This is a genomic window from Mesorhizobium sp. M0768, assembly GCF_040320195.1.
Classification (GTDB): Bacteria; Pseudomonadota; Alphaproteobacteria; order Rhizobiales; family Rhizobiaceae; genus Mesorhizobium.
Map to the genome: position 1 here is coordinate 57,672 of NZ_JAMYPD010000013.1, position 57,671 is coordinate 115,342.

The 57,671-nt window shown below is 61.4% G+C and carries 47 protein-coding genes (2 of these 47 cut by a window edge); 28 read left to right on the forward strand and 19 right to left on the reverse strand.

The annotated features are described in order from the left end of the window. The 5 genes from arfA to NKI08_RS18060 form a co-directional block, all read left to right on the forward strand. Positions 1–94, forward strand: the 3' end of a protein-coding gene (gene arfA, locus NKI08_RS18040) for an arabinosylfuranosidase ArfA (RefSeq protein WP_352472494.1). The gene continues 1,418 nt to the left of window position 1, outside the view; the window shows 94 of its 1,512 coding nt (coding positions 1,419–1,512); the start codon falls outside the window, past its left edge; the stop codon is at positions 92–94. 49 nt (positions 95–143) lie between these two features. Further along, the gene (locus tag NKI08_RS18045; protein WP_352449658.1) at positions 144–1,235 is read left to right on the forward strand and encodes an ABC transporter ATP-binding protein; all 1,092 of its coding nucleotides are present in this window, start codon (positions 144–146) and stop codon (positions 1,233–1,235) included. 19 nt (positions 1,236–1,254) lie between these two features. Continuing rightward, complete coding sequence (locus tag NKI08_RS18050; RefSeq protein ID WP_502899644.1) at positions 1,255–2,172, forward strand: carbohydrate ABC transporter permease; 918 nt, start codon at positions 1,255–1,257, stop codon at positions 2,170–2,172. Further along, positions 2,169–3,017: a carbohydrate ABC transporter permease gene (locus NKI08_RS18055; RefSeq protein ID WP_352472496.1), complete on the forward strand. Its 849-nt coding sequence runs from the start codon at positions 2,169–2,171 to the stop codon at positions 3,015–3,017. Before NKI08_RS18050 ends, NKI08_RS18055 begins: the two co-directional genes overlap by 4 nt. Positions 3,018–3,111: 94 nt before the next feature. After that, positions 3,112–4,431: an ABC transporter substrate-binding protein gene (locus NKI08_RS18060; protein WP_352769414.1), complete on the forward strand. Its 1,320-nt coding sequence runs from the start codon at positions 3,112–3,114 to the stop codon at positions 4,429–4,431. 284 nt (positions 4,432–4,715) lie between these two features. Here NKI08_RS18060 and minE read toward each other — a convergent pair whose 3' ends face one another. Genes minE through minC form a run of 3 tightly spaced genes read right to left on the reverse strand, consistent with a single transcriptional unit; the run spans position 4,716 to position 6,539 of the window. Next, positions 4,716–4,988, reverse strand: a complete 273-nt coding sequence (gene minE, locus NKI08_RS18065; RefSeq protein ID WP_352683186.1) for a cell division topological specificity factor MinE — start codon at positions 4,986–4,988, stop codon at positions 4,716–4,718. Then, positions 4,985–5,800: a septum site-determining protein MinD gene (gene minD / locus NKI08_RS18070; RefSeq protein ID WP_352472499.1), complete on the reverse strand. Its 816-nt coding sequence runs from the start codon at positions 5,798–5,800 to the stop codon at positions 4,985–4,987. Before minD ends, minE begins: the two co-directional genes overlap by 4 nt. Positions 5,801–5,819: 19 nt before the next feature. Next, entirely contained in the window at positions 5,820–6,539 is a 720-nt protein-coding gene (minC, locus tag NKI08_RS18075; protein ID WP_352472500.1) for a septum site-determining protein MinC, read from the reverse strand. A 238-nt stretch (positions 6,540–6,777) separates the two neighbouring features. Here minC and NKI08_RS18080 point away from each other — a divergent pair, with 238 nt between their 5' ends. Beyond that, positions 6,778–7,638: an alpha/beta hydrolase gene (locus NKI08_RS18080; protein WP_352472501.1), complete on the forward strand. Its 861-nt coding sequence runs from the start codon at positions 6,778–6,780 to the stop codon at positions 7,636–7,638. 94 nt (positions 7,639–7,732) lie between these two features. On the opposite strand, the gene NKI08_RS18085 is transcribed toward NKI08_RS18080, so the two are convergent. Together NKI08_RS18085 and NKI08_RS18090 are read right to left on the reverse strand one after the other, a co-directional pair. Then, on the reverse strand, positions 7,733–8,839 hold the full coding sequence (locus NKI08_RS18085; RefSeq protein ID WP_352472502.1) for a glycosyltransferase: 1,107 nt from the start codon (positions 8,837–8,839) through the stop codon (positions 7,733–7,735). Between the two features lie 8 nt (positions 8,840–8,847). Next, entirely contained in the window at positions 8,848–10,398 is a 1,551-nt protein-coding gene (locus NKI08_RS18090) for a GumC family protein (protein WP_352472503.1), read from the reverse strand. A 167-nt stretch (positions 10,399–10,565) separates the two neighbouring features. On the opposite strand from NKI08_RS18090, the gene NKI08_RS18095 reads away from it, so the two are divergent. Then, the gene (locus NKI08_RS18095) at positions 10,566–11,879 is read left to right on the forward strand and encodes a VpsF family polysaccharide biosynthesis protein (RefSeq protein ID WP_352472504.1); all 1,314 of its coding nucleotides are present in this window, start codon (positions 10,566–10,568) and stop codon (positions 11,877–11,879) included. A gap of 18 nt (positions 11,880–11,897) precedes the next feature. Here NKI08_RS18095 and NKI08_RS18100 read toward each other — a convergent pair whose 3' ends face one another. Beyond that, entirely contained in the window at positions 11,898–13,019 is a 1,122-nt protein-coding gene (locus tag NKI08_RS18100; protein ID WP_352771235.1) for a glucosamine inositolphosphorylceramide transferase family protein, read from the reverse strand. Positions 13,020–13,541: 522 nt separating this feature from the next. Between NKI08_RS18100 and wecB the strand changes: the two genes are divergently transcribed. From wecB to NKI08_RS18115, 3 genes are read left to right on the forward strand one after another with little or no spacing between them, the layout of a single operon-like run. Beyond that, positions 13,542–14,696, forward strand: coding sequence for a non-hydrolyzing UDP-N-acetylglucosamine 2-epimerase (gene wecB, locus NKI08_RS18105; protein WP_352541699.1), 1,155 nt, complete (start codon positions 13,542–13,544; stop codon positions 14,694–14,696). Beyond that, positions 14,689–16,020 (forward strand): UDP-N-acetyl-D-mannosamine dehydrogenase, encoded by a 1,332-nt coding sequence (gene wecC / locus NKI08_RS18110; protein WP_352569040.1) that lies wholly within the window; start codon positions 14,689–14,691, stop codon positions 16,018–16,020. The genes wecB and wecC overlap by 8 nt, the downstream gene beginning before the upstream one ends. Beyond that, positions 16,017–16,820 carry a WecB/TagA/CpsF family glycosyltransferase gene (locus NKI08_RS18115; RefSeq protein WP_031211886.1) on the forward strand — a complete coding sequence of 268 codons (804 nt, stop codon included), beginning with the start codon at positions 16,017–16,019 and terminating at the stop codon, positions 16,818–16,820. The genes wecC and NKI08_RS18115 overlap by 4 nt, the downstream gene beginning before the upstream one ends. Positions 16,821–16,865: 45 nt before the next feature. On the opposite strand, the gene NKI08_RS18120 is transcribed toward NKI08_RS18115, so the two are convergent. Continuing rightward, on the reverse strand, positions 16,866–18,305 hold the full coding sequence (locus NKI08_RS18120) for a lipopolysaccharide biosynthesis protein (protein WP_352771238.1): 1,440 nt from the start codon (positions 18,303–18,305) through the stop codon (positions 16,866–16,868). Positions 18,306–18,474: 169 nt separating this feature from the next. On the opposite strand from NKI08_RS18120, the gene NKI08_RS18125 reads away from it, so the two are divergent. Beyond that, positions 18,475–19,593, forward strand: a complete 1,119-nt coding sequence (locus tag NKI08_RS18125) for a glycosyltransferase family 4 protein (RefSeq protein WP_352501357.1) — start codon at positions 18,475–18,477, stop codon at positions 19,591–19,593. Here the strand turns inward: NKI08_RS18125 and asnB are convergent. Both asnB and NKI08_RS18135 read right to left on the reverse strand, forming a co-directional pair. Further along, entirely contained in the window at positions 19,567–21,492 is a 1,926-nt protein-coding gene (gene asnB, locus NKI08_RS18130; RefSeq protein ID WP_352501356.1) for an asparagine synthase (glutamine-hydrolyzing), read from the reverse strand. The genes NKI08_RS18125 and asnB overlap by 27 nt on opposite strands. A gap of 167 nt (positions 21,493–21,659) precedes the next feature. Beyond that, a complete protein-coding gene (locus tag NKI08_RS18135; protein ID WP_352771241.1) occupies positions 21,660–22,901 on the reverse strand; it encodes a glycoside hydrolase family 5 protein in 1,242 nt (413 codons plus the stop codon). A gap of 116 nt (positions 22,902–23,017) precedes the next feature. On the opposite strand from NKI08_RS18135, the gene NKI08_RS18140 reads away from it, so the two are divergent. From NKI08_RS18140 to NKI08_RS18150, 3 genes are all read left to right on the forward strand, one after another. Next, complete coding sequence (locus NKI08_RS18140) at positions 23,018–24,946, forward strand: heparinase II/III family protein (protein ID WP_352771243.1); 1,929 nt, start codon at positions 23,018–23,020, stop codon at positions 24,944–24,946. A 238-nt stretch (positions 24,947–25,184) separates the two neighbouring features. After that, positions 25,185–26,180 carry a sterol desaturase family protein gene (locus tag NKI08_RS18145; RefSeq protein ID WP_352771245.1) on the forward strand — a complete coding sequence of 332 codons (996 nt, stop codon included), beginning with the start codon at positions 25,185–25,187 and terminating at the stop codon, positions 26,178–26,180. Continuing rightward, on the forward strand, positions 26,177–27,346 hold the full coding sequence (locus NKI08_RS18150; protein ID WP_352769444.1) for a GNAT family N-acetyltransferase: 1,170 nt from the start codon (positions 26,177–26,179) through the stop codon (positions 27,344–27,346). The genes NKI08_RS18145 and NKI08_RS18150 overlap by 4 nt, the downstream gene beginning before the upstream one ends. A gap of 144 nt (positions 27,347–27,490) precedes the next feature. Here the strand turns inward: NKI08_RS18150 and NKI08_RS18155 are convergent, their stop codons facing one another. The 4 genes from NKI08_RS18155 to NKI08_RS18170 all read right to left on the reverse strand — a co-directional run bounded on the left by NKI08_RS18155 (position 27,491) and on the right by NKI08_RS18170 (position 31,092). Next, positions 27,491–27,802, reverse strand: a complete 312-nt coding sequence (locus NKI08_RS18155; RefSeq protein WP_036238601.1) for a UBP-type zinc finger domain-containing protein — start codon at positions 27,800–27,802, stop codon at positions 27,491–27,493. Between the two features lie 429 nt (positions 27,803–28,231). Further along, positions 28,232–29,158, reverse strand: coding sequence for an NADP-dependent oxidoreductase (locus NKI08_RS18160; RefSeq protein ID WP_352771248.1), 927 nt, complete (start codon positions 29,156–29,158; stop codon positions 28,232–28,234). Between the two features lie 113 nt (positions 29,159–29,271). Beyond that, the gene (locus NKI08_RS18165; RefSeq protein ID WP_352472517.1) at positions 29,272–29,709 is read right to left on the reverse strand and encodes a CBS domain-containing protein; all 438 of its coding nucleotides are present in this window, start codon (positions 29,707–29,709) and stop codon (positions 29,272–29,274) included. Between the two features lie 507 nt (positions 29,710–30,216). After that, a complete protein-coding gene (locus tag NKI08_RS18170) occupies positions 30,217–31,092 on the reverse strand; it encodes an AraC family ligand binding domain-containing protein (protein WP_502899642.1) in 876 nt (291 codons plus the stop codon). A gap of 198 nt (positions 31,093–31,290) precedes the next feature. Here NKI08_RS18170 and NKI08_RS18175 point away from each other — a divergent pair, with 198 nt between their 5' ends. From NKI08_RS18175 to NKI08_RS18200, 6 genes are all read left to right on the forward strand, one after another. Continuing rightward, the gene (locus tag NKI08_RS18175) at positions 31,291–32,757 is read left to right on the forward strand and encodes an alpha-glucosidase/alpha-galactosidase (protein WP_352472519.1); all 1,467 of its coding nucleotides are present in this window, start codon (positions 31,291–31,293) and stop codon (positions 32,755–32,757) included. Positions 32,758–32,876: 119 nt separating this feature from the next. Continuing rightward, positions 32,877–34,961: an ABC transporter substrate-binding protein gene (locus NKI08_RS18180; RefSeq protein ID WP_352771250.1), complete on the forward strand. Its 2,085-nt coding sequence runs from the start codon at positions 32,877–32,879 to the stop codon at positions 34,959–34,961. Positions 34,962–35,073: 112 nt separating this feature from the next. After that, positions 35,074–36,081, forward strand: a complete 1,008-nt coding sequence (locus NKI08_RS18185) for an ABC transporter permease (RefSeq protein ID WP_352452370.1) — start codon at positions 35,074–35,076, stop codon at positions 36,079–36,081. A gap of 1 nt (position 36,082) precedes the next feature. Then, positions 36,083–37,216, forward strand: a complete 1,134-nt coding sequence (locus NKI08_RS18190; protein ID WP_352467677.1) for an ABC transporter permease — start codon at positions 36,083–36,085, stop codon at positions 37,214–37,216. Positions 37,217–37,226: 10 nt separating this feature from the next. Beyond that, positions 37,227–38,894 carry an ABC transporter ATP-binding protein gene (locus NKI08_RS18195; protein WP_352683287.1) on the forward strand — a complete coding sequence of 556 codons (1,668 nt, stop codon included), beginning with the start codon at positions 37,227–37,229 and terminating at the stop codon, positions 38,892–38,894. A gap of 21 nt (positions 38,895–38,915) precedes the next feature. After that, on the forward strand, positions 38,916–40,286 hold the full coding sequence (locus NKI08_RS18200; RefSeq protein ID WP_031211901.1) for an alpha-glucosidase/alpha-galactosidase: 1,371 nt from the start codon (positions 38,916–38,918) through the stop codon (positions 40,284–40,286). Between the two features lie 26 nt (positions 40,287–40,312). Here the strand turns inward: NKI08_RS18200 and NKI08_RS18205 are convergent, their stop codons facing one another. Then, complete coding sequence (locus NKI08_RS18205; RefSeq protein WP_352473205.1) at positions 40,313–41,515, reverse strand: ROK family transcriptional regulator; 1,203 nt, start codon at positions 41,513–41,515, stop codon at positions 40,313–40,315. A 243-nt stretch (positions 41,516–41,758) separates the two neighbouring features. On the opposite strand from NKI08_RS18205, the gene NKI08_RS18210 reads away from it, so the two are divergent. The 7 genes from NKI08_RS18210 to NKI08_RS18240 all read left to right on the forward strand — a co-directional run bounded on the left by NKI08_RS18210 (position 41,759) and on the right by NKI08_RS18240 (position 50,688). Beyond that, the gene (locus NKI08_RS18210; RefSeq protein WP_352473206.1) at positions 41,759–43,030 is read left to right on the forward strand and encodes an ABC transporter substrate-binding protein; all 1,272 of its coding nucleotides are present in this window, start codon (positions 41,759–41,761) and stop codon (positions 43,028–43,030) included. Between the two features lie 71 nt (positions 43,031–43,101). Beyond that, entirely contained in the window at positions 43,102–43,986 is an 885-nt protein-coding gene (locus NKI08_RS18215; RefSeq protein WP_352771253.1) for a carbohydrate ABC transporter permease, read from the forward strand. Next, positions 43,986–44,837: a carbohydrate ABC transporter permease gene (locus tag NKI08_RS18220; protein WP_352771255.1), complete on the forward strand. Its 852-nt coding sequence runs from the start codon at positions 43,986–43,988 to the stop codon at positions 44,835–44,837. Before NKI08_RS18215 ends, NKI08_RS18220 begins: the two co-directional genes overlap by 1 nt. A gap of 61 nt (positions 44,838–44,898) precedes the next feature. Then, positions 44,899–46,038 (forward strand): ABC transporter ATP-binding protein, encoded by a 1,140-nt coding sequence (locus tag NKI08_RS18225; protein WP_352473208.1) that lies wholly within the window; start codon positions 44,899–44,901, stop codon positions 46,036–46,038. Between the two features lie 18 nt (positions 46,039–46,056). Beyond that, positions 46,057–48,198: a beta-galactosidase gene (locus tag NKI08_RS18230; RefSeq protein WP_352771257.1), complete on the forward strand. Its 2,142-nt coding sequence runs from the start codon at positions 46,057–46,059 to the stop codon at positions 48,196–48,198. Between the two features lie 224 nt (positions 48,199–48,422). Next, positions 48,423–49,664 carry an acyl-CoA dehydrogenase family protein gene (locus NKI08_RS18235; protein ID WP_352501438.1) on the forward strand — a complete coding sequence of 414 codons (1,242 nt, stop codon included), beginning with the start codon at positions 48,423–48,425 and terminating at the stop codon, positions 49,662–49,664. Positions 49,665–49,671: 7 nt separating this feature from the next. After that, positions 49,672–50,688, forward strand: a complete 1,017-nt coding sequence (locus tag NKI08_RS18240; RefSeq protein ID WP_352771323.1) for a phosphotransferase family protein — start codon at positions 49,672–49,674, stop codon at positions 50,686–50,688. 46 nt (positions 50,689–50,734) lie between these two features. Here the strand turns inward: NKI08_RS18240 and ftsZ are convergent, their stop codons facing one another. Together ftsZ and NKI08_RS18250 are read right to left on the reverse strand one after the other, a co-directional pair. Continuing rightward, positions 50,735–51,742 (reverse strand): cell division protein FtsZ, encoded by a 1,008-nt coding sequence (gene ftsZ / locus NKI08_RS18245; RefSeq protein WP_023677189.1) that lies wholly within the window; start codon positions 51,740–51,742, stop codon positions 50,735–50,737. Positions 51,743–51,964: 222 nt separating this feature from the next. Continuing rightward, on the reverse strand, positions 51,965–53,083 hold the full coding sequence (locus NKI08_RS18250; protein ID WP_352769464.1) for an NAD(P)/FAD-dependent oxidoreductase: 1,119 nt from the start codon (positions 53,081–53,083) through the stop codon (positions 51,965–51,967). Positions 53,084–53,249: 166 nt separating this feature from the next. On the opposite strand from NKI08_RS18250, the gene NKI08_RS18255 reads away from it, so the two are divergent. Next, on the forward strand, positions 53,250–54,626 hold the full coding sequence (locus NKI08_RS18255; RefSeq protein ID WP_352473216.1) for an aspartate aminotransferase family protein: 1,377 nt from the start codon (positions 53,250–53,252) through the stop codon (positions 54,624–54,626). 87 nt (positions 54,627–54,713) lie between these two features. On the opposite strand, the gene NKI08_RS18260 is transcribed toward NKI08_RS18255, so the two are convergent. From NKI08_RS18260 to NKI08_RS18270, 3 genes are all read right to left on the reverse strand, one after another. Then, positions 54,714–55,826, reverse strand: a complete 1,113-nt coding sequence (locus NKI08_RS18260; RefSeq protein ID WP_352771260.1) for a nucleotidyltransferase family protein — start codon at positions 55,824–55,826, stop codon at positions 54,714–54,716. A gap of 271 nt (positions 55,827–56,097) precedes the next feature. Next, positions 56,098–57,192, reverse strand: coding sequence for an alcohol dehydrogenase family protein (locus NKI08_RS18265; RefSeq protein WP_352771262.1), 1,095 nt, complete (start codon positions 57,190–57,192; stop codon positions 56,098–56,100). Positions 57,193–57,201: 9 nt separating this feature from the next. Beyond that, on the reverse strand, positions 57,202–57,671 hold the final stretch of the coding sequence (locus tag NKI08_RS18270) for an aspartate aminotransferase family protein (RefSeq protein WP_352769471.1). It continues 910 nt past the right edge of the window; the window shows 470 of its 1,380 coding nt (coding positions 911–1,380); its start codon lies beyond the right edge, outside the window; it ends in the stop codon at positions 57,202–57,204.

Below are 57,671 nucleotides of genomic sequence, written 5' to 3' on the forward strand. Positions count from 1 at the left end.
CCCCAGGAAGGGTGAGGGCGCCTCGCTCGCCAGCGGCAAGCTGAGCCTGTCACTGCCGGCCTATTCCTACCAGGTCATACGCCTGAGGCTCTGAGTTCAGGCGGATCATCGAGAAAGCGCAAACGCTGAGGAGGAGCGTCGACGTGACGGCCGATATCGAGATCAGGAACGTGAGCAAGCAGTTCGGTGCCATGACGGTGCTGGATCATCTGTCGCTCTCCATAAGGGCACGCGAATTCATCGTGTTCCTGGGCCCGTCCGGCTGCGGAAAATCGACGCTTCTTCGAATGATTGCCGGGCTCGAAGCTGTCGATAGCGGCGAGATTGCCATCAACAACGAGCGCATCGATCATCTGCCACCGGGCAAGCGCGGCATTGCCATGGTGTTCCAGTCCTATGCGCTTTATCCGCACATGACGGTGCGCGACAACATGGCCTTCGGGCTTGCGAATATCGGCGTTCCAGGCAAGGTCATCGAGGCGCGCATCAACGAAGCCGCCCGCATCCTCGAAATGCCGCATCTGCTCGATCGCAAGCCGGGCCAGCTCTCCGGTGGTCAGCGCCAGCGCGTCGCCATCGGCCGTGCGATCGTCAAGGAGCCGAAGGCCTTTCTGTTCGACGAGCCGCTTTCCAATCTCGATGCGGCGTTGCGCACCCGCACCCGCATCGAGCTTGCCCAGCTTCACCAGCGGCTGCAATCGACGATGATCTTCGTCACCCATGACCAGGTCGAGGCAATGACGCTGGCCGACCGCATCGTCGTCATGAACAATCGCAAGATCGACCAGATCGGTACCCCGATGGAGATCTACGAACGCCCGGCGACCAAATTCGTCGCGGGTTTCGTCGGCGCGCCGGCGATGAACTTCGTCGATGCGACGCTTGACAGATCCGGCGAGAACGCCACGGCCAGGTTTGCGGACGGCGTCTCGGTGCAGACCGAGATCGCCTCCAGCCAACTGACCGATGGCAAGTACACTTTCGGCATCCGTTCTGAAGACGTGCGCATCGTTGCCGCCGGACAGGGCAACGCCGGCGGCGTGGTCGATGTGCTCGAGCGGCTCGGCGAACGCACCCTGATCTACGCGCGGCTGGGCGATGGCCAGCAGATCGTCGGCTCGGATGCCGGCAACAGCCGCGTCGCCGTCGGCGACAGAATCGGGCTCGCCTTTGACGGCCAGAAATCGCATCTGTTCAACGAGACCGGCCGCGCCTGGCATGCGAGAGAGGCCTGAGATGGCTGACCGGCTGGCGATGTCCCCGACCGCGACGCTTGCTGTCGGCGTCAGAGCCCCTACCGCCGACATCTCTGCGCCGCAATGGCGAAACGTCATTTTCGTTGCGCCATTCTTGTTCTTCTTCACCACGCTGCTGCTCTTCCCGCTGCTCTGGGGGATGTGGCTAAGTTTCCACAAAGCCGACACGTTTTCGTCCGGAAATTTTGTCGGTCTCGGCAATTACGCCAGGCTGTATCACGACAAGGTCTTCCTGCAATCGATCTGGAACACCTTCTACTTCGTGCTTCTGACGGTGCCGACGCTGGCGCTGATCGGCCTTTTCCTGGCGCTTTGCCTCAACCGCCGCACGCGCACTGCCGCGGTTTTGCGGACGCTGTTCTTTTCCTCGTCGGTGCTGTCGGTCACCATCGTCACGCTGATCTGGCGCATCGTCTTCATTCCGAATGTCGGCCTGTTGTCGACGATCTACGGATGGTTCGGCGCAACGGCTCCGGCCTTCATTTCCGATCCCAGCCTGGCGATGGTCGGCATCGCCATTGCCACCATCTGGTGGTGCATCGGCCTGCCGATGATGCTCTTTCTCTCGGCACTCCAGCAGATCCCGCAGGACATTTACGAGGCGGCAGCGCTGGACAATGCCAATCGCTGGCAGACGCTGCGGTCGATCACGCTGCCGTCGATCAAGCGGACCTTCATCCTGGTGATCATCATCCAGATCGTGCTGCAATTCCAGCTGTTCGGCCAGGCCTGGCTGATGACGCGCGGCGGTCCGAACAATCTGACCAAGCCGATCGTGCTCTACATCTACGATACCGCATTCCGTCGCTGGGATCTCGGCCTGGGCGCCGCTGCATCGGAAATCCTGTTCATCCTCATCCTGGTCGCGGCCATGGCCCAGTACCTGGTGACACGCAGCAGGGGAGACCAGGCATGAGGGCCCCAGCAGCTTCCATCAAGGGCCGGGCATTTGGCGACCATTTGTTATTGGCCCTGGTCATCCTGCTTTCGATCGTCATGATCGCGCCGGTTCTGTGGGTCATCGGCCTGTCACTCAAGGACAATACGGAGCTGATGGCCGATCCGAATTCGGTGTTTCACGCGCCCTATACGCTGAAGAACTACATCAACACCGTCGGCACCTCGTCGGTGTTCATCTGGGTGCGCAACAGCATCATCGTCTCGGGCGGATTGACGCTCGGCACGTTGATCCTGTCATCGCTCGCCGGCTACGGCTTTGCACGGCTGAATTTCCCCGGCCGAGACGTGCTGTTCGTGATCGTGCTGTTCGGCCTGGCGGTCCCGGAACAGGCCGTGCTTGTCGCCCGTCACCAGATCTTCAGCATGCTGAAGTTCCACAACACCTATCAAGGGCTCATCCTGCCGGGCCTTTCAGCTCCGTTCGGCGTCTTCCTGATGACCCAGTATTTCAAGGCCATCCCGAAGGAGCTGGACGAAGCCGCCATGCTCGATAACGCCAGCCGGCTCAGGATTTTCTGGAAGGTGCTTCTGCCGCTCACGCTGCCTGCGCAGGCGACGCTCGGCATCTTCACCTTTCTCGGCGCGTGGAACGACTACTTCTGGCCGCTGATTTCGGCGACGAAGAAGGACATGTTCACGCTGACGGTCGGCATGGCCTCGACCCAGACCAACTTCGCCCAGTCCGAAGGCATCGGCTTCCTGATGGCGCAGGCGGTGTTCGCCGGTGCACCGATCCTGATCGTCTACCTGTTCTTCCAGAAATACATCGTCACGGCGGTCTCCGGCGCTGCGGTGAGATAACGAAGATTGCCTGACGGCCGGGGGAATGCGCAGCAATTGAAGCACGAAAGCCAATCCAGGGTGGAGCGGCAGAAACTCAGTAGGAGGAACTGATATGAAACTGAAGAAAATACTGTTTGCCGCAGTCTCTGCGGGCGCAATGATGCTCGCAAGTCCAAGCTTCGCGGCCACGGAGCTGAGCGTGCAGCGCTTTTTCGGCGCCTGCGATGCCGATTTCGGCACCAACACCGATGCCACCAAGGCCGTTGGCGAATGCGGCATCATCACCTCGCTAATCAACAAGTTCAACGCCGACAATCCCGATGTCCATGTCAACGTCACTACCGTGGAATGGCCCGGCTATGATCAGCTGACCGCGCAGTTCGCTTCAGGCGACGCTCCGGACATCGTCACGATCCATGAATCCGTACTGTCGGATTATCAGTCGAAGGGCCTGTTGATGCCGCTCGACGATCTCTTGAAGTCGGTCGGCGTGACACCCGACGCCTTCACCGACGCGGCGCGCAATGGCGCCACCAAAGACGGCAAGATCTACGGCCTGCCGATCGACAGCTGGACGATGCTCTATCACGTCAACATGGATCTTTTCAAACAAGCCGGCCTGGTCAATGCCGACGGCACGCCGATTTTTCCAAAGTCGCCCGAGGAACTGCTCGCCCAGGCCGAACAGTTCAAGCAGAAGACGGGCAAGCCTTATTTCGTCCAGAACCTGACCAATGAGACTGCACTCTACACACGCAACCTCTATACCTATCTTTTCCAGCAGGATTCCGATTTCTTCGCCGATCCGAAGCATGTGAAGTTGAATACGCCGGAAGCCAAGAAGGTCATCGAGATGTACAAGGCGATCTTCGAGAAGGGCTACACCACCAAGGATCTCGATTATGGCGGGTCGATCAACGCCTTCCTTGCCGGCGAGGGTGGCGTCCACCTTAACGGCACCTGGGTGGTCGGCGATTACAACGCGCAGTCCGAGACCAAGGGTACGGCGCTCAACAAGGGCGGCTATGCGGTCTATCCGTATCCGCAGCTGTTTGGCGGCGCCCACGCGCAGTATGCCGACGGCCACACCTGGGCCGTTTCGCAGAAAGACCGCACGCCCGAACAGATCGCGGCCATCGGTAAATTCCTGAAGTTCTTCGCCGACAACGACTTCGAATGGTCGCGCACCGGTCACCTGCCGGCCTATAAGGCCGTCATCACCTCGGACGCCTTCAAGGCCCTGCCGCATCGCAACACGATCTCTGCGGTCGCTGATCTCGGCAAGCCGCTGCCGTCCGCCGTACAGCGTCAGTTTGCGATCCAGGACATTATCGGCGAAGAGATGAGTGCAGCAATCAGTGGCCAGAAGGACATCGACACCGCCCTTGCCGACATGGAAAGCCGCGTCAACGAATTGCTCGCCAACATCTGACCACCGGTTTCGAAAGGCCCTCCCAAGGCCCCCCGCGGCTGGAAACGGCCGCGGGTTTTTAGTGAGGCAGTGATTATTGTCCTCGAATTGCGCGACTTGCCGGTGGCGACCGGGTCAAACACGCCAACCACGGCGCCGCAACCTCGGCAGCAGCCGACGCAAGCCCTGACTGGAGGATTCCGCTAAGCATTTTGCAGCCAAGTGGAACCACTTGGCGTCGCACAAATGCGGCTGAAACAAACAGATAGAGCGGAATGCCCGATTCGATCCAAATGCATTCCGCTCTAGAACGCCGCGGCTATGGGCATTGCGACCTTGTTGGGGATCTGGATGTCGATCTCCAATCTCGACGTCGTTTCGCCGTGATCCATGCTCACCTGCAGGAAATCCTGGTCGACCTGAACATGCCGGGCGATCACCGCCATGATCTCCTCGCGCAACACCGAGACGAGATCGGGCTGGTTGCGGCTTCGACGCTCGTAAGCCAACAGCAGTTGCAAGCGCTCGCGCGCCACCGGCGCGCTGCCGCGGCGCTTGAAGATATCGAGCAGGTTCATGCTGCCCTCCTTCCCAACAGCCGGTCGAGGAGGCCCCTCCGCTCGAAAGGCAGAATGACCGGCAGGTCCTCGCCCTCGAGTCTTCTCGCCGCGTCGATATAGGCGCGTGCGGCGGGGTTGGTGTTTTCGCTGAGCGTAACCGGCGCGCCCACATTGGATGCGCGCAGCACGTCCTGGCTCTCGGGAATTATTCCCAGCAAGGGCGTCGACAGGATCTCGAGCACGTCATCGATGCTGAGCATCTCGCCGCGGGCAGCGCGCGCAGCATCGTAGCGCGTGACGAGCACGTGTTTGGCAATCGATTCACCCTGCTCGGCTTTCATCGTTCTGGAGTCGAGCAGGCCGATGATGCGATCGGAATCGCGGACGGAGCTCACTTCCGGGTTGGTGACGATTACCGCCTCGTCGGCAAAGCGCATGGCAAGTTGCGCGCCCCGCTCTATGCCGGCGGGACTGTCGCAGAAGACGTAGTCGAAAACCGAGCGCAGCTTGTCGATGACATCGGCGACGCCTTCCTCGGTGAGAGCATCCTTGTCGCGCGTTTGTGAGGCCGGCAGCAGGAACAGCGTGTCGAGTCGCTTGTCACGGATCAGCGCCTGCGAAAGCTTGGCGGTTCCCTGAATGACGTTGACGATATCGAAAACAACGCGCCGCTCGGCACCCATGATCAGATCGAGGTTGCGCAGGCCGACGTCGAAATCGACGAGAGCCACCCGCTTGCCGGTTTTCGCGACCGCGGCGCCGAGAGCGGCCGTCGAGGTCGTCTTGCCGACACCCCCTTTGCCGGATGTGACAACCACTACCTTGCCCATATTTGTGCCTCCAATGTTGTTAGTTGAGCGGTGCGACGCAAAGTGCGCCGTCCTCGAGAAAGGCCTGTACCGGCCTTCCTCGCGAGGAGGCGTCCATCTCCTCGGCAGTGCGGTACCAGCCGTCCACCGCCAGAAGTTCGGCTTCGTTTTTCCGGCAAAAGATGCGAGCCGCGGAATTTCCCGTGGCGCCGGCGAACGCACGTCCACGCAGCGTGCCGTAGACGTGGATTGATCCTCCGGCGACGATCTCGGAACCGGAACTGACGGAGCCGACAATGACCACATCGCCATCGGGATGAAAGATCGACTGGCCGGAGCGGATCGGTGCCTTGATCATCAATGAGTTCGGCGCCTGCGGTTCTTCCGTCTTGGCCTCAGCGGCGGCCTTCGGGTCCGGCTGCACGTAAAGCGCATCAGCGGTGGCCTCCTTGGCGCCAACGAGGAGCGGCGGCAGATCGGCATCGAGCGCTACATTGCCATCGGCCTCGATCGCGTAGATGCGAATCCCGCGCTCCGCGAGCTGTAAGACCAGATCCCGCATCTCGCCCACCTCGGGCTTGAGTATATTCAGATCGAGCACGACCGGGCGGCCGGCAAAGAAGCCGGGGGAGTTTTCGGTCCAGTGATCGAGGCTTTGCAGCCATTCCCCTAGCGGAGCCTCAGGGGTGAGGGTGAAGGCTACAAACGAGCGCGCTCGAAAGCGTATGGACTTGTTTTGGATGGGAGCGACGCAGGTCACAGAGGCGAGTCCTTACTGATTGGTTAAGGCTAGCCCGGCATGGTTAACGAAAAGTTAATGGCGGCTTCCCGAGGCGTTGGCGGAGGCATTCTTTTTGTCCCTGATCGTCCCGGCGGCGCCCTGCTTCCGGTGCACGACGAGGTCCTCCTCGCGGCTGCCTGGAGGCGCCTCCAGTTCACGAGGTCGGCCGACCGGTATATTGTTGTCGGAACGCCGGGCCTATTAAGGAGTTATCGATTTGACAAGTGTTGCCAAGGGGCCTGTCGCGGATCGCGGTCGCGCTACCTATGACCTTGGCGCGACCGCCATCTTTGCTTCCAAATCAGACGCGCGCTTTCACTATTGCCTGTATGTGCCTCCCGCGGTTGGGGAAGGGGCCAAAGTCGATCTGATGGTCGCTGTCCATGGCACCGGCCGCACCTCTTTTCTTGGATTCCGCGACGCGTTTTCCGAGTTCGGACGCTGGAACGGCTGCGCCGTTTTGTGTCCGCTGTTTCCAATCGGCGTTCTCGGGGATGATGCCCGCAGCGGGTACAAATATTTGCTCGAGGGCAACATACGCTACGATCAGGTGCTGCTCGCCATGGTTGAGGAGGTCAGCGCCAAATACAGTCAGGATTGGAGCCGCTTTGCCATGTTCGGATTTTCCGGCGGCGGACATTTCACGCATCGTTTTGCTATCCTGCATCCCGACAGGCTCTGGGCGGCCTCAATCGGCGCGCCAGGCTCGGTGACCTTGCTCGATCCGACGCATGACTGGTGGGTGGGCATTCGCGATCTGCCGGAGAAGTTCGGCATCACCTTCGATGCCGCAGCGCTGGCAAAAGTGCCTTTCCAGATGATCGTCGGCGGCGCTGACCTGGAGACTTGGGAAATCACTCATGTCCAAGGCAGCACCCATTGGATGCCAGGCGCCAACGATGCCGGGCGAACACGGCCGGAACGCCTCGTGGCATTGTGTCGATCGTTCGAGGAGGCGGGGGCGCGCGTGCGCTTCGATTTGCTGCCAGGCATATCTCATGAACGGGACGCGGTTCTCGATTCGGTCAAGGATTTCCTTGCCCAACAACTCAAGGAACGAGGAAACGTCTCACGATGAATTCGTTGCGCCCCAGCCCGTGAAGAGATTATCGCAATCAAAGCCCGACTACGTCGACCGCATCCAACGCCGATTTGCTGCCAGTGCGTAACGACTAGAGCAACGCTTCGTATTGATTGCCAATCTTGTCGACTGTGAAATCCACCGCCCTGTTTTTCAGCACGGCAGCAGGGGTGGGGTGGTCCAGCGTCTCGGCCATCGCCTTCGCCAGGGCCGCGGCGTCACCGATCGGCACCAAGGTGCCGAAGCGGCCGTCACCGAGTATTTCGCGCGGGCCGTGCGGAGCATCGGTGGAGATTACGGGGACACCGGCGGCCATGGCCTCGACCAAGACGTTGCCAAAGCCTTCGCTCGTGGATGTAAGGACGAACAGATCGGCTGCGGCGTAACAGGCTGCGGGATCGTTGACGTAGCCGGCAAAGAGTACGTCCTGGCCAATGCCGATCTGCTCGGCACAGGCGTGCAATTCGGCAGCCAGCGGACCTTCGCCGAAGATGACAAGCCGGGCAGGGCGGCCGGCGCGCAGGGCAGCGAAGGCCCGCAGCAAAGTCCGGTGGTCCTTGACCGGCACCAGGCGTCCCGCGGTGGCGATGACCGGGCCATCGCCCATCGCCGCCAACGCTGCCTGCCAGGCATAGGAATTCCTCTGCGGTGCTACAGCTGGCGGCAGCGGGTTATTGATGACGACAACCTTCGATTCGGGGAAGCCTCGGGCGATGATGTCACGGCCGACACCCGCCGAAACGGCGATGGCTTTGGTTGCGCGCGCTGCAACCAGCGCGGAAAGCCAGATCGCCAGCCTGGCGCCGAGGCCGCTGGCAGGCAGCGAGGCCGCGGCATGGAAGCTTGGAAAGAATTTTGCCCGGCTTCTGGCCAACATGAGTGACAGCGCCATCACCAGATTGGCGAATTCCGGGGCGCTATAGACCGCATCAGGATCAAGGCGGCGGAACAAATTTGCGCTTCGCACGATGCCTTTCAGCGTCGCCGACTTGGCGTAACCCTCGCCGCGCAAGGGAAGGCCGAAGTCGACCAGATGCACGGCAGCGGAACGCAGCGCGGCGTTAGGGCCTTCCGCGTTCCAGGTAAAAAGCGTGACCTCGTGGCCACGCGATGCCAGTTCATTTGCCATCAGGACGAAAACACGTTCGGCGCCGCCGCCCCTCAGGCTGGCGATGTGGAAAACGATGCGCTTCACCATGCCTTGCTTCAGGCTCGGCTGGCGGCAACGCCTGATCGGTTCGGCGGCCGGCGCATGTCGCGGATGATGCCCATGCCGATGGCCAGCAGCATCCCCAGGGCAAAGCCTGCGAACGCTCCGGCGCCTGCCACCAGGGCAGTGCGCGGGGGCCATGAGCGCGCGGGCGGGGGCACCGCGGTCGAAATCACCTGTACGTTTGTGGTGTCGATCTGCTCGCGCTCGCTGATTTGGCGCGCACGTGACAGGAAGCTCTCATAGACCGCTCTCTTGGACGCGGCATCGCGTTCAAGTTCACGCAGGGCGACTTCGGATTCGCTGTCGGTGAATACATTGCCCTTCAGATCGTTCATCCTGGCGTTGAGAGAAGCCAACGAGGCCCGGGCCTTGTCCAGGCTGGCCTTTGCCGTGCCGACGGTGCGGGAGAACTCGGCCCGGAGTTGCGAGTTGACGGTCTCGAGTTCCGTCCTGAGCCTGACAATCGTCGGGTGGCGCGGACCGAAGGTCATCGACTGTGAGTCGATCTGCTGCCGCAGGCTGTTTGACCTGTCGCGCAGCGCAGCGAGCGCTTCCGAAACCGTGGGGTCGGGATTGGCCCCGTTGATACCGGAGGCAACCAGGGCGTCGTAGCTTGCCTGCGCGGCGATGACACGCGATTGCGCATCGACGATTTCGCCATTGAGCTGCGTCAGCGTCTGCGAACTGACGAGCTGGCCATTGCTGGACGACAGGTTGTGGCTGCGCCTGTAGCTCTCGACCTTCTCTTCGGCTGCCTGCACGTCGCTCTTGAGTTGGCCAAGCCGGCTGTCAAGGGCAGCCGCGGCACGGCTGGCGCCGGCAGCTTCGGCCTTAGCCAGTTCTTCCTGGAAGTTTTTGACTATGGCCTGCGAGATCAGGATCGCCTTGGCGGTGGTTTCCGCAGATACCGAGAGGGTTGTGACAAACGAGGTCGGATCCGCGATGGCGTCTACCCGGTCCGCCAGGTTCTTCAAGGCGATGAGCCTCGGGTCGGGCTTCGCCACAGCGCCGGACGAGGATGTGCTCCGGTCCGGATCGAAGAATTCTGGATCGTGAGTCAGGTTCAGTTCGTCCACCACACGGGAAAGCACGTTGCCCGAGGTCAGGATGCGCTGCTTGCTGCGCGTGCTGAGCAACTGGCTATCGACCTGGCCCGGTTGCGAGTAGAGGTCGTTTTCCACAACCTGCAAATTGGATGGGTTGATGAGGACCTCGGTCGTGACGGTGTAACGCTGCTTGCTCAGCAATGCATAGGCGCCGCCGACAATGCCGCCGACTACCGCCAGCATGAAGGCCAGGGCGAGGCCGGCCCGCAGCCAGACGAACAGACGCCGAAAATCGAGCTCAAGGAAATCGCCGATCTTGTCCAGGGTCACCGTTGCGACAGGCTCTGGAGGTTGCGGCGTCACCGGCGCGGAGCTTAGCCCCGCGACTGGGCCATGCTGTTGCAGCAATGCCCTGCGCCGTGCATTGGCGATACGCTCGAATGCACTGTTATTGGAAGCCGTCGCGGAGATAGGGGGTGTGCCGGAACCGGCAGACATGGTGACAACCCTTGTTAAATCATTACGCTTGGCCTGCTCTACAGAAACATCGTTAACATCTTATTTTCCAAGTTGGCCCATTTTACCGCTCTCGCTGTCCGTCCGGCGGACGTTGAAGGGGTCTCGTTGCCCGGAATGCTGTTTGAATACCTTCACCTGGATGGGCCATGAGCTATCCCGCTGCCGCATCGGAACGATTGTTGCCCAGTCGAGCGCGCCGTGAGAACGCGCTGTCGCTGCTGTTTTTCCTATGCGCCGCCTTCGCGCTCCTGCTTCGCTTTACGGTGTCGCCGCAGGTGATGAACATGGTCGTCGACTATACGGCCCAGGGGGGCTCGTTCTACGAGAAGCTGCATTTCGGCACCTATGCGATCTTCCTGGTCCTTGCCGTCGTTCTTTTCAGCCGACCGTTTCTGCTGCAGGGCGACGAAATTGGGATATTCAAAGCGTTGATTCGCTTTTCGGTGCTGATGTTCGCGCTGGTGCCCTATCTGTTCGTCACCGGCCGTGCGGGCTCCTCCGGGTTCATCATCGATTCTTATCTGGTGGCCGGCGCCGCAGGCCTGTTGATGCTGGCCTTGAACGCGGAAGTGCGGCGGGCGTTGGGCGACGTCGTGCTTGGAATGGTGATCCTCAGCGCTGTGCTCGGCACGATCGAAGCGGTGACTCAACATCGATTTATGCCTTACGGTCTCAACGAACTGCAGTTCAGGCCAATTGGCCTATCGGCGCACCCGCTGGCGCTAGGCGCGCTCTGCGCCACAGCCATCGGATTCGTGCCGCTGACGCGCTGGCGCATATGGGTGCGGGTGGCATCGATTCTCGTGTTGCTCGTCGGTTGTGCTGCGTCAGGCGCCCGCGCCGCCCTGATGCTCGCTGCGGGAGAAACCCTCATTCTGCTGCTGTTCGTGCCTTGGCCGCGCCTGACTCTCAAGCACCAGCGGCAGGCCAAGTCCGTCGTGCTGCTGTTCGCCCTGGTGAGCGGCGCAGTGCTGGTGGCCATACTATTTTCGGGCGGGCTGCTGAATCGATTCGGCAACACGATCTTTGACGAGAATTTCATGGCGCGGGTGACGATCTACCAGATATTCGGACTTGTTAGCTGGAAAGACATCCTGTTTGGCATGAACGTCGACGACCTCCTGGCGATCGTCAAAGAGAAGCTGCATCTGCCCTATATCGAGAGCGCTCCGGTGGTCATCACCATGCTCTTCGGCTTGCCGATAGCTGTGCTCTTCATAGTGCTGGTATTCTGGTTCATTTTTCGGCTGCTGCGCGCGGCGCCGCTGCCGGCATGGATCGGCACCATGACCTTCCTGCTTGCTGCGCTGTCGAACAACGCGCTCTCGTCAAAAGCGCCGGATATTACGACTATCGTGGTGTTGCTGCTTGCCTATAGAAACGTGCCGTATAGAAACCAGCCGAAGAGCACGTCTTCGACCGCTGTCGCATCCGAGCCGAAACTGGATCGGCTTGGATAAGCGCAGGCTCCAGACGCATCAGCCGGCGCTATCCACAACCTCGACATTGCCTGCGCGATTGAGCGTGTGGATGCCCGCCCGCGCCCATGCCGGTCCTGGGCCGATCGGGTGGGGCGGTGCAAACAGGACATCGAAGTCGTCAAGGCGATCCAACCGCATCAATCCCAGGCCGCCGCCATAGGCTCTAGACCCGTTTTGCACGGGCAGTAGCAAAGCGTCGCCCTGGCGGATGAAAGCGCCGCCCGGCCGAGTGGCCGAGTGATCGACGGCGACGGGATTGAGCGCGTGCGCAGCCCACGGCCCACGCAGCGCCGGGGCGGAATAGACGGCCATCGTGTCGGACGCGCTGCCGTAACCGAACCGCTCCGTCCCCAACAGCCAGAAACGGCCGTCGGATTCGAGCAGCGTGGCGTCGTTGAAATCCCTGTCCGTCATCAGCACCGTATCGCGTACCCAGCGATCCGGAAACTGCACGGCACGGTAGAGCACCAGTTCTCGCGCCGTAGCGCTTTCAGGGATCATGAAAATCTCGCCGGAGTGAGCGAACACCTGCGGATATGACAGGTGATGCGCTTCGTCCAGCACCACTTTCGGCACGCCGAAAGTGCCGTCGGTGCCAAGTTCAGCGACAGAAATCACCCCGCGGCCGGTGGAGTAGGGAAACTCCTCGACAAACAGAAAATGACGGCCGTCGCGCTCGAGAACGAACGGATCGGCGTAGAAGCGCTGCCCGTCATCGGCAAGCACGGTGAAGGGCTTACCATCCAGCAGTCCGGTTTCGGCGACGCCTGGACCGTCGATCAGCCGATAAGCAACCTGCCAATAGAAGGGACGCCGACCACGTCGCAGTTTTTGCACGGCGCGGTCGACTAACCCCCTGCCGAAAAAGGGCAGATAGTGCCCGATAAATCCGCCTTTCTGCAGGGGCGGCGCCGGGCTCTCGGCAATCGGCGCAAGTTTGCCCGCGGAAAAGCGGGCGACACATTGGGCAATCAGGGAGATGGCGCCGGCGAGCAGGTCGTTGCTGGTTCGGGACAGCCACAACCGGTCGCTGATCATCGGCCGCGCCGTGGCGACGGCAACGCCGTCGAGGCGCGCGGTGAGTTCGGGCAGCCGCCCGCTCGCCAGCATCTCGGTCATGCCTGCGGCAAAGCTGCTTTGGCCGCAAAATTCGAGCGTCAGGACAGGCGTGCCGCGTCGTGCGGCGGTAGCCGTGAGATCGACTATAAGATCGACTGGGCCGGTGTCGCCGGACGGCAACGGCCGGGAACGGCTTGCCAGTGAGCGGCCGAAGCGCCGGCCCTCGAGCGCCAGCACATTATCCATCGTGCGCGCATTGGGTTCAGGCGTCGGCGCGCGGCAACTCGAAACCGCATGTCCAGCCGCACTCAACCGCGCCAGAAGCTCATTTTCCCAGCGCCGGGATGTGTCGGCGTGGCCGATGATTAAAATATTAGTCAATCCAATATATTCTTTTTCAAGACTACTGCCATAGACTACTTGTCAGCCCAACCTTTCACAAGAGTTAAACCGGGAGAACGCGGCCTTGGTTGTTAATCATATATTAAGAATTGAGATCACGAAGGCGCTTTCCGGCGCTATTATGACTCTTGCGGGCAATAGTCGGCATGTCCCGAAGGCTGCAGGCGACCAGGATCAGCGATGAACGTCCTTTCACGTCCAAAACTGCCATCCAGGCAGAAACTGCTGATCGTGTTCGGCACTAGGCCGGAGGCACTCAAATGCTTTCCAGTGGCGCGTGCCGCCCTCGCTCATCCAGGCTTCATCACCGAAATATGCATAACCGCCCAGCATCGTGAAATGGTCGACCAGGTTGTCGAGCTGACCGGCTTGCCTGTGCACCACGATCTCAACATCATGCAACCCGGCCAGTCGCTGTTCGATGTGACCTCGCGCGTGCTCCTGGGCATGGCCGAGGTGTTGGACAAGGCGAAGCCCGATATCGTCATGGTACAGGGCGACACCACCACGGCAATGGCCGCGGCTCTTGCTGCCTTCTACAAGCGTATCCCCGTCGCTCATGTCGAAGCAGGATTGCGCAGCCACAACATCAACTCGCCGTTTCCTGAAGAACTGAACCGCAAGATTGCCGGCGACATCGCCACCTGGCATTTTGCGCCGACCGTTCAAGCGCGCGACAATCTCATCGCCGAAGGAAAGGCCGAAAGCACCATTTTCGTGACCGGCAACACGGTGATCGACACGCTGTTGCATTTTTCAAGCGCGATCGATGCCGACAGGCTGATGAACGCGAAGCTCGCTGCCAGCTTCCCCTTCCTCGACCCTTCCAAGAAGATGATCCTCGTCACCGGACATCGCCGCGAGAATTTTGACGGCGGCATTCAGCGCATCTGTACGGCGTTGAAAGGATTGGCGGCGCGGGGAGACGTGCAGATCGTCTACCCTGTCCATCCAAACCCCAATGTGCGCTCGGTGGTCAACGCAGAGCTGGAAGGCGTGCCGAACATCCATCTGGTCGAGCCGCAGGACTATCTGCCGTTCCTGTACCTGCAGAAGCAGAGCTATCTGGTGCTTACCGATAGCGGCGGCGTGCAGGAAGAAGCGCCTTCGCTCGGCAAGCCGGTGCTGGTGATGCGCGAAAATACCGAGCGACCCGAGGGGATCGTGGCCGGCACCGCCCGCCTTGTCGGCACCGATGTCGAAAAAATCCTGTTCAACGCCAATCGCCTGCTCGACGATCAGGCTGCCTATCGCGGCATGGCGGAACGACACAACCCATATGGCGATGGCCGGGCTAGTAACCGGATTGTTGAGGAACTGCTGCATCATGGCTGAAATCAAAACCGTTTCCGTAATCGGCATGGGATATATCGGCCTGCCGACCTGCGCCATTTTCGCCAGCCGCGGGCTCAACGTCATTGGCGTCGATGTCAACGGAGCGGTGGTCGAGAAGGTCAATCGCGGCGAAATCCACATCGTCGAGCCGGACCTTGACGGTCTGATCCAGAAGGTCGTGGCGAACGGCAAGCTCATGGCCTACAGCACGCCGCAGCCGGCGGACGCCTATATCATCGCCGTGCCGACCCCGATGACCCACGATCATAAGCCGGACGTAACCTACGTGCTCGCGGCGGCACGAAGCATCGCCCCCGTGCTGAAGCGCGGAGACCTTGTGGTATTGGAATCGACATCGCCGGTTGGAACCACGCGTATCATGACCGGGCTGCTTGCCGAGTTGCGGCCTGATCTCAAATTTCCTGTCCAGCATGGCGAAGACGCCGATGTGCTGGTCGCCTATTCGCCCGAGCGTGTGCTGCCGGGAAAGGTGCTGACCGAGCTGATCAACAACGATCGCTCGATCGGGGGATTGTCCCGCAAATCGTCGGAGCGGACCGCGGCACTCTATTCAACCTTCGTCACCGGCGACCTGTTCATGACGACGGCCGAAAGTGCTGAGCTGGTGAAACTGACCGAGAACGCGTTCCGCGACGTCAACATCGCCTTCGCCAACGAGCTTGCTGCAGTGTGCCAGGACCTGTCGCTCAATGTCTGGGAAGTGATCGATCTCGCCAATCGGCACCCTCGCGTGAACATCCTCCAGCCGAGCCCGGGCGTCGGCGGTCACTGCATTGCGGTCGATCCATATTTTATCATCGACGCCGCACCCAACAGCACGCGGCTGATGGCTTCGGCACGCCGGATCAATTCCGAGCGGCCGATGTCGGTGGTCAGGGATATCGAGGCCTTGCTCGACCCCTCCCGCAAGCAAACGATCGCCTGTCTTGGCCTCAGCTTCAAAGCCAATATCGACGATCTGCGCGAGAGCCCGGCCGTCGAGGTGGTGAAGCTTCTGTCCGATAACCCCAATGTGAAGATCATTGCGGCTGAACCCAACACAAATGCGCTGCCGCATGAGCTCGAGGGCAGGGGCATCGTGTTCACCGACGCACTTTCGGCCATCGACAAGTCCGATATCGTCGTCCTCCTGGTCGACCATCGGCAGTTCAATCTGGTCGACCCCGAAGCGCTCAAGGACAAGAAGCTCGTCGATACGAGGGGTCTGTGGACGTGGCGCAAGGCACGCAAGCCCGACGCCCGCATCGAAGGCAAGAAACCAGAGGTCGCACAAGTGACGCTTGCAAGGGAGCAGGCCGCATGAACGCGCACGCCCCGGCATGGGCGCAGCATTCCCTGTTGGCATCACGGCGCCGGGAGTTCCTTGGTGCACCGATCCATGCGCTGACCATGGCCGAGACACTGGCCATCGCCGACGAGGCGATGACCCTGGGGCGGCCGCTGCATCATGTGGTCGTGAACGTCGCCAAGCTGGTGACCATGCGCCAGAATGCCGAGCTGCGCGAGGACGTGGCCGGGGCGGACGTGGTCAATGTCGACGGCATCGGCGTGCTTTGGGGTGCACGTCTGTGCGGCGTCGCGCTGCCCGAGCGGGTGGCGGGCGTCGACATCATGATCAATCTGCTGAGCCTCTGCGCGAAGCGTGGATTCAGGCCGTATCTGCTGGGGGCCGAACAGCACGTTCTCGACGCGGTTGTAGTGAGACTTGCCAAGGACCATCCGAGCCTCGTCATAGCGGGAATGCGCAACGGCTATTTCAAGCCGGAGGACGAGGCCGGGATCGTCGCGGCGATCAACGCCTCGGGCGCCGACTGCCTGCTGGTGGCCATGCCGACACCGCGCAAGGAACGCTTTCTCAAACGCTACCGCGATGAACTCGCCTCAAGCTTCGTGATGGGCGTAGGCGGCAGTTTCGACGTCTATGGGGGCAAGGTTGCCCGTGCGCCGAAGCTGATACAAGCGGCCGGCCTGGAGTGGCTGTTCCGCGTCGTCCAGGAGCCGCGACGCTTGTGGCGCCGCTACTACGACACCAACACTGCCTATGCGGGACTGCTGTGCCGGGAGTTCTGGGAGCGTCGCTGGCGCCGAAACGCCGGTTTATAGTTTCGCGTTCCCCCCACAAAACAGGCGTTGCCCCTGGACTTCGCTTTACGCGATCCGTAGCCGCGCTCGCAGCTGGGCGACGAATTGCGTCGCTGCCACGGGGTGGAACAACGAGGTCAGCCCGAAGAAAACCGCGGCGCCGGTGGTGCCGCCGGCGACAAGCGAGAAGATCGCCGGCACGTCGCCGGCCACCATGCTGGCAAGCTTGGCGGCCACCCCCGTGCTGAGCGAGATGATTACCGAAACACCGATGTCGCGCCACGGCACCGGCACCGGTGTGAGCCGCTCGCTGATGATGATGCAGGTTATGGAGCCCACCACCGAGCCCCCCGCCAGCGCCAAAGCGGCGCCGATCTCCGCCATCGGGGGGATCAACAGCAGGGACAATGCGATTGTTGCCACCGAGCCGAAGAGATTGGCGATGATCAGCAGCCACGGCCGCTTGTGCGCGTGCACCACGACGCCATAGACGAAGCTGGTGAGGTTGGCGCACAGCACGCTGAAGGCAATGATCGGAAACAGCAGGCCGAAGCGGCCGTGATATTGCGAGGGCAGCATGAGCTCGGTGATATCGCTGCTGAGCGCGACCAGCATCGCTGCAATCGGCAGGCAAAGCCGCATCATCAAGGCCATTAACTGCGACAGCAACCGACCCGATGCCGCGGGCCCATCCTCGTCGAACCGGCTAACCACCTCGGGAAAGGCGCCCATGTTGATGGCGTTGGCGACCATATCGATCGGCTGGCGGGCCAGCGCATAGGCTGCCGCGAAGATCGCCACGGCGCTGGCATCGTAATAGAACTTGAGGAACAGACGCTCCGCGCTGTTGAGCCCGAAGCCAACCAGCGCCATGATGATCAGCGGCACACCGAGCGCAAAGAAGTCCCTGTGGGTGAAACGCGGCGGACCGGCAACGAGCCGTCGCGATGCCATGATGCCCGCCACGATGCCGGCAATCAAGGCGCCGAGGCTCGAGCCGAGCGACACCGTCAGAAAGCTATCCTGAAAGACAAGGATAGCGCCGATCGGTAACGCGAGTTGCAGCAGGGCACGCAGGGCTTCTAGCATCGAATAGACCGAATGGCGCTGCTGCATCTGCAGCACCGTCAACGCGAAGCGGCTGATGGACCCGGCGACCAGATAGCCGCAGACTGCGATCGCGAACTCGATCCAGCGTTCAGGCACGATCACCGCCGACGCGCCTACCGATATGACCAGCGCCAGTGCTGTGGTGGCAAGCAACACCTGCCCGGCCAGCATCAGGCTGCCGCGGCTGACTTCGCCCTTGCCGCCAAGCCTGAGCAAGGCGATGCGCAGCCAGTTGGTGACGGCAATGTCGGTCATTTCCCCGACGGTCACCACCAGGGTGAGCAGGCCATACTCGGTCTGGTCGATCAAACGCGTCACGACGACCAGCAGGAGCAGCGCCGAAATTCGCGTCAGCAGGATCGCCGGAGCATAAATGAGCGTGGAACGGAGCAGCAAGGGCGTGTCCCTGGAAAACTCACCTTCGACTAGCCGCCGACTGGCGGAAAATCCAGCCCGATGACGCCGAAGGGTGAACAGATTCAGTTTGAACTAAAAGATTTGCCGTAAAACTTATCGGGAACGTTTGCTTTGCAGTTACCCGGTCTGTGTTATTTAGAGTACCATCATGTTGCAGCGCCTCATATCCGATCGAAAAATACATGTCCTGGTCGCGACGCCCTCGGGCGTTTCGGGGCAGGGCGGCATCGACCGCATCATGGGCGCGCTGAAGCAGGAGTTCGAACGGCAAGAAATCGCCGACATCGATGTGTGCTTCCTTGCCAGTCGTGGCCCGGGGCATGTCGGACTTTCGATCTTCTATATGCTCGGTTTTTGCTTACGGATGCTTAAAGCGCGTCTGGCTGGACGCGCCGATGTCATTCATATCAACATCTCAGTTTCCGGCAGCACCTACCGCAAGATGGTGATCGCCGCCTGCGCACGGCTGCTGTCGATACCCTATGTCCTGCATTTGCACGGGGCGCAGTATCAGACATTCTGGAAAGCCGACCGCGGTTTCATTAGCCGCCGTATCAAAGCTCTGTTCGAGCATGCCGATCGGGTGATCGTTTTGGGCAGGCTTTGGCGCGATTTCGTCGCCAGCCGGGCGCCGGGCGCAGCCGGCAATATCGTGATCGTGCCCAATGCGACCGAAGTCCCGTCGCTGGCGCATGTCGGCGGCGGCGACCATGTGCATATCCTGTTCCTGGGCCGCATCGGCGACCGCAAGGGCGTACCGCAATTGTTAGACGCGCTGCACCGCATGAGCCCTGTCAAGAATTGGCGCGCCACGATTGCCGGCGATGGCGAAGTCGAGGCGGCACGGGCAAAATCGGCCGCGCTGGGGATTGCAGACCGGATCGCCTTTCCGGGTTGGGTGGGACCGGACGATGTCGCATCGCTGATTTCTTCGGCCGATATTCTGGTTCTTCCATCCTTCGCCGAAAATCTGCCGATGTCGGTGATCGAAGGCATGGCAGCCGGTTTGGCGGTGGTGGCGACCCCGGTTGGCGCCGTCGAAGACATAATCACCGACGGGCAATCCGGGCTGCTGGTGCCGCCAGGCGATGTTACAGCGTTGACCGAGGCGCTGAGCCGCCTCGCGGAGAACCCGGCACTGCGGGCAAAGCTTGGTGCCGGTGCCATGGCAGTGCATCGGGAACGGCTTGAGCTCGCCCCGTTTGTCGGCGCAATCTGCGATGTCTGGCGGTCGGCCGCGTCAAGCCGTCAAACGGTCAAGCGCTGAGGCCGACGATCGCGGCGGCGCGTCGAGCCTGAATTCGCGGTGGAATATCTCCAAATTCAACAGCGCCCATATCAGCTTTTCGTGGTCTGCAGCACGCGTGGTGTGTTCCGAGACGATTTGATCTAGCTGTTTAGGACTCAGATAGCTGCGAATGACAGAGTGAGGCGAGCAAAGATGGTCATGCAGGTAGTTCCTCATCGATCCGCGAAACCATTCGGCGACCGGTACCTTGAACCCGACCTTGCGGCGGCTGAGAATTTCCTCCGGGAGGATATTGGCCATGCTGTCGCGCAGGATCTGCTTGCTGTGCAACCAACCCAGCCTGTAGCGATCGGGCAATTTGCTGACGAATGAAACCAGGTCTCGATCCAGGAACGGCATTCTTCCTTCGATTGAACCGGCCATCATCATGTGGTCGCCTCGTTCCAGGAGATTGTCAGGCAGCCACGATGTCTGATCGAAAAACAGCACGCGGCGAAGATGGGAAGCCGCAGCGCTTGACGAGAACGGAAAGTCGTTGCGCTCATAACGGCGATTTGCGGACGCGCCGATCAGGCAAGCGCTCTGCTGCGCCGAAACGGCTCCAAACCAGGAGACCATCCGGGCGGCAAAGTCCCTTTCGCCCGCGGTGCGGGCAAATGTATCGACCTTGGCCGACGCGCCCGGCATGGCGCGTACCAAAGGGGAAAGGACGTTATCGTGCAGCGAGGCTGGAACAAGCGACCGGTAGATCCCGGCCAGTGATTCCGCGCGATGCTTGGGATAGCCGCCGAGAATCTCGTCGGCTCCTTCTCCGGTGAGCACCATCTTGACGTCTTGCGAGGCTCGCTCCGACATCAGGTAAATTGGAATATCGCTGCTTTGCGAAACAGGTGCCCCGCGTTGGCGAACCATCGTCGGCAGATGATCCATCAGATCGCCTGGCTGGATTACAAGTTCGCAATGATCGGTCTTGAAATGATCGGCAACGCGTCGGGCGAATGCAAATTCGCTATAGGCTGCGTTGTCGAACCCGACGGAAAACGTGCGAATGGGCGTGGCGCTGTGGCTGGCCATCAGCGCGACGATAGCCGAGGAGTCAAGCCCTCCGGAGAGAAAGGCCCCAAAAGGTGCATCGCTGCGCATCCTGATCTCGACGGAATGGTCGAGCAATTCCAGAAATCGCCGCTTGGCGGTTTTTCCGTCGATCCGCTCGGTAACGGCCGCCTGGTCCGGAGGCGTATAGTAGCGCGTTTCCTTGACTACCCCTTGCGACCAGACAGCATAGCTTCCGGGATTGAGTTTGCGGATCTGTTTGAAGAGCGTGCGCGGTCCCGGCACATAACGCCAGTTCAGATACTCGTGCACGGCATCCAGATCGAGTTCCTGAGCATCTTGCTGCGATGACAACAATGCGTTGATCTCCGAGGCAAACAGCAGCAATTTTTCGTTTTGCATGAGGTAAAGCGGCTTTTCCCCGAAGGGATCCCGGGCGAGGACCAATTCCTGCCTCTGAGCATCCCAGAGTGCAAAGGCGAACATGCCGCTCAGCCGGTCGAACATTGACAAGCGCCACTGATCGTAGGCTCGGAGCAGCACCTCGGTATCGGAGCGCGTTCGAAAATGATGGCCAAGGCCGATCAGTTCCTGGCGCAGCTCGATGTAGTTATATATCTCGCCGTTGAAAATTATTTTGAGACGACCGTCCTCAATCTGCATCGGCTGATTCGACTCGGGCGCTAGGTCAATGATCGCCAGGCGGCGATGAACCAATGCCAATTGTTGCTCGCCGGTATTCAGGTCCAATATCTCGGTGCCTTCGGCATCGGGACCGCGATGCCGCAATGCGTTTGACATTTTGGCGGCCCGCTCTTGTGGATTTTTAGCCCTTCGCCCGATCCATCCGGCAATTCCACACATTGTTCCCCCCTAGGCGCGCGCATTCCCCACTCAGTACAACAAATGTGTTAAACACTTCGTGCCAATACAACCCAACGGGGAGAAAGCTGCCACGGGCCGTTCCTCGATCGAGCCTGGCCGTCAGGGGTTGCCACCGGTTGTTCGCTGGTGAGGGCGAGTGATGGCACCTATGGCAGGCCCAATGCCTGCAGCATCTCCGGGTCGGGAACTGGGGGACCATCGGGCGGGATGAGGCTCATCCCATAGGGATTGGAGAACTCCCAGGCAGACCATGGGATCGCGAAGCATTCGGCCTCTTGGCGCACTGCCTTGAGATAGCGCGAACGGTCGGCCTCAAAGGCGCCCATGCGGCCGTCCGCGGACATGAGGATAGCGCCGAATTCGCCCATGAAGAGCCGCCGGCTGGGAATGCCATGGCCTTCAGCCCAGTCGACAGCCTGGCGAAAGCTCGCCTCCAGTTGGCTCTGGCCCCAATTCTGCTCGAAATAGTTCGCGATTGCTTGGCGCGCGGTGGCCATGTTCATGACCTGCTCGACCCTGCTCAAGCCGGCAGCGTCCATCCGCGCTCTAAGGGTTTCGGTCACCACTTCGGGTGTACTGCTGTCGGCCGGCCAGGGAAGTCCCGAAGCAAAGCTGATCGTGTCATCGGGCCGCTGGTGGGTGAAGCTGTGCGGCTCATACATATGGAAGCTGTAATAGAGGTTTGGGTCATCAAAGCCGGGGCTGAGGTTGACCAATCCGGCAATGCTGCCGCCGCAGGCGCCGGTTGCAACGATGGTAAGTTCGCTGTTGACCGCTCGAATGTCGTGGACGGTCCCTGCCATGATCCGCTGCCAGTGATCGCTGCCGCTCGCATCGCAAGGGTAGTATGCGGGCTCGTTGTAAGGTTCGAGGGCGACTTTGTCGGTGCCTATCTTGACCAGCATGGCGGCGACCGCCACAACCATTTGACGATAGCGGGCAACGCCCTCGCTGTCGGCGCCGCCATAGATCATCTCCATGCTGTAGTCGGGAACCTGAGTGACGCCATGCAGGTCGAAAACCACCTTGAGGCCGGTCGACGTGATCCGCTCGACGGCGGCGGCAAGTATGTCCAGCGCCTGCTGCCGCCTGGCGTCCCCGCTGGCAAGCAGCGGGCCGGGATCGACGCTCAGCCGGACGAAGTCGAAGCCCATCGATCGGATGTGGGCAAACACCTCCCCGGCCGGCCAGTCGGTGAGCGGCCTGCTTTCCGCAAGCCACTCCTTTTCGCTGCGATAGGGCGGCCAAACGTAGGTTCCGTCTTTCGCCACCGGCGACCAGTTGAGCCACTGATGCACGCCAACGCCGCGCTTGAGAGGGATGGGCTCTGCCTCGGCCGCCACAAGCAAGGCGAGCACCCAGGCAACAAAATACACCGCTTTTCGCATCGCTCCCTCCGCATGCTCGCGGGAGATATTAACCGCAACGAACGGGAAAGAAGATTGCCGGCCCGCAGCTTTTCGACGGCATGGTATACAAGGACCGAAACGTTGACGGGGCGTGCATGAGAATCGGCTGGTACATCAACCGATTGCGCAGCATGGGACCGGCCGAGGTGTTGCACCGGCTGGGCGAGCAACGTCGAAGGATCGCGTCGCGCCGCCGCGATGATGGGTGGGAGCGCTATCCATCGCCGCAGTTGCACCCAGTGCTGCCCGGATTTCGCCATGCTGCGCTGGCAGCGACCGACGCTCAACGGCAGGCCATAGCGGCGGCCGCGCAAGAGATGCTTCATGGCCGGTTTTCGGCACTCGGGCGGACATGGCCAAAGCGTGAGCCCGATCGTTTGTTTCCTGCTGAGCTTTGGCGTCTTGATCCGGTAACCGGCAGGCTTTGGCCTGGCGCCGAGGCTCATACTTTCGATATCGATTTTCGCGATGGCGGCGACCTTGGCGATATAAAATATGTCTGGGAGATCAACCGGCTGCAGCAATTGCCAGTACTGGCTGCACACCTGCTCCTCAGCGAGGACAATCGATCCCGGAGTGCCATTGAGGCGGCAATCGGCAGTTGGCATTCCGCCAATCCGCCGTACCGAGGCATTGGCTGGGCTTCCGGCATCGAAGTAGCGCTGCGAGCCATCAGCCTGATCGTCACCCTGGACCTTATCGGTGACCGGCTTGACCTGGCGACGCTGCGGAAAGCCGGTGAGATACTCGCGGCAAGCGCCTATTGGCTGCCGCGGTTTCCGTCGCGATATTCCTCCGCCAACAACCATCTCGTCGCAGAGTTGGCTGGCGAATATCTGGTTGGCCTGGCGCTCGGGGCCGAATCCGAAATTGCCCGCAGCGCCCTCTTAAATGAGACGCACAAGCAGATTCTTGCCGACGGCGCCGGTGCCGAGCAAACGCCGACCTATGCAGCCTTCAGCGCCGAACTCATCTTGCTGTGCGCCGCCGCGGCGCGCCAGGCGGGAACGCCGTTTCCCTCGGCCGCCGAAGCGCGTCTGGGCGCCTTCGCCAATTTCGTCGGCTGGCTGCCACAGAAAGCCGCCCGCTTCGGCGACGACGATGAGGGCCATGTGCTGAAGCTGGGCGACGAGCCGAACTATATCCGATCCGTCGCGGCCGCCATCCACGGCTTACTGGGGACGCCGGGCAACGCGCCGGAGCCTGACGATTTTCGTTCGCTTTTCTTTGGTGCGCCGTCAGGCCCGGCGCCCGCGGTGCATGGCTTGCAGACATTCACGCAAGGCGGGCTCTCCGTCTGGCGCGGAGCAATGAATGGCCGCAATGTCGAACTGACGTTCGACCATGGACCGCTCGGCTATCTCTCGATAGCGGCGCACGGCCATGCCGACGCGCTGTCGCTCACCCTGTGCATCGACGATGAGCCGGTGCTGGTCGATCCCGGCACCTGGCTCTACGGTTCGGGAGGCGCATGGCGCGACTGGTTCCGCTCCACACCGGCGCACAACACGCTGAACATCGAGGGCAAGAGCCAAAGCACCATCGCTGGAAATTTCAACTGGTCGCACAAGGCAGTCGCATCGCTGGTGGAGAGCGAACCGGGACCGCACTGGAGGCTGAGCGCCCGGCATGACGGCTATAGAAGCCGCTTCGGCGTCGTGCATCAGCGCACTTTGGCGCGCCAGGCCGATGGCATCCTCATCACCGACCAACTGCTCGGCGGCAGGCGCCAGTCCGAGATCGTCTTCCAACTGGCCCCCGGCCTCCATGCCGACCGGCACGAAGATACGGTCGCGGTATTGCGCGGCGACGAGGTACTGTTGGCCATCCGCTTTCCTGATGCTGCTCTCGATATCGGCGCCGGCGGTGACATGCCGGGCCAAGGCGGTTGGGTTTCACTGCGTTTTGGCAGCAGGCAGCAAGCCGAACGCCTCGCCTGGCACGGTGAAGTGGGCGAAGCCGGGATCGATATCCATCTTGCCCCAATTCACCCGCCGCGACAGCAAAAACCGGTGCCAACGTAGAGTTGCCGCGTGAGTTCCAGCCGTATTCGACATTAATTACGTTTGGACATTTAGCGGTTTCGTTACCGTTGATCTGCTAGTCTCGCACCATCCAGCCTGCTTTGCCCGCTGCGCCCGCAACAGCCACTGGTTGCAGGCGGCGTAGCGAGTTTGGCGGGAATTTTGTGCTTTGCTATTCGCCAGATCGCCTTCTTACGACCCCCAGACTGCCTTCTTACGACCAGGAGCCGCTGCATCAATGTTTTCCGAATTTGCCAGAGCGATTGTGGAAAAGCTTTCGAACGTCAATCTGACCACGCTCGGCCTGCTTCTCCTCACCGCACTGGGCAGCGCGGTGATCGCCTACTGGCGAACTGCCGAACATAAGTCCCTCAGGGACTTTTTCGACTTCGCCTTCCCACAGGAAGTCATCCTGCACCCGTCGGCGCGAGCCGACGCCATGTTCTGGATCACGAAACGGGCGATGATGCCTTTCCTGCTTATTCCTGCCGGCGTCACCTTCGTCGTCGCGGTGGGCTATGGCACACGCGAGGCAATTGGCTGGCTCCTTAACATCCACGCGCCGCTTCTCGGCGGCCCGGCGGGACCGGTGACGATCGTCATCTTCACCGCAACCATGCTGGTCGCCTATGATATTTCATACTACCTCTACCACGTCGCCCAGCACCGTTTGCCGTTCCTGTGGGAATTGCACAAGGTACATCATTCGGCCGAGGTGATGGTGGGGATCACCAAGGACCGGGTTCATCCGCTGGACGATCTGATGAACCGTATGTGGGATGGCGTCATCCCGGGCATCTGCTTCGGGATCTGGAGCCTGATCGCACTCGATCCGGTAGAGGTCGCTATCTTCGGCATCAACGTCTACGTCATCCGCAACATCCTGATGATGGACTTTGTTCGCCATACGCATCTCAAGATATCGTTCGGCCCGTTGAACAGCATCATCCTGTGTCCGCACTGGCACCAGGTGCATCACAGCATCGACCCTCGTCACTACGATAAGAATTTCGGTCTGCTTTTTTCGTTCTGGGATCGTCTGTTCGGAACGCAATTTGTCCCGGAGCCGGATGAAGACCTGAAATTTGGCCTGGTCGATCGCGATGTGCGCGATTACCAGTCGCTCTTTGGGCTCTACATCCTGCCGCTCAAGAAGATGGCAAGGCATGTCATGCGACTGTTTCACAGACGGCCCAATGTGGTCGCGCAGCCACAGGACAGTTCTCCTTCATGAACACCGCTGTTTCCATCGACGTCCTAGGCGCGGAGCGCCTGGAAATCGTCCGTTCGGCGGATCGCCTGGCTGCGGTCGAAGCCGCTTGGATGGAGCTTTGGCATCGTACCGACGGGCTGATCTTTCAAAGCCATGCCTGGATTTCGGCATGGTGGAGTACTGTACAACGGCGTGACCAGCGCGCGTTGCGGATCGGCCTGGTCTGGAAGGGCGAGAGACTCGTTGCTGTCGTTCCGCTAGCGATCGGCAGGCGCAGGGGGCTGCGGTTTCTCGAATGGGCGGCCGGCAGCTATACCGACTATGGGGATATTCTCGTTGCTCCGGAATGCTCGTTATCGGCGCTGCAGGAGCTATGGACCCAACTGTGCGACGCCGGCGGCTTCGACCTTGCCTTGATCAATCGTCTCTCACCGGATGCGGCGGCCCGCAAAATTTTCACGCCGGGAGCTTCCGACGGCATCAGGCTTCGTCCGTTTCACCGAACGGAAGTCAGCTATCGCGTTGCCGGACAATGGGAAAGCGGAGCGGCATGGTTCGCGGACCAGTCGAAAAAGACGCGCCAGAACTATCGGCGCGGCATCAAAGCGCTGGAAGAAACCGGAGAGGTGAGATTTCGCCTGCTTGCCCCCGACGAGCCGCTGCAACCGGTACTGGAGCGCCTCGCGGCCTTGAAGCGGAAATGGCTGACCGAGCGCATGCGTGAATCAGATCTGTTCGAAGAGGGCGTGCCGGTACTCGCCGCGCTCGTCGATGCGTTGGCGCGCGCCGGCGTGCTGCATATCTTCGTCCTCGAATGCAATGGCGTGATGGTCGCGGTGTCGATCAACTTCGTCCAGCACGACGTGATGATGGCCTTCGTGACGACGTTCGATCCGGATTTCGGCCGGGCGTCGCCGGGTGTGATCCTGTTGATGGATTACGTGCAGTGGTCGATCGATCACGGTTTGAGCATGGTCGATTTCCTCTGTGGCGCAGAGTCGTTCAAACACAAATTCTCAACGCAGGCGGCTACGCTGGAATCCGTCATCGGAACGCGCACGGCACAGGGCGCGCTTGCATTTCTTGCCGATCGTGTCCTCCAGACGGTCAGGCATATGCGCGAGCGGTCATCGGCACCACCAGAGGGACGCGATGCGCCCGCTCAAGCCGAAGCAGCCTTGGACTAAAGCGCGTCGCGTTCGATCGGCCTTATGCGACGCGCTTTAGATTCTTGTTTATACATGTCGTTATCGCAAAACCTCTGCACACTTTTGCGCGACATGCTTTAGAACGGTTCATCGTTTCACGGAAACGGCCCGCTCGCAAAAAGCTCAAATGAAGCGCGGTATCGGACCGTTTTGCGGCGTGGTGCGGTCGCCGAGGTCGAGGAAGATTTCGTCGATGTAGCACCATCCCCAACCTTCCGGCGGATCGTAGCCTTCGATGACAGGATGGCCGGTTGCCCGAAAATGCTTGGTGGCATGACGGTTGGGCGAGTCGTCGCAGCAGCCGACATGGCCGCATGTGCGGCAGAGCCGCAGATGCACCCACTGCGAACCGCTCTTCAGGCATTCCTCGCAGCCGAGCGCGCTCGGTGTCACGTCGCGAATGTCCCCGGCGTGCCTGCATTCGTCTGCCATCATACGCTCCTGACCAGTTGTGGCGCCACGGCGAGACTGCCGTTTCGCGCGAGATATTGGCGGGTTGAGACATGGTTCGAACCTATCGCCGGTTTCCGACAGTTTGAAGCGGTTTTTGCGGCTTGCGGCCGGTAGGAACCTGGCCCGCCTGTCGGTAAACGCTGTGTCCTTCGCTTCGCAGTTAACTGACGGCGGCCGTGCGACGGTGTCGTCGCGACGTGCCTCACGATCCGTTGCATCTCCTTGATTTGTTTGATTTGCGCATCCCGGCAAACCCGGCGCATGCTGCTTTAGCCGGCACCTGCCTAAGCCGGCCAGGCCCGGCGGGCCGTCCTGTGTCAAACTCTCGGCCGCCGGGCTTCTGGACAGCAGAAAACGGCCTGTGTCCGAGCACTCCGCAAACTGGCCCGCGGCCTGTTGTTCGGCGAGTGCTCAGGCAGCTACCTGAAGCACAATCTTGCCGCGCGTGTGCTGCTTCTCGAGCTGTTCCTCGGCCCTGGCGACTTCCTCAAGAGGATAGATTGCCTGCACGAATGGCCTGACCTTCCCGGCGTCGATGAGGCGGCTGATCTCGGCAAGCTGCGCCGCGTTCGGCTTGGTCAAATAGGAAACGCCGCGAGCCCGATGCAGGCGGGCCTTCTCCGCCGACGGTTCGGAAAGCGTTGAGACGAGCGCACCGCCGGGCTTGAGCACGTCCCACGAGCGGTCCTGTGTTTCACCCGCTACCAGGTCGAAGACGAGGTCGACGTCCTCGACAAGCTCCTCGAAGCGCTGGTTCTTGTAATCGACCGCCTGGTCGGCGCCAAGCGCGCGGACGAAATCGAAATCCTGCGCGGAAACGGTCGTCGCGACAAACGCGCCCGCAGCCTTTGCGAACTGCACCGCCAGATGACCGACGCCGCCGGCGCCGCCATGGATAAGGACCCGCTGCCCGGATTTGACGCCGCCGTGATCGAAAAGGCCTTGCCACGCGGTAAGGCCCGCAAGTGGCACGGCGGCGGCTTCGGCGTGGCTTAAGCGTTGCGGCTTCGCCGCCGCCTCCGTTGCCTTGACGACGACATATTCGGCGTTGCCGCCGCGGTCGTTGCCGAGCATGGCATATAGCGGATCGCCCTTCTTCAGCGTATGGGCCCGCGTGCCGCACAGTTCCACCACGCCGGATACGTCGCGGCCGAGCGTGACGGGCAGATCCGCGCCCGAAGAGCCCTCGCGAACCTTGTAGTCGACGGGATTGACGCTTGCCGCGTAGACCTTGAGCGTGACCTCGTCGTCATGCGGCTGAGGCAACGGAACCGCGTCCAGCGAAAGAACCTCCGGTCCACCAAAATCGTGGATACGGACGGCCTTCATCGTAATCATGGCTTGCTCCTCGTCGGGTTGCAGTCCAGTTCGCTCTGAACAGTTTCGCCGGCAGGCCGGCGTCTATCCAGCCGGCGGTTCGGTCGTAGCAAAGGCCGGCCGGTGGTGCGCCGTCAGTGTATCGTTTGCGAATGCTCGCCGCCGGGTTGCGAGATGCCGCTCAGCGCTTCACCTGCTGTCGCCGTCTCGCTGTTGGTGGCGAGGTCGCCCAGCGAAACGATGCCGACCAGGCGCTTGTCGCGGTTCAGCACCGGCAAGCGGCGCACTTTCAGGTCAGCCATGTTACGCAGAACATCCTCTGCGTCTTCGTCTTCGAAGCAATACCTGACCTCGGTGCTCATCACTTCCCGTACCTTGGCGTCAGGTGTCTTGCCTTGGGCGACGCCGCGGATTGCGATGTCGCGATCGGTTACCATGCCGACAAGCCGATCGTTCTCGCCCACCGGCATTGCGCCGGCGTCGAGGCGACCCATCATTTCAGCCGCATCGCGCAGGGTTTGCTGCGGACTGGCGATCTCGACGTCCTTTGTCATGCAGTTGCCAACTTTCATTTTAACCTCCCTTGGTTGCAGGGCCCGCCGCCGGTTTCCATGATGGAAGGGTGAATGAGCGCCAGCGCAAAACGTTCCATGGCAAGACCCGTTTCGAGCGCTTCGCCGAAATCACCCCTGCCATCCTCCACCCGACCGCCCCTTCAGGCGGTCGGCCCGGGAAAGGTCGGTTCCGAAGGAATTTCGGAAGGCGTGCCGGGAGGAACTCCGATCGGCTCCTGGTCCGGCGTCGGAATTGGATCCGGCGAGGGCGGGGGTACGCCTGGAGGTTCTCCCGGCGGAGTCTCCGGCGGGGCAGGCGGCCGGGCCGGCTCCGGATTGGGATTGTCCGGCAGTGGATTCGGGTTGTTCGGATCGGGGTTGTTCATCGATCACTCCCTGACATCTGTGGCCTGATCTCCGCCAGAGCGGGGGTGCCGCAGCGGCGAGCAGGCTCTCTTGTCCTAAACCGAGGGGAAGCAAAAGCGTTCCCGCACCCGATGCCAAGCGCGGTGCCAATCTATCGGGCTATCGGGCGGTTCCCAGGCTGGCATACATCCCGTTGGTGCGGAACTGCGTCGGGTTGATGCCGTAGAGGCGGCGGAAGACCTTCGAAAAATAATTGGCATCCTCGAAGCCGCACATGATGGCGACTTCCTTGACCGGCAGGAAATCGGCCTTCGTCAGCAACTTCGCCGCCCGCTGCAGTCGCTGCTGCAGCACGAATTCGGCGGGCGGAAGTCCCTCGCTCTCGGCGAAGCAGCGCGAGAAATGCGCGCGGCTCAAGCCGCTGATCTCAGCGAGATCGGCAACGCGGAGCGGCCTGTCGAGATTGGCCCTGATGTGATCGATGACCGGCTGCATGGCGCTCTTGTCGTCGGTGACGGCATGCGAGCCGAAGACATCGTCGTAGAGCGCCATGGCTGCTTCATAGGCGACGGCCGAGGCGGCTCCCGGCGAGACCGCGCCCGTGATCAGGCGCACACTGCAATCAGCCAGATGATCGATGGTCGAGGGCTGCAGCCGCAGCACCGGACCGACGGCGGCAAGGATCGACCTGTGGATGCGCAGTGCCTCCTCGCCGTTCATCGATATCCAGAAGAACTCCCAGCGTTCGCCCTTGGCCAGCCAGTAACGGTGGTTGTGCGGCACGAGAACCAGCAAAGTGTCGCCCTTTTGCAGGCGGTAGTTCCGGTTCTCGTAGCGCAATCGGCCGGTGCCGCTGATCGTATGCTGGAGCACGGTAAACGGCGTCAGGCCGCGCTTGCGCCCATCCCAGTCGTAGACCTCGTTCTCGCGCACTTCATAGCCGGTGCTTGTCGGCATGGTGTGTAGGCGCTGGCGCCCGCGCGGCAGCGATACCGTCCTGCCCGCCGGCCCGATGTCGATCAAGTTCCGCAGCACAAAATTACCCCTAAAAGCATAATCCTTCTCTGGTCGCGTGCCGAATAAGGCGCATAATCCCTCGAGAAAAGCAAAAGAAACCGCGGTCAAAGAGCGGATGGGAGGAAGTGCTGGATTCCAGCCTGCATAGCGTCGCAGGCGGGCCAGCCTCTTTTCGCCGCCTTTGCCCTAGCGTTCGATCAGGTCGAGGTGAGGCTGATGAGTTTCAAGATCGCTATCATCGGTGCGGGAAGCGTCGGGTTCACCAAGAAGCTCTTCACCGACATTTTGTGCGTTCCTGAATTCAGGGATGTCGAATTCGCATTGACCGATCTCAGCGAGCGCAACCTCCAGATGATCAAGTCGATCCTCGACAGGGTCGTCGAATTCAACAGGCTGCCGACCAAGGTTACGGCAACGACAGACCGCCGTGCTGCCCTCGAGGGCGCACGCTACATCATCAGCTGCGTTCGCGTCGGCGGTCTCGAAGCCTATGCGGACGACATCCGCATTCCCTTGAAGTATGGCATCGACCAGTGCGTCGGCGACACGATCTGCGCCGGCGGCATCCTCTATGGCCAGCGCAACATTCCGGTGATCCTCGATTTCTGCAAGGATATCCTCGAAGTCGCCGAGCCTGGGGCGAAATTCCTGAACTACGCCAATCCGATGGCCATGAACACCTGGGCGGCGATCGAATATGGCAGGGTCGATACCGTCGGCCTCTGCCACGGCGTCCAGCATGGCGCCGACCAGATCGCCGAAGTGCTCGGCGCCAAGTCGCGCACCGATCTCGACTACGTCTGCTCCGGCATCAATCACCAGACCTGGTTCATCGACCTGCGTCTCAACGGCCGCAAGATCGGTAAGGACGAGCTGGTTGCCGCCTTCGAGGCGCATCCGGTCTATTCGCAGCAGGAAAAGCTGCGCATCGATGTCCTGAAGCGCTTCGGCGTCTATTCGACCGAAAGCAACGGCCATCTTTCCGAATACCTGCCCTGGTATCGCAAGCGGCCGGACGAAATCACCCGCTGGATCGACATGTCCGACTGGATTCACGGCGAGACCGGCGGCTACCTTCGTTATTCGACCGAAACACGCAACTGGTTCGAAACGGAGTTCCCGCAATTTCTGGAATCCGCCGCCAGGCCGATAGACCCCGCCAAACGCTCCAACGAGCATGCCAGCCACATTCTCGAGGCGCTGGAGACGAACCGCGTTTACCGCGGCCATTTCAACGTCAAGAACAACGGCATCATCACCAACCTGCCGCAGGACGCGATCATCGAGTCGCCCGGCTTCGTCGACCGCTTCGGTATCAACATGGCCTCCGGCATCACGCTGCCGGAGGCCTGCGCCGCCACTTGCATTTCCTCGATCAACGTCCAGCGCATGTCGGTTCATGCGGCGATCTCCGGCGATATCGACCTGCTGAAGCTCGCGGTCCTGCACGACCCGCTGGTCGGCGCGGTTTCGACGCCGGAAGAGGTTTGGCAAATGGTGGACGAAATGGTCGTCGCCCAGGCTCGCTGGCTGCCGCAATATGCCGATGCGGTGCCGGCCGCGAAGGAACGGCTTTCGAAATCCAGGATCAAGACCCGCGAATGGGCCGGTGCGGCAAGGCGCGACGTCCGTTCGATCGAGGAATTGCGTGCGGAAAAAACGGCTCTCAAGCAGGCCGTCTGAATTTCGCCAGAACGGATCGCGGCAAGCTTTCGGGAGGATTTTCCGCACCCGTCTGTACATTCGTTCGAGGAGAAATGGAGCGGCGTCAACGCGCTCCTGAACAACAGGGAGGAGAGACGATGAGGAATTTTCGAAACATTGGCATTCTCGCCGGGCTGGCGCTTAGCGTCTCGGCCCCGGCGCTGAACGCGTATGCATCCGAGCCGACCGTGCCGCCGGTGCCCGCGCAATTTCCCGCCGAGGGAAAGATCAAATACGTCGCGCGCGACTCCATCCTGGAGTTCAAGGCACTTCCGGAATACCACGAACCCGATTGGGTCACCGACAAATACGTCAAGGCAGGCAAGCTGCCGCCGGTCAAGGACCGGCTGCCGAAGGAGCCGCTGGTCTTCAAGACCGGCAATATGCCGGACGGCGTCGGTGTCTACGGTGATACGATGCGTCATGTCATCGGCGGCCGGCCGGAGGGCTGGAACTACGGCGCCGGCCAGACGCAAGGCTGGGGCGGTATCGACATCGGCCTTTCCGAATGCCTGACGCGCACCGCGCCGCTGTTCCAGGTCGAGGCCAAGGACACGGAGCCGCTGCCGAACCTCGCCAAGAGCTGGGACTGGTCGAAGGACGGCCACACGCTGACGATGCATCTGGTCGAAGGCGCCAAATGGTCGGACGGCGTTCCGTTCAACGCCGACGATGTGATGTTCTACTGGGACGACGAGGTGATCGACCCCAATGTGTCGCCGCTGAACGGCGCGACGCAGGAGACCTTCGGCGTCGGCACGACGTTGAAGAAAATCGACGACTACACCGTCGAGTGGACGTTCAAGGACGCCTTTCCGAAACAATACCTTTACGCCATGGCTTACGGCACCTTTTGTCCGGGCCCGTCGCATATCCTCAAGCCGCAGCATCCGAAATATTCGAAGAACACCTACGAGCAGTTCAAGAACGCGTTCCCGCCGGAATATATGAACATGCCGGTGATGGGTGCCTGGGTGCCGGTGGCTTACCGCCCCGACGACATCATCGTCATGCGTCGCAATCCGTACTATTGGAAGGTCGACGAGAAGGGCAACCAGCTGCCGTATCTCAATGAACTGCACTACAAATTGTCGACCTGGGCCGACCGCGACGTTCAGGCGGTATCGGGGGCGGGCGACTTCTCCAATCTGGAGCAGCCAGAGAACTTCGTCGCCTCGCTGAAGCGCGCGGCGCAAAAAGACGCACCGGCACGGCTTGCGTTCGGCGCGCGGCTGATCGGCTATAATCTGCGCATGAATTTCTCAGCCAATGGCTGGGGCAACCCCGACGAGCGCGGACAGGCGATACGCGAGCTGAACCGCAACGAGGACTTCCGCAAAGGCGTCACCATGGCGCTCAACCGCAAGGCGCTCGGCGACTCGCTGGTCAAGGGTCCGTTCACTGCCATCTATCCGGGCGGCTTATCCTCGGGCACGAGCTTCTACGACCGGAAGTCGACGGTCTACTACCCCTTCGATCTCGAAGGCGCTAAGGCGGAACTCGCCAAGGCAGGCCTGAAGGACACGGATGGCGACGGCTTCGTCAATTTTCCTGCAGGTACCGCCGGCGGCAAGAATGTCGAGATCGTGATGCTCGTCAACAACGACTACACCACCGACAAGAGCCTTGCCGAAGGTGTCGTCGCCCAGATGGAAAAGCTAGGGCTGCGGATCGTGCTGAACGGACTCAACGGCACCCAGCGCGATGCCTCGCAATACTCCGGCCGCTTCGACTGGCTGGTACGGCGCAACGATCAGGAGCTGACTTCCGTCGTCCAGAATACCGATCAGCTGGCCCCGGTCGGTCCACGAACCAGCTGGGACCATCGTGCGCCGGAAAACGGCGAGGTCGATATGATGCCTTTCGAGAGGGACCTCGTCGACATCGTCAACAAGTTTGTCTCGTCCGCGGACAATGACGAGCGCGCCAGCCTGATGAGAAAGTTCCAGAAGATCTCGACCGAGCACGTCTACAATGTCGGCCTGACGGAATATCCCGGCGCGCTGATCATCAACAAACGCTTCTCCAACATCCCGCAGGGCACGCCGATCTTCATGTTCAACTGGGCCGAGGATTCGATCGTCCGCGAGCGGGTCTTTGTCGCTGCCGACAAGCAGGCCAAGTACGAGCTGTTCCCCGAAGAGCTTCCCGGCAAGCCCGGAGACAAGGGCCCGATGAACTAGGTTTACCTCCCCTGACTGAGAACTCCGGCCGCGGCAGTTGGCGCGGCCGGACAAAGCAAACCTCCGTACGCTCAAAGAGAGCGACCGGCCAGACAAGGAAGCGGACCGACCGATGTTGCGATTCCTGCTCACGCGCATAGCGTCGGCGATCCCGGTCCTCGCCATTCTGAGCCTGGTCACCTTCGCCATCATCCAGGCGCCGCCGGGCGACTATGCCGACTACATCCGCTCGCAGTTGATCAATCAGGGCGGGGCCTCATTCGCCGAGGCCGACGCGCAGGCCAAGGCCTATCGGATAGAACACGGTCTCGATAAGCCGCTGCCCGTCCAGTATTTCAACTGGATCGGCGGCATCATCACCCGCGGCGATTTCGGCTACAGCCTCTATTACAACAAGCCGGTGGCCGATGTGGTGGGCGAGCGGCTGCCGCGCACGCTGCTGCTGGCGCTGGTGTGCCATCTGCTGGCCTCGGTCCTCGGTATCACCTTCGGCATATGGGCGGCGACCAGGCAGTACAGCTGGATCGACAGTACGCTGTCAGCGATTTCCTTCCTCGGCATGACGGTGCCGCGCTTCCTGATGGCGCTGATCATCGTCTATCTGCTGGTCTTCCAGTTCAACGTTTCCGAGATCGGCAGCTTCTTTTCGCCGCAATTTGGCGGGGCGCCGTGGTCCTGGGCGAAGTTCGTCGATCTCGTCCGGCATGTCTGGCCGGTTGTCGCCATCGCCACCTTCGGCGGGCTCGCCTACAACATGCGGGTGATGCGCGGCAATCTGCTCGACACGCTGAACGCGCAATATGTCGAAACCGCTCGCGCCAAGGGCCTTAGCGGCGGTGCGGTCGTGATGCGCCATGCGGTGCCCAATGCGCTGCATCCGCTGGTCATGTATCAGGGCGTGGTGCTGCCCTATATGCTGACCGGCGAGATCGAGACCGCGATCATCTTTGCCCTGCCGACCGTCGGCCCGGCGATCGTTGGCTCGATGGCGGTCGGCGACGTCTATGTCACGGCGACATTCATGATGGTGCTGTCGGCGACGCTGATCGTCGGCAACATCATCGCCGACATGCTGCTCGTCATGCTCGATCCGCGTGTGCGCCAATATGCAGGGTCCTGAGATGCTTGCTTTCGAGCCCTCGCTGCCGCCACTTGCCGAGGAACCGGCCAAGATCAAGCCGCGCGGCAATGAGAGTTACATCGCACTCGTCTGGCGCCGCCTGAAACGGTCCTGGACCGGCATGGCCGGGCTCATCCTGGTCGCGTTTCTGGTGTTGCTGGCGGTGTTTGCCGACTTCTTCGCGCCGATGGATCCCAAGGTGACCGATGTCGGCTTCGCCCCGCCGCAGATGATGAGCTTCCATGACAAGGACGGCAACTTCGTCTTCCAGCCACGCGTCTATGCCCTGGCGGATTCGGAAGACCTCGACCCGGTCACCTTCCAACCCGTCGTCGGGCCGGACTACGACCATCCGCGGCTGCTCGGCTTCTTCGTCAAGGGAGCGGAGTACAGACTGCTCGGCCTGCTTCCCGCGAACCGGCACTTCTTCGGCTCGACCGACGGCCAGCCGGTGCACTTCCTTGGCACCGACAAATTCGGTCGCGATGTGCTGGCTCGTGCGATCTATGGTTCGCGCATCTCGTTGATGATCGCATTGACCGTGGTCTTCATCGTCACCGTGATCGGCACGACGGTCGGCATGGTGTCGGGCTATTTCGGCGGCACATTCGACGTCTGGGTCCAGCGCTTCGTCGAACTGGTGCTCGCGTTTCCGCAATTGCCGCTTTATCTGGCGCTGACCTCGCTGGTTCCGGTGACGGCGCCGACGAATGTCTTCCTGGCCTTCGTGATCGTTGTCATGTCGGCACTCGGCTGGGCGCAGATGTCGCGCGAAGTGCGCGGCAAGACCCTGGCACTGGCGCGGATTGATTACGTTCGTGCGGCGATGGCGGTCGGCGCCACAGATGGCCGCATCATCATGCAACACATTTTTCCAAACGTGATGAGCCACGTGATCGTTGCGGTCACGTTGGCAATCCCCAGCGTGGTTCTGCTCGAATCCTTCCTCGGTTTTCTCGGCTTCGCGGTGAAGCCGCCGCTGATCTCCTGGGGCCTGATGCTGCAAGACACCGCGACGTATTCGGTCATCGGCACCTATCCCTGGATCCTCTCACCGGTCGGCTTCGTGCTTGTCACCGTCTTCGCGTTCAACGCGCTTGGCGATGGACTGCGCGATGCGGTCGATCCTTATTGAGCATGAGATGATGCAACACGCGCTCGTCAAATCCTTCGCACCGCCTGTCCGGCTCGACCATGACGGCCGTTCGGAAAACCCGGTCATTGATGCCCGCAACATCGCCGTCGATTTCAAGGTCGAACACGGCATGGTGGAAGCCGTCAAGGACATCTCCTTCCAGCTCTATCGCGGCGAGACGATCGCCATTGTCGGCGAGTCGGGATCGGGCAAGTCGGTGACGGCGCGCACCGTCATGGGACTGTTGTCGAAGCGCGCAGTCGTGTCGCCGAAATCGACTGTCGAATACAACGGGGCCAACATCCTGAAATTTTCCGAGCGTGCGCGGCGCAAACTGCGCGGCGACCGCATCTCGATGATCTTTCAGGAGCCGATGAGTTCGCTTAACCCGATCTACACGATCGGAAGCCAGATCGTCGAGGCGATACGGGTGCATCGCAAGATGAGCCGCAGGCAGGCCGAAGCAAGAGCGCTCGAGCTGCTGCAGCAGGTACAGATTCCTGAGCCCCAGGCGCGGCTGAAACAATACCCGCACCAGCTTTCCGGCGGCCAACGCCAGCGTGTGATGATCGCCATGGCGCTGGCCAACGATCCCGATGTGCTGATCGCCGATGAGCCGACGACGGCGCTCGACGTCACGGTTCAGGCGCAGATCCTCAATCTCATCCGAAACCTGCAGAAGAAACTGCGCATGGCGGTGATCCTGATCACGCATGACCTGACCGTGGTGCGGCAGTTCTCCGACTATGTCTACGTCATGCAGCATGGGGAGATGCGCGAGCACAATGTGACGGAGAAGCTGTTCGCCAATCCGCAGCATCCCTACACCTGTCACCTGCTTGCCTCCGAGCCGCGCGGCCAGGCAAATCCGTTGCCGGAAGGCGCCGACGTTATTCTTGAAGCTAGGAATGTGCGCGTCTCCTTCATGCTGCGGCATGGCACGTTCATGAGGCCGGACCTGCGCGAACTCGTTGCCGTCGACAGCCTCAGCCTGACCCTTCGACGGCACGAGACGCTGGGTCTCGTTGGGGAATCCGGATCGGGCAAGACCACCTTCGGCGAGGCGTTGCTCAGGCTCAACACCACCGACAGCGGCGAGATCTATTTCGATGGCCAGCCGATCCATGGCTGCTCGCGGGCGCAGATGCGGCCGTTGCGGTCGCGCATGCAGGTCGTCTTCCAGGATCCGTTCTCGTCGCTCAACCCGCGCATGACGATCGGCCAGATCATCGAGGAAGGGCTGGTCGTCAACCGCATGGGCGCCACCAGGAACGATCGGATCGAGCGGGTGCGCGAGGCGCTGATCAGCGCCGGCATGCCCGGCGATATCCTCTCGCGCTTCCCGCACGAGTTTTCCGGCGGCCAGCGCCAGCGTATTGCGATTGCCCGCGCCGTCGCGCTCGAACCGGAATTCATCGTACTCGACGAGCCAACATCGGCGCTGGATCTCTCGGTCCAGGCGCAGATCATCGAATTGCTGCGCAAGCTGCAGCGCGAACGGGGCCTGAGCTACATCTTTATCTCGCACGACCTCAAGGTCGTGCGGGCGCTGTGCCACCGCGTCATCGTCATGCAGCACGGCAAGATCGTCGAAGAGGGGCCGGTCGACGAAGTCCTGTCCCATCCCAAGACCGCTTACACCGAACGGCTGGTCAAAGCCGCTTTCGAGGTAGCCTAATTGCTTATGCCGGAGGTTGTTGTGGCAAGAAATCCCAAGGTCGCTTTCATCGGAGCTGGCTCGACGGTGTTCATGAGGAACATCGTCGGCGACATATTGCAGCGTCCGGCTTTATCCGGCTCGACGATCGCGCTGATGGACATCAATCCGCAACGGCTCGAGGAAAGCGCAATCGTCGTCGGCAAGCTGATCTCGACGCTTGGCGTAAAGGCCAAAGCCGAAACCTATTCGGACCAGCGCAAGGCGCTGGCGGGCGCCGATTTCGTCGTCGTCGCCTTCCAGATCGGCGGCTACGAGCCCTGCACGGTAACCGATTTCGAAGTTCCGAAGAAATACGGGCTGCGCCAGACCATCGCCGATACGCTCGGTGTTGGCGGCATCATGCGAGGCTTGAGAACCGTGCCGCATCTCTGGAAGATCTGCGAGGACATGCTCGCGGTCTGCCCGCAGGCGATCATGCTGCAATATGTCAACCCGATGGCGATCAACACCTGGGCGATCGCGGAGAAATACCCCGACATCAAGCAGGTCGGCCTCTGCCATTCGGTGCAAGGTACGGCGATGGAACTGGCGCATGATCTCGATATTCCCTACGAGGAGATTCGCTACCGCTCGGCCGGCATCAATCACATGGCCTTCTACCTGAAGTTCGAGCATCGCCAGCCGGACGGCTCCTACCGCAATCTCTATCCGGATCTGCTGCGCGCCTACAGCGAAGGGCGGGCGCCGAAGCCGGGATGGAATCCGCGCTGCCCGAACAAGGTGCGCTACGAGATGCTGAAGCGCCTCGGTTACTTCGTCACCGAGAGCTCCGAACATTTCGCGGAATACACGCCCTATTTCATCAAGGACGGGCGCGAGGATCTGATCGAGAAATTCGGTATCCCGCTCGACGAATACCCGAAGCGCTGCATCGAGCAGATCGAACGCTGGAAGGGGCAAGCGGAAGCCTATCGCTCGGCTGACAAGATCGAAGTGGAGCAGTCGAAGGAATATGCGTCCTCGATCATGAACTCGGTCTGGACCGGCGAGCCGTCGGTGATCTACGGCAACGTCCGCAACAATGGCTGCATCACGTCATTGCCGTATAATTGCGCGGCCGAGGTGCCATGCCTCGTCGATGCCTCCGGCATTCAACCCACGTTCATTGGCGACCTGCCGGTGCAGCTCACCGCGCTGATCCGCACCAATATCAACGTCCAGGAGCTGACGGTCCAGGCGCTGATGACCGAGAACCGCGAGCACATCTATCACGCGGCGATGATGGACCCGCACACGGCGGCCGAGCTCGACCTCGACCAGATATGGTCGCTGGTCGATGATTTGCTGGTTGCGCATGGCGACTGGTTGCCGGCATGGGCGCGTGGAGCGCGCAGCGTTCGGGCAGCCTGAGGCGCAGGGCTGTCTATTTCACTCGCCTATGCCGACCATAGGGCCGGCTTTGAAAGCGGAGCGGCGTTGCCGGCAGATGTTTCGAAATCAAAGAGCTTCTGCGTCACGAGTGCAGCCGCCCCTCTTGCCCAGGAATTGTCCTCCCAGTCCAGCAGCATTGGTGGTGCCGCGCGAAAGGTATTTTTCCCAAGCGTCAGCCGCATTGGGCCAAACAGCGCATCGCCAAACGACACGGCTTCACCACCGACGACAATGACCTCCGGGTCGGTGATGTTGACAAGATTGGCGAGATGCCGGCCGATGCCATGTCCCGCTTCCTCGAGAATGGCGACGGCTCGCGGTTCGCGGTCTGCCAAGGCTGCCATAAGGCTGACTTTGCTATCCGTTTCGTTGTGCCCCGTGGCTTCGCGCCAGGTGCGCAGGATCGCCGGCTCGGCGTAATAGGCCATCAAGCAGCCGCGCTTTCCGCACTCGCAAAGGCGGCCGTTCTCCTCATATGAGGTGTGGCCGAACTTGCCGGCGGCACCGTTCGCGCCGCGATAGAGTTTGCCATCGAAGACGAGCGCGCAGCCGATTCCGACGCCGATCGCCAGCACAGCCATATTGCGGTGCTGGCGTCCCAGGCCGAAGAGTTGCTGGGCAATGGCATAGGCATTGGTGTCGTCCTCAAGCCACACGGGGACGTCTACCAGTTCGGCCAGCATCGGGCCAAGGGGAACGTTGTCCCAGTTGTAGCGATTGCTGCGGATACACACAGCCTTCTGGTTGTCTATGACGCCAGGCATTGAAATGCCGATCCCGGCAAGCTTGGCAGCGGGCCGATCGACAATGGAAATCAGCTCCGGTACCGCCTTGGCCAAGGTCGCTATGATGTGGTCGGGATCGCTGTCCGAGAGCTTGACGCGCAGAGAGCCCAGCGGATTGGTCGCAAGATCGGTGACCACGCATTCGACCGATCCGACCATCAGCTTGAAACCTATGGCAAGGCCGTTGGCATAGTTGATATCCACCGGGATAGGGCGGCGCCCAGCCGAGCCCACGACTGTCTTGCCTTCGATCAGCAGGCCATCCTCGATGAGGTCGGCCACGACGAAGGTGACCGCTGCCGGACTAAGGCCGGTAACTGACGCTATGTCGGCCCGGCTGCGCGCTCCTTCCTGCCGCAAGAGATTGAGGATCAGTCTGCGGTTCATCGCCCGAGTCGTGCTCGGGTCACCCTTGAGCTTCACGGATCCGCTTTCTTAATTTTGTAAATTAATTATTGCCTCTCGAGAAAACATATGCATAAGTTTGCCCGACTGTTCAACACCCGAACCGGGGGTCAGCGAAATTAATCCGGTTAGCAATGTCACCGCGCTCTGAAGGAGCGGGCAAGCATATTCCCTTGCCCGGGAGGTGAGCCGTGCCGTTGAGAAGAACAACCGCGCCGGCCGGTGTGCCAGTAGAGAATTGACAACACGGGAGGAGTAACAATGACGTTCAAGTGGATTGAAAAGCCGTCGACGCGGCGCAATTTCCTGAAGGGAGCTGGGGGCATTTCCGCTGGAGCCCTCGCGGGCTTCCCGATGCCGGCACTCAGCCAGTCGAGCGAAGTCACCATCATTTCAGACGAAAACAATGCCGATGCCCTGCGGATCTTGCGGCGCATCGCGGCCGACTTCGAGAAGCAGTCCGGCACCAAGGTTGTGATCAACAATATGGATCACGAGGCCCACAAGACCGCGATCCGCAACTACCTTGTCGCCGGCGCGCCGGATGTCTGCTTCTGGTTCTCCGGAAACCGCATGCGCGCCTTCGTCACCCGCGGCCTGTTCGACGACATTTCGGATCTGTTCGAGAAGGAAAAGTACAAGGACGTGCTGGGTGCCACGACCGGTGCCGTCACTGTCGACGGCAAGCAGTATGGCCTGCCGACTGGCGGCACGATGTGGGGCATGTTCTATCGCAAGGACGTCTTTGCCGAGCACGGACTGACGGTGCCGGCGACCTGGGACGAATTCCTTGCTTACGGCCAGAAGTCCAAGGCTGCCGGCCTTATTCCCGTCAGCATCGGCACCAAGGAACTCTGGCCGGCGGCCGGATGGTTCGACCAGATGAACCTGCGGATCAACGGTCTCGACAAGCACTTTGCCTTGATGAACGGCAAGATGGCTTACACCGACCCGGCGCTGACGCCCGTTTTCGACCACTGGGAAGAGCTGATCAAGCAGGGTTTCTTCACACCGGATCAGACGTCGTTCGGCTGGCAGGAGGCCGGCGCCTTCCTCGCCCAGAAGAAGGCCGGCATGATGAACCTCGGTGCCTTCGTGAAAGCTACTTTCCCTGAGCAGGATCTCGAGCAGCTGACATTCGCCCCTTTCCCGAAGATTGACGGCGCCCTCGACCGCTACGAAGAATTCTCGGTCAATTCGGTCCACATCCCGGCCAACGCCAAGAACAAGGCGGGTGCCCGCGAGTTCCTTGCGTTCTTCTACCAGCCGGAAAATTTCGGCCCCTATCTGGAACCCGGCGGCAACGTTCCGCCGCGCAACGACCTTCCGGCCAGCAAGGACCCGCTGGTCAACGCGGCTGTGGAAAGCCTGAAGACGGTGGCCGGCACGTCGCAATATTACGACCGTGACACCGATCCCGACATGGCCCAGGCGGGTTTGGTCGGCTTCCAGGAATTCATGGCCAAGCCGGAGCGCCGGGATGCCATTCTTCAGCGTCTCGAGGGAACTCGTCGCCGGATCTTCAAGATCTAGCGCCTCCCAGCGGAGGGGAGCGGGGTTCGTGCTCTGCTCCCCGATGCTTTCCGTGAATGAGGTCCCCCAAAATGACGAAGCTTTGGCGCCGCCATCGCTGGTGGCTGACACCGACACTTCTGATCCTGCCAGCCGCTGTGCTGTTTTCCGTCGTCATTCTGGCCTCTGCGGTCGAGAGCCTATGGATCAGCCTGCACGAATGGGACGGCTTCAGCCCGATGGTCTGGATCAGCCTCGGCAACTACCGCGAACTGTTCGCCGACCCGCAGTTCTATGTTTCGCTGAAGAACAATCTGATCTGGTTGGTGATGTTCATGCTGGCGCCGCCGCTCGGCCTCGCCATCGCGCTGCTCGTCAACCAGAAAATCCGCGGCATGCGCCTGCTCAAATCGCTGTTCTTCATTCCGCTGGTGCTGGCTTCGGTTGCCGTCGGCGTTGTCTTCACCTGGGTCTATACGCCGGAATTCGGACTTCTCGCCCTGATCTTCCGCACCTTCGGCGCGACCGCCCCGGCAGTGCTGTCGGATGAAAACTTCGTCACCTTCGCCGTCGTGATCGCAGCGTTGTGGCCGCAGATCGCCTTCTGCATGGTGCTCTATCTCGCCGGCCTCAACAATCTCAGCGAGGACCTGATCGGCGCCGGGCGGGTCGACGGCGCCAGGGGCTGGAACATGCTGCGCCACATCGTGTTGCCGCAGCTGACGCAGGTCACCTTTATCGCCATCGCCGTCACTGTTGTCGGCGCACTGCGTTCCTTCGACATGGTCTCGGTGATGACCAGCGGCGGCCCCTTCGGTTCGTCCGAGGTGCTTGCCTATCAGATGTTCGAGCAGTCCATATTTTCCTACCGCTTCGGCTATGGCGCGGCCATTGCCTCGGTGCTGTTCGTGATCATGGCGGTCTTCATCGCCTGGTACCTGACGCGGATGATCCGCGCCGATGACAGAGGCGGCTGATGTTTCCCCGCCCGATTCCCGAGACTGCTATTTGGCAGCGTGGCCTTTATGTCGTGCTGGTGGTCGGCATCCTGATTGTCTGGCTGGCGCCGCTCTTTGCCATCATCCTTACCTCGTTCCGCTCTACACAGGATGTCATGGACGGCAATCTGTGGGGCTGGCCGACCCAATTCGGCCTGGTCGACAACTACACGGCGGTCTTCACCCAGACGCCCATGGCCCGCTACTTCCTCAACAGCCTGACGATCACAATCCCCTCGGTGATGGGCGTTCTCATCTTGAGCACGCTCGCCGGGTTCGTGCTCGCCCGTTACCGGTTTCGCGGCAATATGCTCGTCTTCGCCCTGTTCGTCGGCGGAAACTTCCTGCCGCACCAGATCATGATGATCCCGGTGCGCGATCTCATGGTGCGGCTCAACCTCTACGACACGATGGCGGCCCTGATCATCTTCCATATCGCCTTCCAGACCGGGTTTGCGACACTGTTCATGCGGAACTTCATCGCCGCCTTGCCGGGAGAACTGTTTCAGGCCGCCAGGGCCGAGGGCGCGACGCCGTTTCAGACATTGGTACATGTCGTGGTCCCATTGGTGCGGCCGGCTCTCGCGGCGCTGGCCATCCTGCTCTTCACCTTTATCTGGAACGATTATTTCTGGGCGGTCGTGCTGACCATCAGCGATACCGTCAAACCGGTAACCGCCGGCCTCGCCAACCTGCGCGGCGAATGGGTCTCGGCCTGGAACCTGATCTCGGCTGGCACCATCGTCGTGGCTTTGCCGCCGGTTGCCATGTTCTTCCTAATGCAGAAGCACTTCATCACCGGCCTCACCATGGGAGCGGTCAAGGGATGAGCGACCATGACTTCAAGGCGTCGCCCACCCGATCCGAAACTGATTTCGCAAGCAGGGCTCCATGACCAGTCTTGAACTCCGGCAGATACAAAAGAATTATGGCAGCTACCACGCGCTGCGCGGCATCGATCTCAGCGTCGAACAGGGCGAGTTCATTGTCACCGTCGGGCCGTCCGGCTGTGGCAAGTCAACGCTGTTGAAGATCATCGCCGGGCTTGAAACCGTCTCGACCGGTAAGATTCTGATCAACGGCCGTGATGTCACCACCACCGAGCCGGGTGAGCGCGGCATTGCCATGGTCTTCCAGTCCTATGCGCTTTACCCGCATATGACCGTCGCCGAGAACATGGGTTTCGGCCTGCGCATGGCGCATCGCCCCAAGGCCGAGATCGATGCCGCCGTGCTGCGAGCCGCCAAGATCCTTCGCATTACCGACCAGCTCGACAAGCGGCCGAAACAGCTTTCCGGCGGCCAGCGTCAGCGAGTGGCGATCGGCCGTGCGATAACCCGCTCGCCCGACGTGTTCCTGTTCGACGAACCATTGTCCAACCTCGACGCAGCGCTGCGCACGCAGATGCGTGTCGAGCTTTCCGATCTGCACGCCAGGCTCGGCGCCACCATGGTCTATGTCACGCACGACCAGACCGAGGCGATGACAATGGCGAGCCGTATCGTCGTGCTCAATCGCGGCTCGGTCGAGCAGGTGGGCGCTCCGCTCGAACTCTACCGCAATCCGGCCAATCTCTTCGTCGCGGGCTTCCTCGGCGCACCCCGGATGAATTTTTTCGAAGTGACCGTCGCCGCTGTCTCCGGCGGTGCCGCCACGCTGTCGACCGCCGGTCTTTCTCCTTTGACTGTCGAACTGACGGAAGCGGCATCCGTACAGGTCGGCGATAGGGTGACGATGGGGATTCGGCCGGAGAGCATCAGCTTGGCCGCGGAAGGGACAGCGAGTTTTGCAGGACGGGTGCGGCTGGTCGAGCATCTCGGCCGCGAGACCATCCTCTATGCCGACGCGGGCCCGCTGCAATGCGTCAGTTCCGAAAGCGGCAGCGGCAACGTCACCGTCCAGATCGGCCATGCGAGTGCCGTCGCTGCCGACGCGACCGTCGGCTTCAAGGTCGAGCCGCGTGACGTCTATCTCTTTTCCTCTGTCGATGAGCGGACAATCAGTGCCCGCAAATCCACCATCACCGACTGATCTGCAGGAGTATCCTTCGTGAACAAGACTTCAAGAGGCCGCGCCCTGTCGGTCTGGCGCACGATCCAGACCGACCGCTTTCTGGTCGGCGCGCCGCACTATCCCGAACATGTGGACGAGAGTTACTGGGACAACGACGCCCGGCGCATGGCCGAGGCCGGCTTCAACGTCGCCCGCCTCGGCGAATTCGCCTGGCACATTTTCGAACCGCGTGAAGGCACCTTTGATTTCGACCTGTTCGACCGGGCAATCGAGCGCCTCGCGCGTCACGGCGTCAACACGATCCTGTGCACGCCGACCGCCACCCCGCCGCGCTGGCTGACGGCAAAACATCCGGAAATCCTGCGGCTTGATGGAAATGGCCGGTCGATGGGCCACGGCTCGCGCCAGTATGCCGACACCAGCAGCCCGGTGTTTCGCGACTACAGCCGCAAGATTACCAGGGCGATGGCGGACCACTACCGCGACAACGCAAATGTCATCGGCTGGCAGACCGACAATGAACTCAACACCAGCATGCCGGAATCCTATTCGCCGTCGGCATTGAAGGAATTCCAGGCTTACCTCCAGGAAACCTACAAGACGATAGACAGGCTGAACTTCGCCTGGGGTGGCGATTTCTGGGCGACGGCTTACGGCGATTTCAGCGAAATTGTCTTCCCGCTGGATTTTTCCCCGTCCTTTCCCGGTCCCGGTCACCTCCAGGACTACCACCGTTTTCTCGCCTTTTCGACAGCACGGTTCCAGCACGACCAGGTCGAGATCCTGAAAAAAGCGAATGCCAGTTGGTTCATTTTCCACAATCTCGGCGGATTGCGTGACATCGACTTTCGCGGCCAATTCTCCACCGATCTCGACTTCGTCGGCTACGACATCTATCCGTTCCTCTATGACGAGTTCTTTCGCCTAGGCAACCACGCCAAAATCCAGGCGCTGCATCTCGACATCTGCAGGGGATTTTCCGGCAACTACATAGTGCCGGAACAACAGTCGGGCTTTGGCGCCCAGCCGGGCTTCTGCACGCTGACGCCGGAGCCGGGCGAAATGCGACGTATGGCGATGTCGTCGGTTGCGCGTGGCGCCGATGGTATCATGTTCTTCCGCTGGCGCCCCGCGCATTTCGGTGCGGAGATATACTGGATGGGCATCATCGACCACGATGATGTCGCTCGCCGCCGCTATGACGAAGCCAGGCAGTTCGCCACCGAGATGACGGCGCTTAAAGACAAGATCCTGGGCACCCATGTGCGGATGGATGTCGGCATCGCCGGCTCGGACTTCGACAATCAGGAAGCCCACAAGACCTTCCCCATCGGCCTGCCAAGTCCGCAGGATGATGCAACCTTGCTGCATCAGTATTGCTATGACCGCGGCATCGCCTGCGGCTTCATCCACCCGGAAGACGATCTGTCGAAGCTCAAGGTGTTCTACGTGCCGCATTGGGTGATCTGGAAGGACAGCTGGACCGAGCGGCTGCAAGTCTTTGCCGAAAATGGCGGTACCGTCATCATCGGCGCGCGCACGGGAACCCGCGACGAAAACAACCACGTCATCCGCGAGACAGCGCCGGGCCATTCGCTGTCGAAGCTGACCGGCGTTCGCGTCGAGGATTTCGGGCGGCTGGCGGCACCTGGGGCCAATGGCCTGTTCAATACCATGTCGCGCTCCGGCGGGCTCGTCATTCCTCCCGACAGACCGGCCGAATCCAGCCGCCGTATCCGTCGTTTCACCGTCGGAAACCACGAGTTCGATGCCGGTTATTTCTATGAGAACCTCGCAGTCGAACCGGAAGTCGAAATTGTAGGGGTTTGGTCGAACCGCTACGCGGCAGGAACGCCTGCTATTACCTCCCGCGCCGTCGGCAAGGGCCGTGTGCTCTATGTCGGCACTTATCTAACGCCGGAGCTGACAGCTCAACTCGCTACGCGCACTTTCGTGGATGCGAATGTGGAGCCTCTGGTTCCGGATCTGCCGGACGGCGTCGAGGTCACAATGCGCGAGAATGACGAACGCCGGCTGTTGTTCGTGCAAAACGTCAAAGACACGCCCGTTACGGTAACCGGCGTTCCCTTCGGCAGCAACCTGCTCGATAGCGAAGGACCTGTCTCCGGAGTGTTGACGCTGGACGGCTATGGCTGCGCTGTCCTCGAATTGATCTGAGCATTGTCGCGGACGTTAACGATACGAAACCTGAGCACTCTTTGATCCTGGAATTCGACCGGCATCGGCAGCACGCCGGCATCGATCCATATCGAACCCGGCGCTTTGACGTGCGCAAGGAACGGCCGGCGAACTGCTGTTGCTCCCATTCAACGAGGGCAGTTACACTACCGGCGCGACCATCGGAGCCGATGGCGGCATCTCGTTTCATCCTTGTGAGCGCCATGAATTTCGACATTTCCGTCCGAACCGAGGCCTTCCGCAGCCGGATCGCCGATTTCGTCGAGCGCGAAATCCTGCCGCTCGAGGCTGACAAGGCTTGCTATGACGGCCATGGCAATATTGCGCTGCCGCTGCTTGAAACGCTGCGCGGCAAGGCGAAAGCAGCCGGCCTGTGGTGCCTGCAGCTCAAACCCGAGACCGGCGGGGCCGGCCTTTCCAAGGTGGATATGGCCGTCTGCTATGAAGAGATGAACCGCTCGATCTTCGGTCCGGTCGTGTTCAATTCCGCGGCCCCCGACGATGGCAATATGATGATGCTGGAACGGTTGGGAACGCCTGAGCAGAAGCAAAGATGGCTGAAACCGATCGTCGAGGGCAAGGTGCGCTCGGCCTTTGCAATGACGGAACCGCACCCGGGCGGCGGCTCCGACCCGTCGATGATCATGACCAGAGCCGAACGGCGTGGCGACAGATATGTCGTCACAGGCCGCAAATGGTTCATCACCGGCGCGCAAGAGGCGAGCCACTTCATTCTCATTGCGCGCACTTCGGACGATCCGCGTCACGGCCTTTCGGCCTTGCTGTTCCACAAGGACCAGCCGGGCTGGCGGATCGTGCGGCGCATCGAAATCATGGGACCGGAAGAACATGGCGGCCATTGCGAGCTGGAGTTCGACGGCCTGGAAGTCCCGGTCGAGGACGTGCTTGCCGGCGAAGGCAGCGGCCTCCGGGTTACCCAGGTCCGGCTCGGTCCGGCGCGGCTCACCCATTGCATGCGCTGGCTCGGTCTTGCCAAGCGCTGCATCGAGATCGCGCGCGCCTATGCCGCCGAGCGTAGCGGTTTCGGGCAGCTTTTGGCCGACCGTGAGAGTATCCAGCTGATGCTCGGCGACCTTGCCATGCGCATCGAGATCGGGCGGCTGCTGGTGATGAAGGCGGCCTGGGAGCTCGATCGCGGTGGCTTTGCCCGCAAGGAGGTCTCCATGGCCAAGATCCAGGTCGCCAACGTGCTGCATGACGCCGCCGACGTGGCGATCCAGATCAACGGCGCCCGCGGCTATTCGAAAGACACTGTACTCGAATGGATTTACCGCTACGCCCGCCAGGCTCGCCTGGTCGACGGCGCCGACGAGGTCCACAAGATGGTGCTCAACCGCTTTCTCAACGAGGAAGGTGCGGGCTTCTGGCGCTGGCATGTCGAAGCCGGCAGACAAGACGAAACAGGTCGCGGCGGGAACCGCTGAGCCGGCAATGAGGATGGATTTCGATCCGGTACGCCTGGAGGATTTTCTGAGAGCGCATTTTGGCGATGGCCAAATGTCGCTTGAGCGGATCGTCGGCGGCCAATCCAACCCGACCTATTTCGTCGACTATGGCGGCCGCCGCATGGTTCTGCGCAAGAAACCTCCGGGACCGATCCTGCGCGGCGCTCATGCGGTCGATCGCGAGTACCGGGTGATCGAGGCGCTAGCATCGACAAAGGTGCCGGTGCCGCGGCCGGTGCTCTATCACGACGGCGACGAGCCGCTCGGCACGCCGTTCTATCTGATGCAGCGGCTCGACGGCCGGGTGTTCCACGATGGCGCGTTGCCGGGACTGGCGCCGGACGAGCGGCGCGGCATCTATTTCGGCATGGCCGAGGCGCTGGCAAAGCTGCACGCAGTCCGGCCGGAAGAGGTTGGGCTCGGCGACTATGGCCGTCCCGGGAACTATTTTGAGCGACAGATCGCGCGCTGGACCAGACAGTTGCGGGAATCGCCGAGTGAGCGCATTGCCGCGCTCGAAGCCGTCGCCGAATGGCTGCCGCGACATCTTCCGCCAGATGACGGCCACGTTTCGATCGCGCATGGCGATTTCCGTCTCGGCAATCTCATCTTCCATCCCGAGCGGCCCGAGGTGATCGGCATACTCGACTGGGAGTTATCGACCCTCGGCCATCCGCTTGCTGATCTCGGCTTCTGCTCGATGCCCTGGCATTCCTCATCGGACGAATATGGCGGCATCCTCGGCCTTGATCAGGCAGCCCTCGGGATTCCGACACAGCGCGAATTCCTCGATCATTACTTCGTCCACGCCGTGCCGACGGCGCCGCTCCAGCGGTTCCATCTGGTGTTTGCCATGTTCCGCTTTGCCGTGATCTTCGTCGGCATCGCCGACCGCGTGCTGGCCGGCAGCGCGGTTGCGGCCGATGCGGCCGACGTGGCACCGCTGGCCGGCCGTTTTGCTGCACGCGCCATGGAAGTCATCGACGGCGCGCGGCCGTGGTGACGCGAGGCTGGCAAACAGCTGAGCGAACCGCACGCGATAACGCTGTTCAGTTCATGCGAACTTCCGGTTCGGCAAGCAGTGGAATCTCCAGGCCACGCCGCAAGCCGGTCGCCACGACCGATACCCTGAATTTTCCGGCGAGTGCCTTGTCGAAGATGGCGCCGACGATGATGTCGGCATCGTTGTCGACCTCCTCGCGGATGCGGGTAGCGGCTTCGTCGACCTCGAACAGCGTCATGTCCATGCCGCCCGATATCGAGACAAGGACGCCCTTGGCGCCCATCATCGAAGCTTCGTCGAGCAGCGGGTTGGCGATTGCCGCTTCCGCTGCCTTCTTGGCGCGGCCTTCTCCGGCGGCTTCGCCGGTTCCCATCATGGCGCGGCCCATGTCGCGCATCACCGACTTCACATCGGCGAAGTCGAGATTGATCAGGCCTTCCTTGACGATCAGATCGGTGATGCAGCCGACACCCGCATAGAGGACCCGGTCGGCCATGGCAAAGGCGTCGGCGAACGTGGTTCTGGCGTCGGCGATCCTGAACAGATTCTGGTTGGGAATGACGATGACGGTATCGGCGCTTTCGCGCAGGCGCTCGATGCCCTCATCGGCAGCGTACATGCGGCGCCTGCCTTCGAAGACGAATGGCTTGGTGACGACGGCAACGGTCAGTATTCCGGCTGCCCGCGCTGCCTGTGCTATAACAGGCGCGGCACCAGTGCCGGTTCCGCCTCCCATGCCGGCGGTCACGAAGCACATGTGCGTTCCAGCAAGGTGATCCATGATCTCGTCGATGGATTCCACGGCCGCGGCACGGCCGACCTCGGGCAGGGACCCGGCGCCGAGACCTTCGGTGATATGAGCGCCCAACTGGATCAGCCTCGTTGCCTTCGACATGGCAAGGGCCTGGGCATCGGTGTTGGCGACGATGAATTCCGCGCCCTGCAGGCCTTCGGCGATCATGTTGTTGACGGCGTTGCCGCCGCCGCCGCCGACCCCGACGACGGTGATCTTGGGCCTCATCTCCGAGATTACCGGCCTCGTCGCGGTGTTCATTGCCGTTCTCCCTGGATACGCCGAGTGGTCGCTGGAAGCTTGTCCCGGGCGCACTGCGAAAACTCTGAACCGGGCAGTGCGAATCAGGACAGCCCCAGAATGCAGGGAATCAGAGCGCGGAGCGGGCTGCAAGTGCGCGATGTGCCTCATAGGCGACTTGCGTCTGAAAGTTCACGCAATGCGCCTTGATACAGTGCAGATCGCGGCGCGGGGCACCGCACGCTACAACTTCGGCGCGAGGCACTGCGCGACGTGGTCGGCAATCGTCAGGCAGGAGGTCAGGCCGGGGCTTTCGATGCCGAACAGGTTGACCAGGCTATCCACGCCGTGCACCGCCACGTCCTGGACGACGAAGTCGGCATTGGCCTCACCGGGACCGGACAGTTTTGGCCGGATGCCGCTGTAAGCGGGTTGCAGGCTGCCATCGGCCAGGTCCGGCCAGTATTTGCGGATCTCGCTGTAGAAGCGCTCGCCACGAGCCGGGTCGACGCGGTAGTCGAGTTGATCGGTCCATTCGACGTCCGGCCCGAAGCGGGCGACGCCATCAAGGTCGAGTGTCAGATGAACACCGAGCCCGCCGGGTTCGGGCACCGGATAGACCAATCGCGAGAACGGCGCCCGTCCGGCCACCGAAAAATAATTGCCCTTGGCATAATGGAGCTTTGGCACGAATTGCTGATTGAGCCCTTCAAGCGAACCGGCAAGTGCTGCGGCGCCAAGCCCGGCGGCATTGACGAAACGCGGAGTGGCGATCTCGAAGCGCTCGCCGCCGGCAGCGTCCACCGTCTCGAGCACGACGCGGCCTGCTTCGATGCGGCCGGAGGCGATGCGCGTGTTGAGACTAAGTGCCGCCCCGTGCTCCTCGGCGTCGCCCAACAGGGCGAGCATCAGGGCATGGCTGTCGATGATGCCGGTGGCGGGCGACAGCAGCGCCGCCGTGCACTTAAGGCTGGGCTCCAGCGTATGCGCCTCGGCTTCGCTCAAGCGCAACAGGTCGCCGGCGCCGCAAGCGCGTGCATTGGCCCGGATTGAGGCGAGCACCGGCTCCTGTTCGGCACTTGTGGCAACGATGAGCTTGCCGCAGCGCGCGTGTGGGACCGCCCGCTCCTCGCAATAGCGATAGAGTCTTTCCCGGCCGGCCACGCAGAACCGGGCTTTCAGCGATCCAACCGGATAGTGGAGGCCGGCATGGATGACCTCGGAATTGCGCGAGCTTGTCCCGGTGCCGATAGCGTTCTCGGCTTCCAGGACCAGCGTATCGATGCCGCGCTGCGCCATCTCTCGCGTGATCGCCAGGCCAACAACGCCGGCGCCGGCGACAATGCAGTCGACATGGTCCACGGTCAGGTCAAGCCGAAGTTCTGCATGCGTCCATCCATCCGCTGGCCCTGCCGAAAGCGCTTGACACTATACCGTTCGAGAAAGATGCATCAAACGGCATAACGCACGGGGACCTGCCGAGCCGGACCGGCGGCAGGATTGTTCCGCGTCAGCATCAGGAGCCGTCATGGACGCACGACCGAATTCACCCGAAGCCCGCGACATAAGCTTTCACATGCATGGCTATACGAATGCGCGCAAGCATCAGGAGTCGGGGCCGCTCGTCATCGAGAAGGGCGACGGCATCTATGTCGAGGACCTTGCCGGCAACCGCTATATCGAGGCGATGGCGGGGCTCTGGAGCGTCGCGGTCGGCTTTTCGGAGAAGCGGCTGGTCGATGCGGCAGTACGGCAAATGTCGAAGCTGCCTTACTATCACGATTTCGGCTCCAAATCGCATTCGCCGCTGATCGATCTCGCCGAGAGACTGGTGCAGATGGCGCCGGTGCCGATGAGCAAGGCGTATTTCACCAATTCCGGCTCCGAGGCCAACGATACGGCCATGAAGATGATCTGGTACCGGTCGAATGCGCTCGGCCAGCCGGCGCGCAAGAAGATCATCAGCCGCAAGAAGGGCTATCACGGCGTCACCATCGCCTCGGCAAGCCTGACCGGACTGCCCAACAACCACACTTCCTTTGACCTGCCGATTGCCAATGTGCTGTATACCTCGACGCCGCACCATTGGCGCGAGGCGCTGCCGGGTGAAAGCGAGGAGCTGTTTTCGACGCGGCTTGCCGACGAACTGGAAAAGCTGATCCTCGCCGAAGGACCGGAAACCATCGCCGCCTTTTTCGGCGAACCGATCATGGGCGCCGGCGGCGTCATCGTACCGCCGGCGGGCTACTGGGAGAAGATACAGGCGGTCCTGTCGAGATACGACATCCTGCTCATCGCCGACGAGGTGATCTGCGGCTTTGGCCGAACTGGTGAGATGTTCGGCTCGCAGACCTTCGGCATCAGGCCCGACATCATGGTGTTATCGAAACAGATCTCTTCGTCCTACCTGCCGATCTCAGCCCTGCTGATCAATGACAAGGTATTCGAGCCGATCGCCGACGAAAGCAACCGTATCGGCACCTTCGGCCACGGTTTCACCGGCGGCGGCCATCCTGTTGCGGCAGCGGTCGCGCTCGAGAACCTGAAGCTGATCGAGGAGCGCGACCTTGTCGGCAATGCGCGTGCGGTCGGCGCGCATATGCTGAAGCGGCTGCGCACGCTCGCTTCGCACCCGCTTGTCGGCGAGGTGCGCGGCATCGGCCTGATTTCGGCGGTCGAACTGGTCGGCGACAAGGCGAACAAGGCGCCGTGGGGGAAGACCAGTGAACTGGGCGGGCTCGTCAACGGCTTCATGCAGCAGAACGGCGTCATCTCGCGCAATATGGGCGATGCGCTGGCTTTCTGCCCGCCGCTGATCATCACCGAGCCGCAGGTCGACCAGGTGATCGACGCGTTTGAACGGTCGCTCGAGGCTGCCGCCAAGCAGGTCCGATCGCAGAGCTGAATAGGCAAAGTCGATTTTGAAACCTGAAAACAAAAACGCCTCGGCGACGGCTGGCAGAAGGTTACCCCCCACACCCGTTGCTGCCGTTTAGTCTCCGTGCTTTGTTTTCGCAGATGAGCCGCTGAATCCTTCCAGTTCCTCGCCGATTCCTGAAAGTGCGTTGACGATCGTCGCCTCGACGTCGCCACGCTGTTTCTGGGAAATCAAGCCAAGTCCTTTTTGTATCGCTTCACGCCAATGTTTCCCCCTGGCCCACGCTTCCGAAAACGCGACGGCGAGATCGTCCTGGCGACGGGTAGCTTCCAGTGCCTCGACCAGAAGTGCTGCCTGGCGGACATCCTTTTCCCGCTTGCCCACGCCGTTTGCGTTGTTCTGTCGGCGCGAGGCAACGATCAGCTTGTGAACCGCATATCGTCCGGGCGACGGTACCACGACAGGCACTCCCGATCGATGCAGCAGCACAGTTCTGATTGGTTCGTGGATCAGGAAATCGAGAAACCGAAGAGGCTGCGCGGATGCACCGCCCAAAGACGGCATCGAGGTTGCATGATCGGCGTAGTCATCGCTGCCCGTGTTCGGTGTAAGGAACTCGACCTTGTATCGGACTGCGTTCTCGAATTGCGTCGCGTGTCCGGGATCTGATCTGTAAGGGATTTCCCTGAAGGTTGGGTCGATCTCCCTCAAGATTTCGAGGATGGGCGGCAGGCTGTCCTCGACCGCGGCCGACACGGAATGGAATAGGGCGAAGTCTGCATCGCCCGTCTGCAACGCTGCACCGGGCAGCTTCACGCCCAGATAGCCCGCGTAGGACTGAAAGGCGACTGTGCCGACCAGGACGCCGCGTAAGCGGAAGATGCCAGCCTTCCCCAGCGCCTCGACGACATCCCCGGTGAACCTTTCGGGTTCTGTCAGCCCTGCCTCGCGCACGAGCGTGGATACCAGCTTCCTGCGGGCGCGGAGGTCGTCCTTGATCTGACGGAAGGATTCAACGCGTTTTGCAATCTCGGGATCGCTGTCAGGCCCGACATACCGTCGCGTCTTCGTCGGCTGCGTTTCCTCGAAATACCAGTATACCTTGCCCTTGACGGGCACCTTGACGAGATTGCCCGTCGTAGGGAAATCCGTTTCGAAGACTGCGTCCAAGGATCGCTGGACGAGTTCCGCATACATCGTGCGGTAAACGAGGTCGACCGTCTTCATGTCAGGCGGCTCCGGTTATAAGAAAAATGCGGTTCTCTTATAGCGGCATGACCTCAAGGGACGCAAGCGGGAGTTATAAGAAAATCGCGAAAACCTATAACACCGCAGGAGAGGGTCAGGAATCCTTGTTGCCGGCGTGCAGCCAAATCAGAATGGGTTTTGCTCATTCAGATAAACAAAGCCATCACGAAAACGCTGCTTGGATGTGGCGCTCGACCTCACCGCGTCCGCGAACGGCCCGAGCCTGTCATAGGCGTTTGTGGTCGACGCGCTATTTGGCGGCCGCATCCGGTACGACCACCAGCTTGCCGACGAAATCCTTGCCGATGAAATCCGCCTGTGCACGGTGGAAATCGGAGAGCCGGTAGACGCCGCCGACCAGCGGCCGGATTTTCTTGTCCTCGATGTAACGCACGATGCGGCGGAAATCCGCCCGCGTGCCTTGGCTCGAGCCATGCAGTTGGAGCTGTTTCAGGTACATGGTGCGCAGGTCGAGCTGGACGACCGGGCCGGCGATCGCGCCGGCCGTGGTGTAGCGGCCTTCGGGCCTCAAGATGCGCAAGAGGTCATTGAAGATGGCGCCGCCGACCAGATCGGCGACCACGTCGATTGGCCGCCCGCCGGTCGCCGCGCTGACGGCGGCCGGCAGATCGGCAACGCCACGGGTGATCACCGCCTCGGCGCCGATCTCACGCACGGCCTGTTCCTTGCCCTTGCCGGCAACCGCATAGGGAATGGCGCCGCGCGCCCGCGCCAGCTGCACGATGCCGGAGCCGACGCCGCCAGAGGCGCCGGTGACAAGCACACGCTCGCCGGCTTTCAATGCGGCGCGTTCCAACATCTGCTCGCCGGTGAGATAGGCGCAGCAGAAAGTGGCAAGCTCGACATCGCTGAGATCGGTATCGACGACATGGGCATTCTCTGCCGGCACCGCCTGATATTCGGCATAGCCGCCGTCGCGGCCGTGGCCCATATAGTCGATGTCGGCGAGTGAATCGTCGTCGCGATTGTAGATGGAGAAATCGACCATCACCCGCTCGCCGATGCGGGTCGGCGAGACGCCGTCGCCGACGGCAATGATGTTGCCGACCGTGTCGGTGCCCTGGATGCGCGGGAAGCTCAGCGTATTGCCCCGACGACGCCAGGTCGACACAGCGGCGGCATCCTCCTCCGTTCCATAGGCGCCCTGGCGCACCCAGACGTCGGTGTTGTTCATGCCGCAAGCGGTGACCTTGACCAGCACCTCGCCCCGGGCGGGCGAGGGCACTTTCACGTCGGTGCGGTAGACGAGCTTTTCCGGTCCGCCGTGCCCGATCAGTTGCACGGCGGCCATGGTGGCGGGGAGGGTCTTGGTCATGGCATTCATGTCGGCTCTTCAGATATTTGCAAACACGCTCTTCACCGCGTCGGCCGTCCTCGACACGACGATATCGGCCTCTTGCCGCGTCAGGCAGAGCGGCGGCGCGAAACCGAGAATGTCGCCCTGCGGCATGGCCCGGCCGATGACGCCGCTTGCCGCAAGGGTGGTCGCGACCTGCGGCCCGATTTTATGCGAGGCGTCGAAGAATACGCGATCGTTCTTGTCGGCGACGAACTCGATCGCCGCCAGCATGCCGTCGCCGCGCACCTCGCCGACGTTTTTGTGGCCGCCGACGGCTTTCGTCAGCTCGGCGCGGAAATAGGCGCCGGTCTCGCCGGCGTTCCGCACCAGGTCCATCTCGTCGATCAGTTCCAGGTTGGCGACGCCGGCGGCGACGCAGATCGGATGCGCCGAATAGGTCCAGCCATGACCGAGCGAGCCGAGCTTGTCTGAACCCTGCACCAGCACCTGCCAGACCTTGTCTG

Bases quoted from the DNA above. Each gene is read 5' to 3' on its own strand.
- NKI08_RS18095 (WP_352472504.1), top strand. From the start codon at position 10,566: ATGAGCTATCCCGCTGCCGCATCGGAACGATTGTTGCCCAGTCGAGCG.
- minD (WP_352472499.1), bottom strand. From the start codon at position 5,800: ATGGGCAAGGTAGTGGTTGTCACATCCGGCAAAGGGGGTGTCGGCAAG.
- NKI08_RS18225 (WP_352473208.1), top strand. From the start codon at position 44,899: ATGACCAGTCTTGAACTCCGGCAGATACAAAAGAATTATGGCAGCTAC.
- wecC (WP_352569040.1), top strand. From the start codon at position 14,689: ATGGCTGAAATCAAAACCGTTTCCGTAATCGGCATGGGATATATCGGC.
- NKI08_RS18060 (WP_352769414.1), top strand. From the start codon at position 3,112: ATGAAACTGAAGAAAATACTGTTTGCCGCAGTCTCTGCGGGCGCAATG.
- NKI08_RS18260 (WP_352771260.1), bottom strand. From the start codon at position 55,826: ATGAAGACGGTCGACCTCGTTTACCGCACGATGTATGCGGAACTCGTC.
- NKI08_RS18175 (WP_352472519.1), top strand. From the start codon at position 31,291: ATGAGTTTCAAGATCGCTATCATCGGTGCGGGAAGCGTCGGGTTCACC.
- NKI08_RS18050 (WP_502899644.1), top strand. From the start codon at position 1,255: ATGTCCCCGACCGCGACGCTTGCTGTCGGCGTCAGAGCCCCTACCGCC.
- NKI08_RS18140 (WP_352771243.1), top strand. From the start codon at position 23,018: ATGAGAATCGGCTGGTACATCAACCGATTGCGCAGCATGGGACCGGCC.
- NKI08_RS18235 (WP_352501438.1), top strand. From the start codon at position 48,423: ATGAATTTCGACATTTCCGTCCGAACCGAGGCCTTCCGCAGCCGGATC.
- NKI08_RS18160 (WP_352771248.1), bottom strand. From the start codon at position 29,158: ATGATTACGATGAAGGCCGTCCGTATCCACGATTTTGGTGGACCGGAG.
- NKI08_RS18195 (WP_352683287.1), top strand. From the start codon at position 37,227: ATGCAACACGCGCTCGTCAAATCCTTCGCACCGCCTGTCCGGCTCGAC.
- NKI08_RS18155 (WP_036238601.1), bottom strand. From the start codon at position 27,802: ATGATGGCAGACGAATGCAGGCACGCCGGGGACATTCGCGACGTGACA.
- NKI08_RS18180 (WP_352771250.1), top strand. From the start codon at position 32,877: ATGAGGAATTTTCGAAACATTGGCATTCTCGCCGGGCTGGCGCTTAGC.
- asnB (WP_352501356.1), bottom strand. From the start codon at position 21,492: ATGTGTGGAATTGCCGGATGGATCGGGCGAAGGGCTAAAAATCCACAA.
- NKI08_RS18145 (WP_352771245.1), top strand. From the start codon at position 25,185: ATGTTTTCCGAATTTGCCAGAGCGATTGTGGAAAAGCTTTCGAACGTC.
- minE (WP_352683186.1), bottom strand. From the start codon at position 4,988: ATGAACCTGCTCGATATCTTCAAGCGCCGCGGCAGCGCGCCGGTGGCG.
- NKI08_RS18055 (WP_352472496.1), top strand. From the start codon at position 2,169: ATGAGGGCCCCAGCAGCTTCCATCAAGGGCCGGGCATTTGGCGACCAT.
- NKI08_RS18085 (WP_352472502.1), bottom strand. From the start codon at position 8,839: ATGGTGAAGCGCATCGTTTTCCACATCGCCAGCCTGAGGGGCGGCGGC.
- NKI08_RS18190 (WP_352467677.1), top strand. From the start codon at position 36,083: ATGCTTGCTTTCGAGCCCTCGCTGCCGCCACTTGCCGAGGAACCGGCC.
- NKI08_RS18125 (WP_352501357.1), top strand. From the start codon at position 18,475: ATGTTGCAGCGCCTCATATCCGATCGAAAAATACATGTCCTGGTCGCG.
- NKI08_RS18115 (WP_031211886.1), top strand. From the start codon at position 16,017: ATGAACGCGCACGCCCCGGCATGGGCGCAGCATTCCCTGTTGGCATCA.
- NKI08_RS18255 (WP_352473216.1), top strand. From the start codon at position 53,250: ATGGACGCACGACCGAATTCACCCGAAGCCCGCGACATAAGCTTTCAC.
- ftsZ (WP_023677189.1), bottom strand. From the start codon at position 51,742: ATGAACACCGCGACGAGGCCGGTAATCTCGGAGATGAGGCCCAAGATC.
- NKI08_RS18165 (WP_352472517.1), bottom strand. From the start codon at position 29,709: ATGAAAGTTGGCAACTGCATGACAAAGGACGTCGAGATCGCCAGTCCG.
- NKI08_RS18265 (WP_352771262.1), bottom strand. From the start codon at position 57,192: ATGAATGCCATGACCAAGACCCTCCCCGCCACCATGGCCGCCGTGCAA.
- NKI08_RS18210 (WP_352473206.1), top strand. From the start codon at position 41,759: ATGACGTTCAAGTGGATTGAAAAGCCGTCGACGCGGCGCAATTTCCTG.
- NKI08_RS18135 (WP_352771241.1), bottom strand. From the start codon at position 22,901: ATGCGAAAAGCGGTGTATTTTGTTGCCTGGGTGCTCGCCTTGCTTGTG.
- NKI08_RS18150 (WP_352769444.1), top strand. From the start codon at position 26,177: ATGAACACCGCTGTTTCCATCGACGTCCTAGGCGCGGAGCGCCTGGAA.
- wecB (WP_352541699.1), top strand. From the start codon at position 13,542: ATGAACGTCCTTTCACGTCCAAAACTGCCATCCAGGCAGAAACTGCTG.
- NKI08_RS18240 (WP_352771323.1), top strand. From the start codon at position 49,672: ATGAGGATGGATTTCGATCCGGTACGCCTGGAGGATTTTCTGAGAGCG.
- NKI08_RS18100 (WP_352771235.1), bottom strand. From the start codon at position 13,019: ATGACCGAGATGCTGGCGAGCGGGCGGCTGCCCGAACTCACCGCGCGC.
- NKI08_RS18090 (WP_352472503.1), bottom strand. From the start codon at position 10,398: ATGTCTGCCGGTTCCGGCACACCCCCTATCTCCGCGACGGCTTCCAAT.
- NKI08_RS18220 (WP_352771255.1), top strand. From the start codon at position 43,986: ATGTTTCCCCGCCCGATTCCCGAGACTGCTATTTGGCAGCGTGGCCTT.
- NKI08_RS18215 (WP_352771253.1), top strand. From the start codon at position 43,102: ATGACGAAGCTTTGGCGCCGCCATCGCTGGTGGCTGACACCGACACTT.
- NKI08_RS18185 (WP_352452370.1), top strand. From the start codon at position 35,074: ATGTTGCGATTCCTGCTCACGCGCATAGCGTCGGCGATCCCGGTCCTC.